This window comes from Pseudomonas sp. S2_F07 (genome assembly GCF_054668325.1).
Map to the genome: position 1 here is coordinate 2,135,558 of NZ_CP162758.1, position 57,671 is coordinate 2,193,228.

General features: G+C 56.9%; 51 protein-coding genes (2 of these 51 running past the window's edge). 15 read left to right on the forward strand and 36 right to left on the reverse strand.

Annotated elements, in window-relative coordinates:
* Positions 1 to 246, reverse strand: partial view of an arylesterase gene (locus AB4O40_RS09440; protein ID WP_008049055.1) — the 5' end (the start) only. It extends 360 nt beyond the left edge of the window; only the first 246 of its 606 coding nucleotides appear in the window; it begins with the start codon at positions 244 to 246; the stop codon falls past the left edge of the window.
* A 10-nt stretch (positions 247 to 256) separates the two neighbouring features.
* On the opposite strand from AB4O40_RS09440, the gene AB4O40_RS09445 reads away from it, so the two are divergent.
* From AB4O40_RS09445 to greB, 3 genes are read left to right on the forward strand one after another with little or no spacing between them, the layout of a single operon-like run.
* Positions 257 to 940 (forward strand): ABC transporter ATP-binding protein, encoded by a 684-nt coding sequence (locus AB4O40_RS09445; RefSeq protein ID WP_046043370.1) that lies wholly within the window; start codon positions 257 to 259, stop codon positions 938 to 940.
* Positions 940 to 3,444, forward strand: a complete 2,505-nt coding sequence (locus AB4O40_RS09450) for an ABC transporter permease (protein ID WP_460054823.1) — start codon at positions 940 to 942, stop codon at positions 3,442 to 3,444. The genes AB4O40_RS09445 and AB4O40_RS09450 overlap by 1 nt, the downstream gene beginning before the upstream one ends.
* 34 nt (positions 3,445 to 3,478) lie before the next feature.
* On the forward strand, positions 3,479 to 3,976 hold the full coding sequence (gene greB / locus AB4O40_RS09455) for a transcription elongation factor GreB (RefSeq protein WP_007973570.1): 498 nt from the start codon (positions 3,479 to 3,481) through the stop codon (positions 3,974 to 3,976).
* Between the two features lie 3 nt (positions 3,977 to 3,979).
* On the opposite strand, the gene AB4O40_RS09460 is transcribed toward greB, so the two are convergent.
* The 3 genes from AB4O40_RS09460 to AB4O40_RS09470 form a co-directional block, all read right to left on the reverse strand.
* Positions 3,980 to 4,288, reverse strand: coding sequence for a hypothetical protein (locus AB4O40_RS09460; protein ID WP_056727122.1), 309 nt, complete (start codon positions 4,286 to 4,288; stop codon positions 3,980 to 3,982).
* A 245-nt stretch (positions 4,289 to 4,533) separates the two neighbouring features.
* Positions 4,534 to 4,968, reverse strand: coding sequence for a DoxX family protein (locus AB4O40_RS09465; RefSeq protein ID WP_056727123.1), 435 nt, complete (start codon positions 4,966 to 4,968; stop codon positions 4,534 to 4,536).
* A gap of 103 nt (positions 4,969 to 5,071) precedes the next feature.
* Entirely contained in the window at positions 5,072 to 6,493 is a 1,422-nt protein-coding gene (locus AB4O40_RS09470; protein WP_223541081.1) for an MltF family protein, read from the reverse strand.
* Positions 6,494 to 6,730: 237 nt separating this feature from the next.
* Here AB4O40_RS09470 and AB4O40_RS09475 point away from each other — a divergent pair, with 237 nt between their 5' ends.
* The 3 genes from AB4O40_RS09475 (at position 6,731) to AB4O40_RS09485 (ending at position 9,715) form a co-directional block, all read left to right on the forward strand.
* Complete coding sequence (locus AB4O40_RS09475; RefSeq protein WP_056727125.1) at positions 6,731 to 7,540, forward strand: TatD family hydrolase; 810 nt, start codon at positions 6,731 to 6,733, stop codon at positions 7,538 to 7,540.
* Positions 7,541 to 7,665: 125 nt separating this feature from the next.
* Positions 7,666 to 9,147 carry a methyl-accepting chemotaxis protein gene (locus tag AB4O40_RS09480; RefSeq protein ID WP_223541082.1) on the forward strand — a complete coding sequence of 494 codons (1,482 nt, stop codon included), beginning with the start codon at positions 7,666 to 7,668 and terminating at the stop codon, positions 9,145 to 9,147.
* A gap of 202 nt (positions 9,148 to 9,349) precedes the next feature.
* On the forward strand, positions 9,350 to 9,715 hold the full coding sequence (locus tag AB4O40_RS09485) for a DUF962 domain-containing protein (RefSeq protein WP_460054818.1): 366 nt from the start codon (positions 9,350 to 9,352) through the stop codon (positions 9,713 to 9,715).
* On the opposite strand, the gene AB4O40_RS09490 is transcribed toward AB4O40_RS09485, so the two are convergent.
* The 3 genes from AB4O40_RS09490 to AB4O40_RS09500 form a co-directional block, all read right to left on the reverse strand.
* Positions 9,716 to 10,513: an acyl-CoA thioesterase gene (locus AB4O40_RS09490; RefSeq protein ID WP_056727128.1), complete on the reverse strand. Its 798-nt coding sequence runs from the start codon at positions 10,511 to 10,513 to the stop codon at positions 9,716 to 9,718.
* A 132-nt stretch (positions 10,514 to 10,645) separates the two neighbouring features.
* Entirely contained in the window at positions 10,646 to 11,404 is a 759-nt protein-coding gene (locus AB4O40_RS09495) for a CHAD domain-containing protein (protein ID WP_460054815.1), read from the reverse strand.
* Between the two features lie 100 nt (positions 11,405 to 11,504).
* Complete coding sequence (locus AB4O40_RS09500; protein WP_007973587.1) at positions 11,505 to 11,783, reverse strand: hypothetical protein; 279 nt, start codon at positions 11,781 to 11,783, stop codon at positions 11,505 to 11,507.
* Between the two features lie 221 nt (positions 11,784 to 12,004).
* Between AB4O40_RS09500 and AB4O40_RS09505 the strand changes: the two genes are divergently transcribed.
* A complete protein-coding gene (locus AB4O40_RS09505; RefSeq protein ID WP_056727130.1) occupies positions 12,005 to 13,042 on the forward strand; it encodes a patatin-like phospholipase family protein in 1,038 nt (345 codons plus the stop codon).
* Positions 13,043 to 13,082: 40 nt separating this feature from the next.
* Here the strand turns inward: AB4O40_RS09505 and AB4O40_RS09510 are convergent, their stop codons facing one another.
* The 6 genes from AB4O40_RS09510 to kdpF form a co-directional block, all read right to left on the reverse strand.
* Positions 13,083 to 13,781, reverse strand: a complete 699-nt coding sequence (locus tag AB4O40_RS09510) for a response regulator (RefSeq protein ID WP_460054812.1) — start codon at positions 13,779 to 13,781, stop codon at positions 13,083 to 13,085.
* A gap of 48 nt (positions 13,782 to 13,829) precedes the next feature.
* A complete protein-coding gene (locus tag AB4O40_RS09515; protein ID WP_460160148.1) occupies positions 13,830 to 16,481 on the reverse strand; it encodes a DUF4118 domain-containing protein in 2,652 nt (883 codons plus the stop codon).
* 120 nt (positions 16,482 to 16,601) lie between these two features.
* Positions 16,602 to 17,147: a potassium-transporting ATPase subunit KdpC gene (gene kdpC / locus AB4O40_RS09520; RefSeq protein ID WP_056727133.1), complete on the reverse strand. Its 546-nt coding sequence runs from the start codon at positions 17,145 to 17,147 to the stop codon at positions 16,602 to 16,604.
* Positions 17,148 to 17,296: 149 nt separating this feature from the next.
* The gene (gene kdpB, locus AB4O40_RS09525) at positions 17,297 to 19,363 is read right to left on the reverse strand and encodes a potassium-transporting ATPase subunit KdpB (RefSeq protein ID WP_056727134.1); all 2,067 of its coding nucleotides are present in this window, start codon (positions 19,361 to 19,363) and stop codon (positions 17,297 to 17,299) included.
* 18 nt (positions 19,364 to 19,381) lie between these two features.
* Complete coding sequence (kdpA, locus tag AB4O40_RS09530) at positions 19,382 to 21,085, reverse strand: potassium-transporting ATPase subunit KdpA (protein ID WP_460054805.1); 1,704 nt, start codon at positions 21,083 to 21,085, stop codon at positions 19,382 to 19,384.
* Between the two features lie 8 nt (positions 21,086 to 21,093).
* On the reverse strand, positions 21,094 to 21,183 hold the full coding sequence (gene kdpF, locus AB4O40_RS09535) for a K(+)-transporting ATPase subunit F (RefSeq protein ID WP_007899818.1): 90 nt from the start codon (positions 21,181 to 21,183) through the stop codon (positions 21,094 to 21,096).
* 344 nt (positions 21,184 to 21,527) lie between these two features.
* Between kdpF and rfbB the strand changes: the two genes are divergently transcribed.
* From rfbB to AB4O40_RS09565, 6 genes are all read left to right on the forward strand, one after another.
* On the forward strand, positions 21,528 to 22,610 hold the full coding sequence (gene rfbB, locus AB4O40_RS09540) for a dTDP-glucose 4,6-dehydratase (RefSeq protein WP_056727439.1): 1,083 nt from the start codon (positions 21,528 to 21,530) through the stop codon (positions 22,608 to 22,610).
* On the forward strand, positions 22,607 to 23,482 hold the full coding sequence (gene rfbA, locus AB4O40_RS09545; protein ID WP_056727136.1) for a glucose-1-phosphate thymidylyltransferase RfbA: 876 nt from the start codon (positions 22,607 to 22,609) through the stop codon (positions 23,480 to 23,482). Before rfbB ends, rfbA begins: the two co-directional genes overlap by 4 nt.
* A gap of 46 nt (positions 23,483 to 23,528) precedes the next feature.
* The gene (rfbD, locus tag AB4O40_RS09550; protein ID WP_056727137.1) at positions 23,529 to 24,398 is read left to right on the forward strand and encodes a dTDP-4-dehydrorhamnose reductase; all 870 of its coding nucleotides are present in this window, start codon (positions 23,529 to 23,531) and stop codon (positions 24,396 to 24,398) included.
* Between the two features lie 259 nt (positions 24,399 to 24,657).
* Complete coding sequence (gene eat / locus AB4O40_RS09555; protein ID WP_056727138.1) at positions 24,658 to 26,022, forward strand: ethanolamine permease; 1,365 nt, start codon at positions 24,658 to 24,660, stop codon at positions 26,020 to 26,022.
* Between the two features lie 140 nt (positions 26,023 to 26,162).
* Positions 26,163 to 26,330, forward strand: coding sequence for a DUF2897 family protein (locus AB4O40_RS09560; RefSeq protein WP_007985427.1), 168 nt, complete (start codon positions 26,163 to 26,165; stop codon positions 26,328 to 26,330).
* 165 nt (positions 26,331 to 26,495) lie between these two features.
* Positions 26,496 to 27,053, forward strand: coding sequence for a TetR/AcrR family transcriptional regulator (locus AB4O40_RS09565; protein WP_056727139.1), 558 nt, complete (start codon positions 26,496 to 26,498; stop codon positions 27,051 to 27,053).
* On the opposite strand, the gene fabF is transcribed toward AB4O40_RS09565, so the two are convergent.
* Both fabF and AB4O40_RS09575 read right to left on the reverse strand, forming a co-directional pair.
* Positions 27,050 to 28,324: a beta-ketoacyl-ACP synthase II gene (gene fabF / locus AB4O40_RS09570; RefSeq protein ID WP_056727140.1), complete on the reverse strand. Its 1,275-nt coding sequence runs from the start codon at positions 28,322 to 28,324 to the stop codon at positions 27,050 to 27,052. The genes AB4O40_RS09565 and fabF overlap by 4 nt on opposite strands.
* Before the next feature lie 31 nt (positions 28,325 to 28,355).
* On the reverse strand, positions 28,356 to 29,150 hold the full coding sequence (locus AB4O40_RS09575) for an SDR family NAD(P)-dependent oxidoreductase (RefSeq protein WP_056727141.1): 795 nt from the start codon (positions 29,148 to 29,150) through the stop codon (positions 28,356 to 28,358).
* A 475-nt stretch (positions 29,151 to 29,625) separates the two neighbouring features.
* Between AB4O40_RS09575 and AB4O40_RS09580 the strand changes: the two genes are divergently transcribed.
* Entirely contained in the window at positions 29,626 to 30,906 is a 1,281-nt protein-coding gene (locus AB4O40_RS09580) for a Wzz/FepE/Etk N-terminal domain-containing protein (RefSeq protein ID WP_056727142.1), read from the forward strand.
* An 86-nt stretch (positions 30,907 to 30,992) separates the two neighbouring features.
* On the opposite strand, the gene AB4O40_RS09585 is transcribed toward AB4O40_RS09580, so the two are convergent.
* The 3 genes from AB4O40_RS09585 to AB4O40_RS09595 all read right to left on the reverse strand — a co-directional run bounded on the left by AB4O40_RS09585 (position 30,993) and on the right by AB4O40_RS09595 (position 35,476).
* Entirely contained in the window at positions 30,993 to 32,315 is a 1,323-nt protein-coding gene (locus tag AB4O40_RS09585) for a TolC family outer membrane protein (RefSeq protein ID WP_056727441.1), read from the reverse strand.
* Positions 32,316 to 32,397: 82 nt separating this feature from the next.
* On the reverse strand, positions 32,398 to 33,720 hold the full coding sequence (locus AB4O40_RS09590; RefSeq protein WP_056727143.1) for an HlyD family type I secretion periplasmic adaptor subunit: 1,323 nt from the start codon (positions 33,718 to 33,720) through the stop codon (positions 32,398 to 32,400).
* Positions 33,721 to 33,733: 13 nt separating this feature from the next.
* Entirely contained in the window at positions 33,734 to 35,476 is a 1,743-nt protein-coding gene (locus AB4O40_RS09595) for a type I secretion system permease/ATPase (protein ID WP_056727443.1), read from the reverse strand.
* Between the two features lie 289 nt (positions 35,477 to 35,765).
* Between AB4O40_RS09595 and AB4O40_RS09600 the strand changes: the two genes are divergently transcribed.
* Complete coding sequence (locus AB4O40_RS09600) at positions 35,766 to 37,532, forward strand: calcium-binding protein (protein WP_409078911.1); 1,767 nt, start codon at positions 35,766 to 35,768, stop codon at positions 37,530 to 37,532.
* Positions 37,533 to 37,631: 99 nt separating this feature from the next.
* Here AB4O40_RS09600 and AB4O40_RS09605 read toward each other — a convergent pair whose 3' ends face one another.
* From AB4O40_RS09605 to rpsA, 18 genes are all read right to left on the reverse strand, one after another.
* Positions 37,632 to 37,967, reverse strand: a complete 336-nt coding sequence (locus AB4O40_RS09605; protein WP_223541090.1) for a ComEA family DNA-binding protein — start codon at positions 37,965 to 37,967, stop codon at positions 37,632 to 37,634.
* Positions 37,968 to 38,080: 113 nt separating this feature from the next.
* The gene (locus tag AB4O40_RS09610) at positions 38,081 to 40,075 is read right to left on the reverse strand and encodes a polysaccharide biosynthesis protein (RefSeq protein WP_223541091.1); all 1,995 of its coding nucleotides are present in this window, start codon (positions 40,073 to 40,075) and stop codon (positions 38,081 to 38,083) included.
* A 103-nt stretch (positions 40,076 to 40,178) separates the two neighbouring features.
* The gene (locus AB4O40_RS09615) at positions 40,179 to 41,204 is read right to left on the reverse strand and encodes an MraY family glycosyltransferase (protein ID WP_460054794.1); all 1,026 of its coding nucleotides are present in this window, start codon (positions 41,202 to 41,204) and stop codon (positions 40,179 to 40,181) included.
* Positions 41,205 to 41,256: 52 nt separating this feature from the next.
* On the reverse strand, positions 41,257 to 42,231 hold the full coding sequence (locus AB4O40_RS09620; protein ID WP_082563015.1) for a UDP-glucose 4-epimerase family protein: 975 nt from the start codon (positions 42,229 to 42,231) through the stop codon (positions 41,257 to 41,259).
* Between the two features lie 20 nt (positions 42,232 to 42,251).
* Positions 42,252 to 43,379 (reverse strand): non-hydrolyzing UDP-N-acetylglucosamine 2-epimerase, encoded by a 1,128-nt coding sequence (gene wecB / locus AB4O40_RS09625; protein WP_460054792.1) that lies wholly within the window; start codon positions 43,377 to 43,379, stop codon positions 42,252 to 42,254.
* On the reverse strand, positions 43,372 to 44,382 hold the full coding sequence (locus AB4O40_RS09630) for a polysaccharide biosynthesis protein (protein ID WP_056727149.1): 1,011 nt from the start codon (positions 44,380 to 44,382) through the stop codon (positions 43,372 to 43,374). The genes wecB and AB4O40_RS09630 overlap by 8 nt, the downstream gene beginning before the upstream one ends.
* 33 nt (positions 44,383 to 44,415) lie before the next feature.
* Positions 44,416 to 45,273 carry a dTDP-4-dehydrorhamnose reductase family protein gene (locus AB4O40_RS09635; RefSeq protein ID WP_056727150.1) on the reverse strand — a complete coding sequence of 286 codons (858 nt, stop codon included), beginning with the start codon at positions 45,271 to 45,273 and terminating at the stop codon, positions 44,416 to 44,418.
* A complete protein-coding gene (locus tag AB4O40_RS09640; RefSeq protein ID WP_056727151.1) occupies positions 45,270 to 46,514 on the reverse strand; it encodes a glycosyltransferase family 4 protein in 1,245 nt (414 codons plus the stop codon). Before AB4O40_RS09640 ends, AB4O40_RS09635 begins: the two co-directional genes overlap by 4 nt.
* Positions 46,515 to 46,517: 3 nt before the next feature.
* The gene (locus tag AB4O40_RS09645; protein WP_056727152.1) at positions 46,518 to 47,657 is read right to left on the reverse strand and encodes a glycosyltransferase family 4 protein; all 1,140 of its coding nucleotides are present in this window, start codon (positions 47,655 to 47,657) and stop codon (positions 46,518 to 46,520) included.
* A 24-nt stretch (positions 47,658 to 47,681) separates the two neighbouring features.
* Complete coding sequence (asnB, locus tag AB4O40_RS09650) at positions 47,682 to 49,574, reverse strand: asparagine synthase (glutamine-hydrolyzing) (RefSeq protein WP_236709763.1); 1,893 nt, start codon at positions 49,572 to 49,574, stop codon at positions 47,682 to 47,684.
* Positions 49,575 to 49,641: 67 nt separating this feature from the next.
* Complete coding sequence (locus AB4O40_RS09655; protein WP_460054786.1) at positions 49,642 to 50,451, reverse strand: oligosaccharide repeat unit polymerase; 810 nt, start codon at positions 50,449 to 50,451, stop codon at positions 49,642 to 49,644.
* A gap of 517 nt (positions 50,452 to 50,968) precedes the next feature.
* Positions 50,969 to 52,189, reverse strand: coding sequence for an oligosaccharide flippase family protein (locus AB4O40_RS09660; RefSeq protein WP_056727155.1), 1,221 nt, complete (start codon positions 52,187 to 52,189; stop codon positions 50,969 to 50,971).
* A 5-nt stretch (positions 52,190 to 52,194) separates the two neighbouring features.
* Entirely contained in the window at positions 52,195 to 53,244 is a 1,050-nt protein-coding gene (locus tag AB4O40_RS09665; protein WP_056727156.1) for an NAD-dependent epimerase/dehydratase family protein, read from the reverse strand.
* A 61-nt stretch (positions 53,245 to 53,305) separates the two neighbouring features.
* A complete protein-coding gene (gene tviB, locus AB4O40_RS09670; RefSeq protein WP_056727157.1) occupies positions 53,306 to 54,583 on the reverse strand; it encodes a Vi polysaccharide biosynthesis UDP-N-acetylglucosamine C-6 dehydrogenase TviB in 1,278 nt (425 codons plus the stop codon).
* A 489-nt stretch (positions 54,584 to 55,072) separates the two neighbouring features.
* Positions 55,073 to 56,113: an LPS O-antigen chain length determinant protein WzzB gene (locus AB4O40_RS09675; RefSeq protein ID WP_409078912.1), complete on the reverse strand. Its 1,041-nt coding sequence runs from the start codon at positions 56,111 to 56,113 to the stop codon at positions 55,073 to 55,075.
* 408 nt (positions 56,114 to 56,521) lie between these two features.
* On the reverse strand, positions 56,522 to 56,836 hold the full coding sequence (gene ihfB, locus AB4O40_RS09680; protein WP_056727160.1) for an integration host factor subunit beta: 315 nt from the start codon (positions 56,834 to 56,836) through the stop codon (positions 56,522 to 56,524).
* Between the two features lie 149 nt (positions 56,837 to 56,985).
* Positions 56,986 to 57,270, reverse strand: a complete 285-nt coding sequence (locus AB4O40_RS09685; protein WP_056727161.1) for a hypothetical protein — start codon at positions 57,268 to 57,270, stop codon at positions 56,986 to 56,988.
* Between the two features lie 210 nt (positions 57,271 to 57,480).
* Positions 57,481 to 57,671, reverse strand: the 3' portion of a protein-coding gene (gene rpsA, locus AB4O40_RS09690) for a 30S ribosomal protein S1 (RefSeq protein ID WP_007973639.1). 1,501 nt of this gene lie beyond the right edge of the window; 191 of the gene's 1,692 nt are visible here — the last part of the coding sequence; its start codon lies off the right edge, out of view — the gene reads right to left on this strand; its stop codon occupies positions 57,481 to 57,483.

Below are 57,671 nucleotides of genomic sequence, written 5' to 3' on the forward strand. Positions count from 1 at the left end.
TGCAAGCAGCGCGGGCAGGCGCGCCTGGCCTCCGGCACTGGTATCGCCACTGATGGACGCATTGATCACTTTGTCGTCGAAACCTTCGCGCCTGAGCCGTTGCTCAAGCAGCGACACCCACCCCAGCCGGGTATCCAGCCCGAAACCGGCGCTGATACTATCCCCAACGATCAGGACTGTACCCGCCGCTGCGTTTTGGGCCATGCACATCAAGGCCAGGCCAGCACTCAAAAACCAGACACGCATCGGACTCTCCATGGGCGCAAGCATTCTCATCGCGAAGGACCTTAGCAAAGTGGTTCCCAGCGCGGAAGGTGAACTGACCATCCTGCACCAACTCAGCCTGGAACTGAACAAGGGCGACAGCCTGGCCATCGTCGGCGCTTCGGGTTCCGGCAAGTCCACCCTGCTGGGCCTGCTCGCCGGCCTCGACCTGCCGAGCAGCGGCGAAGTCACCCTCGCCGGACAAGGCCTGAGCAACCTCGATGAAGACCAGCGCGCGCGCATCCGCGCCGAGCACGTGGGTTTTGTCTTTCAATCGTTTCAGTTGCTCGACAGTCTCAATGCCCTGGAAAACGTCATGCTGCCTCTGGAGCTCGATGGTCGCAAAGACGCCCGCGAACGCGCCACCCAATTGCTGCAACGGGTGGGACTGGGCCAACGCCTGACTCACTCGCCGCGCCAGCTCTCCGGCGGCGAGCAACAACGCGTGGCGATTGCCCGCGCGTTTGCCGCCGAGCCGGATGTGCTGTTCGCCGACGAACCGACCGGCAACCTCGACAGCCACACCGGCGAGCGCATCAGCGACTTGCTGTTCGAGCTCAACCAGGAGCGCGGCACGACCTTGGTGCTGGTGACTCACGATGAACGCCTGGCCCACCGCTGCCGGCGCCTGATCCGTCTTGAAGCCGGCCTGCTGGTCGCCCCTCTGGAGCCTTGATGGCACGTCTGCCGCTGTTGCGCCTGTTCAGCCTCGCGATCCGCCAATTGCTGCGTGATGCCCGCGCCGGTGAATTGCGCGTGTTGTTTTTCGCCCTGCTGGTGGCCGTGGCCGCCAGCACCGCCATTGGCTATTTCGGAGCCCGCCTGAACGGCGCCATGATGCTGCGCGCTACCGAATTCCTCGGTGCCGACCTGCTGCTCGAAGGTAGTTCGCCCGCGCGCCCCGAACAGATAAGAAGCGGTACCGAACTGGGTCTGGAACACGCTCAGGTGGTGGAGTTCTCCAGCGTCATCGCCACCGACAACGGCATCCAGCTGTCCAGCATCAAGGCGGCCGACGGCACCTACCCGCTACGCGGCGAATTGAAAAGCGCGCCCGCACCCTTTGCCACGGAAACAGTCGGTGGCGGACCGCAACCCGGAGAAGCCTGGGTCGAGGCACGCCTGTTGACCGCCCTGGACCTGAAGATCGGCGACAGCATCGATGTCGGCATGAAAGCCCTGAAACTGGCACGGGTGCTGACTTACGAACCCGACCGCGCCGGCAATTTCTACAGCTTGACGCCGCGAGTGCTGATCAACCTCGACGACCTTGCGGCCACCGGCGTGGTGCAGCCCGGCAGCCGGGTCAGCTATCGCGAATTATGGCGAGGCAACGCTCAGGCACTTGAGACGTATCGGCAACTGATCAAACCGGGGCTCGCCGCCAACCAGCGCTTGCAGGACGCCCGCGACGGCAATCGACAGATCGGCGGCGCCCTGGGCAAGGCCGAACGCTACCTGAACATGGCCAGCCTGGTGGCAGTGCTGTTGTCCGGCGTAGCGGTGGCGCTGTCGGCAACCCGCTTCGCCACCCGCCGGTTCGACGCCAGTGCCCTGCTGCGCTGCCTCGGGCTGTCGCGCCGGGAAACCATGGTGTTGTTCAGCCTGCAACTGACTGTGCTCGGGCTGCTGGCCAGCATCAACGGTGCTCTCCTCGGTTGGCTCGCCCAACTGGGGTTGTTTGCCCTGCTGCATGACTTGTTGCCGACCGATGTGCCTCCGGGCGGGCTGTTTCCGGCAGTTGCCGGGATCGGCACCGGACTGGTGGCGCTGGCCGGTTTCGCCTTGCCGCCACTGGCGGCTCTGGGCCGGGTTCCGCCATTGCGCGTGCTGCGCCGGGACATGCTGCCGATCCCTTCCAGCACCTGGATGGTCTACGGCGCAGCGCTGGGCGCCCTCGGCCTGATCATGTGGCGCTTGAGCCTGGACCTGGTGCTGACCTTTGCCCTGCTCGGCGGCGGCGTAATTGCAGCACTGGTGCTGGGCGGCTTGTTACTGCTGCTGTTGAAGAGTCTGCGGCGCATGCTTGCCCGTGCACCCTTGCCCTGGCGTCTGGGACTGGGCCAACTGCTGCGTCATCCCCTCGCTGCCGCGGGCCAGTCCCTGGCATTCGGCCTGATTCTGCTGTCGATGGCGCTGATTGCGCTGCTGCGCGGCGAGTTGCTGGACACCTGGCAGAACCAGCTGCCGAAAAACGCACCGAACTACTTTGCGCTGAACATCCTGCCAGCGGACAAACAGGCCTTCACCGATCACCTGATTGCCGTGTCGGCGCAATCGGCTCCGCTGTACCCGGTGGTGCCCGGGCGCTTGATCAACATCAACGGCGAGCCGGTGCAGCAAATCGTCACCAAGGAATCGGCAGGTGATCGGGCAATCCAGCGCGACCTGAGCCTGACCTGGGCCGCGGACCTGCCGACGGGCAACAAACTCACGGCCGGCAATTGGTGGAACGAACAGACGCCGGACGATGTTCCTGGCGTGTCGGTAGAGGGCAAGGTCGCCGAAAGCCTGAAGATCAAGCTCGGCGATCACCTGGTTTTCAGCGTTGGCGGGGTCAATCGCGAGGCGAAGGTCACCAGCCTGCGGGAGATCAACTGGGACAACTTCCAGCCTAATTTCTTCATGATCTTTCAGCCCGGCACCCTCAAGGATCTGCCAGCAACCTACCTGACCAGTTTCTATCTGGCATCGGGTCATGACCAACAGATTGTCGACCTGTCCCGCGCTTTCCCGGCGGTGACCATCCTGCAGGTCGAAGCCTTGCTGGAGCAACTGCGCAGCATCCTCGCCCAGGTGACCCTGGCGGTGGAGTACGTGTTGCTGTTCGTGTTGGCGGCGGGGATGGCGGTGCTGTTCTCCGGCCTGCAAGCGACGCTGGATGAACGCATTCGCCAAGGCGCGTTGCTGCGTGCGCTGGGGGCGGAGCGGCTATTGCTGGTCAAGGCTCGACGTATCGAGTTCGGCCTGCTGGGCGCAGTCAGTGGCTTGCTGGCTGCGCTGGGTTCGGAAGTGGTGAGTTGGGTGCTCTACCGCTACGCCTTTGACCTGCCGTGGCATCCGCACCCGTGGCTGTTGGTGCTGCCACTGCTGGGCGCCGTGCTCATTGGTGGCGCCGGGGTGCTCGGCACCCGTCGGGCATTGAACACCAGCCCGCTGACAGTCCTGCGCGAGGGTTGATAGACTCCTGCCATTCTCACCACAAGAAGCTGTCATGAGCCGTTACCGCCCTCCCCGCACCGCTGGCACCGCGCTGATCACCCCCGAGGGTGAGGCGCGGATGCGCGCCGAGTTCCATGAGCTGTGGCATGTACGTCGGCCCCAGGTCACCCAGGCTGTCAGCGAAGCCGCGGCCCAGGGGGATCGCTCGGAGAACGCCGAATACACCTATGGCAAAAAGATGCTGCGAGAGATCGACAGCCGCGTGCGTTTTCTCACCAAACGCCTGGAAGCGCTCAAGGTTGTCAGCGAAAAACCCAGCGATCCGAACAAGGTCTATTTCGGCGCCTGGGTCACGATCGAAGACGAGGATGGCAAAGAGTCGCGCTACCGCATTGTCGGGCCCGATGAGCTGGACCTCAAACAGGGCCTGATCAGCATCGACTCGCCCTTGGCTCGCGCCCTGATCGGCAAGGCACTGGACGCCGAAGTCCGGGTCCAGACACCGACCGGTGAACAGTGTGTGTATATTGTGGCGATCGACTACCCGTGAGTTTCAACGCCGGGTGATCAACCCTTGCCGGGCAACGCGGGTCAGTTGCCGGATCACTTCAGGCGCATCTTCGAGGCTGGGGGACTGAATCACTGCCAGGTCGAAACTGTCGTCGGCAAAACGAGCGAGCGACTCACCGTCGTCGACAAACTGGATCAGGAAGGCAGCGGGACCGCCGGTACGACGTGGCCAGCCATCGAGATAACGCAAGAGCGTCGGCTGATGTTTGCCGCCAAGCAGGATTTTTGGATTGCGCTGGGTCAGATGTGCCGTGATCGGCGCGGGACGTACAACGGCGTTTAGTGCATTCATTGGGTCGTGTCTCTGCCTCAAAAGTCTGCATGGCAGGTGAGAGGCAACACCGAACCAGCGCTTTAGCGGTATTTCGAAGCCTGTTCCGGCTTCTATCGGCAACTGGATGAGTCACCTGGCGCCCCGCAAGTAGCTGTTTAAATCGGCGCATGAGCAACATCCTAGAGAAGCTGACTGGACAGTGTCAAGAATGACGCTCAACAAAAAAGGCCCGCAATGCGGGCCTTTTTGTTGAGCCAGAGGGGTCAGCCGGCGATGGCACGGTCCGCCGAGAGTTTGCCCGCACCTTCGATCAATACCGCGATACTGCCACCGAGCAATGCCAGGGCGAATTCATAACCGTTGTTGGCCATGAACAGACCATTGCTGATGTGCACCGAGAAAATCGCCACCAGCGACAGGAAGATCAGGCCCAGTGCGGCCGGGCGAACCAGCAAGCCGATGATCAGGGCCAGGCCGGCGAAGAACTCGGTGCCACCCGCCAGTGCCGCCATCAGGTAACCCGGCGTCAGTCCGAGGCTTTCCATGTACTGCGCGGTTCCAGCCAGACCATAGCCACCGAATGCCCCGAAGAGTTTCTGCGAGCCGTGAGCGGCGAAAACAATGCCGACCACAATGCGCAGAACGGTCAGGCCGTAGCCGGCGCGGGTAGACATTACCTTATTGATCAGAGTGCTCATGCTGTTTCATTCCTTGTAAGTGTGTGTTGGTTGGCCGCTATATTAATCAGTAATTCACATGTTAAAAGCGCAAAAAACCCGTCATAACAATCAGATTAGTTGATCATTTGCGTGAGGCAACCTTTTGCCCCTGGGGCTCCAACGACTCCCGCTCCCGATCGAATGCCAAGTAATACTTGTTCACGCTATTAACATAGCTGACGGGGCCCATACCCACTTGCTCCATGGCAATGCGTTCAACCTGGAAGAACCACTGGTTGGGATTCAAGCCTCGCCGCCGGGCTTCTGCCCGCATGCCTTGCACTCGCTCCGGCCCGATGTTGTAGGCCGCCAGCACGAAGGCCATGCGTTCGCGCTCGTTGAGTTTGGGACTGGCAAAGAACTTGCGCCGGATCATCGCCAGGTACTTGGCCCCTGCCTGCACATTGCCATCAAGGTCCTGGATATTGTTGACACCCACCCGCTGCGCCGCAGATGGCGTGATCTGCATCAGACCGGTGGGGCCACCGCCACTGCGGGCGGCGGGTTGCAGGGCTGACTCCTTGAAGGCCAGCGCCGCCAGGTTCAGCCAGTCCATGCCCTGGGCATCGGCGTGCTTCTGCAGCACCGGGCGAAGCTTTTCCAGACGCTGCCGGTCCGCCTTGGCCAGTGGATAGTGCACTTGATAGAGACGACGATAGATCCGCAGGAACGCGGCGTCCTGATCCGATGGTTTTTTGTAGCCGGTGAGGAAGCGATCAATGCTGGCCCGCAACATCGAGGCATCACGGCGCACGAACCAGAATTCTTCTCCCGGCTCGCTGATGAGTACCTGCTTGTCAAAACGCAGCTTGGACAGGATCTTGCCCCAGCGCTCGGCGATCGGCTGCTCGACGATGGTCAGGTGGAAGATCCCCCCCTGCACCATCTCCAGTACGTCCTCGACAGCAAGACTCGGATCGACCCATTCGATGATGACCGGAGGCAGTTTGTGCAGGGCGAGCTTTTGATTGATCTGGCTGACGGCATCCCCGGCGGCGCTGCCGGCAGGTAACGCCAGGGTCTTGCCGGAAAGCTGTTCAAGTTTGGTATAGCGGCGTTCGCCTTTGATGCCTACCAGGACCAACGGGATGTTGCTGGCAATCGGCTCACTGGTACTGACGGCGAAACCCGGTTGCAGATCGAGCAACTCGCCTGGTGCCACCAAATCGCCCTCCCCGCGCTGCAATGCGCCGAGCAGTTGATCCTTGGCCTTGGGAATGATCTTGAGGGTAATTTCCTGGCCGTCACGGGCATGGCCGTTGAGGTATTGCTCGAACGCTCTCAGACGATGGTATTCGACCCCGATCGCCTGCCCCTGGACTTCGCCGGAACTGTTGCGGCTCTGGTTGACCAACACCCGCAGCACACGACTGCTGCGAATTTGGGCAAGGTCGCGCACCTTGCTGGCCGGTACGGCTTGCAGCGGCCCGGGCAGACGCGCGACCGCCGTCATCGGCAGTAGCAGCGAACAACACAGCAGTAGCAAAACCGAGGGACGAATCATCCACTCTCCGGAAAGAATATGAGGCCCGCTTCAATGACGAAAACCATCAAGCGCGGCGACAAAAACAGAGCGCCCAAGGCGCTGGCAAAGTGCGAAAGACTGGCACAATGATGGCAAAACTACCAACCCAGCCTGGTCCGCGGCTCAAGAGACAGCGTTAACCCGTTGTAGTTCTTGGCTTTTCTTATAAATCCACGGCTCTGATATGCTTTCCGGCCTTTGGGCCGAGGTAGCACCATGCAACTCATCGATATCGGCGTCAACCTGACCAACGCCAGTTTTGCCGACAAACACCAGGCTGTACTCGACCGCGCCTATGCGGCCGGCGTGTGCCAACTGGTGCTGACCGGCACCAGCGTCGAGGGCAGTGAACAGGCCCTTGAGCTGTGCCAGCAACTGGACAAAAGCGCCCGGCGCCTGTTTGCCACCGCCGGTATCCACCCTCACTGCGCCAGTGACTGGAACGCCGACAGCGCCCGACGTTTGCGCAGCTTGCTCAACGAACCGAATGTGGTGGCCGTGGGTGAATGCGGGCTGGATTTCAACCGTGATTTCTCGCCGCGCCCGCAGCAGGAGAAGGTCCTGGAAGAACATCTGGCCATGGCCGTCGAATTGCAGCTGCCGGTTTTTCTGCACGAACGCGACGCCAGCCAGCGTTTGCTGGAAATCCTGCGCGACTTCCGCGACCGACTGCCGGCCGCTGTGGTGCACTGCTTCACGGGTGAACAGAAGGCGCTGTTCAGCTACCTCGACCTCGACCTGCACATCGGCATTACCGGCTGGATCTGCGACGAGCGCCGAGGCACGCATTTGCATCCGCTGGTCAAGGAAATCAAGCGCGGGCGCCTGATGCTCGAAAGCGACGCACCGTATCTGCTACCGCGCAGCCTGCGCCCCAAGCCGAAAAACGGGCGGAACGAGCCGGCGTACCTGACCGAAGTACTGCGCGAAGTGGCGCTGCATCGCGGGGAAAGCCAGGAAGATCTGGCGGCGCATACCACCGCGTGCGCACGGGCGTTCTACGGCTTGCCATCAATCCCCCAGTAACCACAAATCCCCTCCCACGCTGGAATGCTGAGGGGCCGTTGATCTGCATCAAGAATCAGCCACCTGAGTAGCGGCACAATGCTGGCACCTTGCCAAAACTGTTTCCGCTATCAGAGAAGACCTCCATGGGTGCCTGGCTTAGCAATATCTCGCTGAAATACAAATTCTGGGCGGTCAACGCCGTCGCTTTCGTCACCACCCTGTTGCTGGTGCTATACGCGGTGCAGCTCGAACAGCAGGCCCGCAGTGACGCCGCCCAGGATTCGGCCCGGGCCCAGGCGCGATTGCTCGAAGCCTGGCCCGCCGGGCAAACGCTACCCCACGCCGACAACCTGCTGACGTTCAATCGCGGACAAGCGCCGTCGCTGAATGAACAACCCATTCCCGAACTCATCAATGCAAACGGCTGGGTCGAGATCAACCTGATGCCGCTGTTCGGTGACAATCCGTTGATGGGTGCCGAAGTGTTTACCCGTGCCGATGGCCAGCGGGTCGCCGTGATTGCCCACGGTCCAAGCTTGAGCCAGGTGTTCAGCGAGCGCTTCGCCAACTACGCGTTGGCCGTGTTCATCCTGATGCTGGCAATGCTCGGTGCCTCGCAGTTATTGATCCGCTTCCTGCTCAGCCAGCTCAACACCTTGAAAGACGTCATGCTGCACGTGGAGAAAACCGGCGACCTGTCGGCCCGCGTGCCATTGGCTTGCAGCGACGAAGTCGGGCAAATGGCCAACGCCTTCAACGCCATGCAGGCCGGTTATCAACGGGTGGTCAACACCGTCGCCAGCACCGCCCGGCAACTGGACGTCGGCGCCGCGCGGCTGGCGGCCAGCATGAATGAAGTGCGCCACGGCATGCTGGGCCAGCAAAGCGAAACCGATCAGGCCGCCACGGCGATCAATGAAATGACCGCCACGGTCTATCACATTGCCCAACACGCGGGCGCCACCCGTGACCTTTCACAATCGGCCAATACCCTGGCCGGCAGTGGGCAGGAGGTCGTGACACGGGTGCAACGGTCGATTGCCGGACTGTCCACCGGCGTCCAGCAGACCGCCGAGATGATTCAACGGCTGGCCGAGGACAGCCAGAAGATCAATGGCGTGGTCAACGTGATTCACAGCATCGCCGAGCAGACCAACCTGCTGGCGCTGAACGCCGCCATCGAAGCGGCCCGGGCCGGCGAGATGGGCCGCGGCTTCGCGGTGGTCGCCGATGAAGTACGCAACCTCGCCAAACGTGTACAGGCTTCCACGGATGAAATCACCCTCATGGTCTCGGCGTTGCAGGCTGGCACGCGGGACGCCGTGGATTTCATGCAAGAGAGTTCGTTCAAGGCCGACGACTGCGTACAACAGGCGCAAGAGGCCGGCGCGGCACTGGCCGAGATTACCGGCGCAGTGGCGCAAATGCGTGAAAGCAATACACAGATCGCGGTGGCGGCCGAGCAGCAAAGCCAGGTGGCGGAAGAGATGAACCGAGCGGTGGTGAGCATCCGTGACGTGACCGAGAACACGGTGCAACAGACGGTGACGTCGGCGACCACCAGCAATGAGCTGGCGGCGTTGGCCGGGGAACTGAGCAAGGCGATAGGTCAGTTGAAGCTTTGAGGGACTCTTCGCGAGCAAGCCCGCTCCCACAGTTGAAATGCATTCCCCTGTGGGAGCGGGCTTGCTCGCGAAGGCGTCAGTCGAATCCACATCAAATTTGAACATGACGCCTATCAAACCAATAGCCAGCCTTGATTCGCCGCCAGCATAGACCGGGCCTATTCTTCCTACATGTGTTCAACATGGATCGAGGATCGGCATCATGGGTAAACGTCACCCCAACCTACCCGCCTGGCAATGGCGAGCGTACCCGAACAATCATCAGCACCCGACCAATCTGGTGCTGCATCTGATCGCGGTGCCGCTGTTCATCGTGGCATTTCTACTGATTGTGACCGGGGTGTTCAGCCTGAGCCTGGCAAATATCGCCATCGGCGTGATCGGTGTGATCGCGGCGATGGCCTTGCAACGCCACGGCCACAACCTGGAGACCCAAGCCTCCGAACCCTTCAGCGATCGCAAGGATGCAGTATCACGCCTGTTGGTCGAGCAGTTCCTGACGTTTCCGCGGTTCTTCCTCAGCGGTGGCTGGTGGCGCGCCTGGCGTGAGCGCCACCGCCGTCACTGATCAGGCGAACACGGTCACCGTCTGCCGGCTCATGGCGATCAACCGGCCATCCGCGCTCCACATTTTTGCGGCCGCATGCCCGTAGCCGTCGGCGGCGTATTCGGTCTCGACGAGGTATTTACACCAGTCCAGGGTGTTCAGTTCCAGCAGCGGTTGCACGAACTCGATGGTCCAGGTCAGCGTGCTACCCATCGCCGGCTTCTTCAAAAACGGCATCAGGGCCGGCGGCCAGGCGTCCACCAGCGCCAGGATATGCGCCTCGCCGATGGCCTCTTCCTTTACGTCGCCGCGCAAGCGTACCCAGCCACCCATTTGCCGGGATGTGCTACCGCTGAACGGCAACCCGCCGACACTCCAGCGCATCGCCAGATGCCGCATGAACTCAGGGATGACGCCTTCGACGAAAGGCAACTCCTGGCATTCGTCCCAGTGCTTCATTTCAGGTGCCGGTTCAGCGGCCACCGCCACTTCCGAGGGGCGCGAGGCACCGAAGCTGCCCTGGATCAATGTCACCACCTGCCCCTTCTGCACTACCCGGCCCAGCACTTGGCTGACGGCCTTGCCTTCGCGCAGTACGTCGACCTCAAAACTGACCGGCACCTCGGGCTCAACCGGGCCGACGAAGGTGATTGCCAACGAACGCACCGGCCGATCCGCCGGAACCCGGGCGCGCATGGCTTCGTACTGCAAAGCGGCCACCAGGCCACCGAAACTGGCCCGCCCCTGAGCCCAGGAGGCCGGGATAGACAGCTCCAGCGGCTGGCCGCGGACAGCGTCGAGCAGTTCGGAAAAACGCATGAAAACCTCTGGGATCGGAAAAGATGAAGGGATCTTAACCATCTGGCGAAGTTGATACATCGCCTATTCCGGCCAAATTGACTGACAGATGAGCCCAACAAGGCTCGCTCCTACAATGGATCCGGGGAGATCTCAGGATTTGAAACAGGCCTTGCCGAGTTTTTCCAGCACCCGATCCGCACGGCTTTCAGCCTCGGCCATGGTGGCTTCCCAGACAGCAACACAGGGTTGCAAATCCGCTTCCCGTTCAGCCATCGCCAGCCATTGCACGCAATCGTGCCAGTCACCCTGTGCGCCCTGGGCCGACTTCAACCGGGGCATGGCCGCTTTCGGCAAACGGTCCAGTTCGGGGTAGGCGTCGATGCCATAGCGCACGCGCTTGATCAACAAGCGCAGCCGATGACGGTCGTGGGTCGGATCGTGCAGTGCCTCGTCGAGTTTTTTCCACTGCTTGCCCAGGCGTTTTTCGATGCGCTTGCGCAGCCCCTTGAGCAATCCCTGGCGCTGGGCAGCACGTAGAAAACGTGGAAACGCATCGAGGACGATCAGCATTTGCGCGAGCTCGGGACTGGCTGCCACGGCCGGATAGGCCTCGGCCATTTGCGCCATGCGCCACTGTGCGGCTTGGGGTTGATGGTGCTGGAGCAGGTACGCCGCCAACACTTCGCGATCGCGTAAAGGCGTGCTCAGTTCGCCCACCCGGGAGGCGGCCGCTTCCAGTTGTTCGACACCGGGCAGCCCGCGCAAGGGCCGCAACAGGCTGCGTAACCGCCGCATGGTTGTGCGCAGGTCGTGTAACGCTTCAGGGTCTGTACGCTCTTTCAAGCGGGCCTGACAGGCAAGCAGACGAACTTCCAGGCCCAGAACCTGAGCCACCAACCGATCGATCATGGGGGTTTACTCCGTAAACAGCGCCAGGTTGCAAGCTCCAGGCTGCAAACTCGAAAGATCTTGCAGCTTGCAGCTTAGAGCTTGTAACCGCTTTTCGCTTTTAACGCCCCGCGCGCGATTCACGAATATAGAAACGAGCCTTCTCGGCTTTCCTGGTGCAGCCTTCGAACCCCTCGAATTGCTGCTGGGTCTTGGCCGCGGTCAACAGCGACAGGGCCTTGGAGTAACTGACAGTCCCGGCGAATCCTTCGGCCTTGGCCAGGTCCAGTTCATGCCATGCCGCATCCAGATTACTACCACAGCTGTCGCGATAAGCGGTTTTGCCGGCACAACCGGCGAGCGCCAGGGCAATCAATGGCACGCAGATCCAGGCTTTCATCATTCACTCCTCAAGAATAGGTCAACAGTCATGCAGGTAAGACGTTGTGGCACCTGAAAAGTGCCGTTGGTCCGCTGTGCAAACTATAGCGCCGACGAGAATAACCATGTGCCGCCATGGAGTGTCGAAAATACGACGCTCTTGTCCCCTCGTACGACCATGGCGATTGAAGCATGGCCCTCGATGGGTGCATTGTTGAACCATTCAAACGAGGGCGATTCATGAAAAAGCGCGTCGCACTGGTATTGGGCTCGGGTGGAGCCCGGGGTTATGCACATATCGGGGTCATTGAAGAGATCGAACGGCGCGGGTATGACATTGCCTGTATCGCCGGATGCTCCATGGGCGCGGTGGTGGGCGGAATCTACGCCGCCGGCAAACTCAATGACTACCGCGACTGGATCGAGAGCCTGGACTATCTCGACGTGTTGCGCCTGGTGGACGTCAGTTTTCGCCTGGGGGCGATTCGTGGCGAGAAAGTCTTCGGGCAGATCCGCAAGATCGTCGGCGAAATCAACATCGAAGATTTGCGTATCCCCTACACCGCCGTTGCCGCCGACCTGACCAATCAGCAGGAAATCTGGTTCCAGGAAGGTTGCCTGCATCAGGCCATGCGCGCCTCGGCGGCGATTCCCAGCCTGTTCACCCCGGTGATGCAGGGCAACCGCATGCTGGTCGATGGCGGCATTCTCAACCCGCTGCCGATCGTGCCGGTGGTGTCGAGCCATTGCGACTTGATCATCGCGGTCAACCTCAACTCCACCAATCAGCGCCACTATCAATTGCCGGTCATCCAGCGTCCCGCCGCCTTCAAGACCCGCTTCGACAGTCTGATCAATTCCCTTGGCTCGAAGCTGCCGTTCCGCCGCAAACAGGCCGAGCAATTGTTGATCCTCGAGCAGGAGGCCCTGAGGGCCGAAGGGGCGGACCTCAACCCGTGGATCGAATCCGCCGAACCCGAAGCGCAGCAACCGGCGGCGGCTCCAGAAGCCAGTGGCGCCCCCCGCTCCGCCACCGGTTCGTTCATCATCGACAACGTTGGGCCGGCGTCCTTGCTGGATTTGATCAACCAGAGTTTCGAGGTGATGCAGACGTCGCTGGCGCAGTACAAGATTGCCGGGTATCCGCCGGACATCCTGATCAACGTGCCCAAGCGCGTGTGCCGTTTTTTCGAGTTCTACAAGGCGCCGGAATTGATCGCGCTGGGACGGGAGATTGCGCGGGATACGCTGGACCGGTATGAGAATGAGCAGAACTGAACGCCTGAAGGTTCTCGGGTGACTATCAGGCAACGAAGATCTAAAGGCTACCCTCACCCAACAACCGATACCCCACCCCTGCCTCAGTGACGATGAACCTGGGCTGGGTCGGGTCATCCGCCAGTTTCTGGCGCAAGTGCCCGACCACGATGCGCAGGTAGTGAGTGTCTTCGGTGTGGGTCGGCCCCCAGATGTCCTTGAGCAATTGCTGCTGGGTGATCACCCGCCCTGGATGCCGCGCCAGTTGCGCCAGCACGGCGTATTCCTTGCGGGTCAGCGCGACTTCGACATCGTCGAGCAGCACCCGGCGATACGCCAGATCGACCGTCAACGGACCGAAGCTCAGCGCCGCTGGTTGCGCCTCGCCTACGGGCACCTGGCGCAATAACGCACGGATCCGCGCCAGGAATTCCTGAATGCCGAATGGCTTGGTCACGTAGTCATTGGCGCCGCCATCCAGGGCCTCGACTTTCTGCCCTTCACTGGCGCGCACGGAGAGCACCAGCACCGGCACCGTCGACCACTCGCGAAAGTCACGCAATACCTGTTGGCCGTCCATGTCCGGCAAGCCGAGGTCGAGCACCAGCAAGTCCGGTTTGTTCAACGCAGCTTGCACCAATCCTTCGCTGCCGGTACCCGCCTCCAGCACTTTGTAGCCCTGGGAAACGAGGCTGATGCGCAGGAATTTGCGGATCTGCGGTTCGTCGTCAATGATCAGGATGGTCGGGGTCTGGCTCATGAATTCACATCAACACAAAGAAGTGGCAAGAGAGTAGCGCAAGCACGATCAGGCTTCACTGTCGTATCCCGGCTGAGCCTGCAGCGGCAGGTGCAACGTGATGCAGGTGCCGCGCCCCTCGATGCCGTCGGCGACACTGATGCGACCGCCATGGGCACCGACCATGCCCTGACAAATCGCCAGCCCCAGCCCGGTACCCTGCCCGCCGCGATCACCCCGCGCCGCGGTGTAGAACATGTCGAAAATTTTCGCCCGTTCCTCTTCCGGAATCCCCGGCCCCTCATCGCTGACCGAGAAAAACAGCTCGCTGTCATCGGCCCCGGCGCGCAGTTGCAAGCGCCCGTGGGGTGGCGAAAACCGCGCGGCGTTTTCCATCACGTTGATCAGTGCCTGTTCGATCAGCGCGGCATGCACATACAGCAACGGTAACTCGGCCGGTACGTCGGTGCTGACCTGCAACGGCGCAAGGACTGCCCGCAGGCGATTGCGCGCACTGCCGACGATGTCTGCCGGCGACACCCAGTCCCGTGCCAGCTTCAAGGCACCGTGGCCGAGGCGGGTCATGTCGAGCAGGTTTTGAATGTAGCGGTCCAGGCGCTCGGCTTCATCGCGGGTGCCTTCGAGCAACTCACGTCTGTCCTCCAGCGGGATCGCTTCCCCCAGGGCCAGCAGGCTGTCGATACTGCCGCGCATGGACGTCAGCGGTGTACGCAGGTCATGGGACACCGACGCCAGCAAGGCGCTGCGCAGTTGCTCGGTTTCGCCGTGCAGCCGCGCCGCTTCCAGATCGTCGGCCAGTTGCGCCCGGGCCAGCGCCTGGGCCAGCGGCTGGCTCAGTGCGGTCAACAAGCGTCGGCGCTGGCCGCTCAGAGTCTGGCCTTCCCCGGCGCACACGCCAAGCAACGCCAGCGGTCCGTCCTCCACCGACAATGGCCACCACCACCAGCGGCCGAACGGCAAGGTGCCGGTGCCCGCACCCGCGGGTTGATCGTGCTGCCAGGCCCAATCGGCGGCGCCGCGCTCGGCTTCGCTGAACTCCAGGGGGCCACCGGTTTCGACTTGCCAGCCGTTTTGCCCGTCGCGATTGAGCAGGCACAGTTGCACATCACTCCAACCATTAAGGTGCTGGGCAGCCGCGCTGACCACGGCCTGGCGGTCGGTGGCGGCGGTGAGTTTGCGGGACAGGTCAAGCAGTTCAGTGGTCTCTTCCTGGGTATCGCGCAATGCCTGCAATTGCCGGCGCTGGCGCGCCGCGAGGTTGCCAGTGAGGGCCGCCATCAGCAGGAAGAACAGCAAGGTCAGCACGTCTTCCTCGCGCTGGATGCTGAAAGAGAAATTCGGTGGAATGAACAGGAAGTCGTAGGTCAGGAACGACAGCGCCGCACAAGCCAGCGCCGGCCCGAGGCTGCTGCGCACCGCCACCAGCAATACCGCTGCAAGGAACACCAGGGAAATGTTCGGCAGTGGCAAAACACTCGCCACCGCCCAGGCCAGGGCGCTGGCCAGAACCGTCGCGACCACGGCCAATGCATAGTCGAACCAGACCAGTGAATGCATCGACCGCTGATGGGGTTGAAGCTGTTGGTGATCGCTGTCGAGAACGTTGATCTCCAGCCCACGTGCATTACGCAGCAGTCGCGCCGCCAACCCGCCACCGAACAGACGTCGACGCAGTCTCGGCCGGGACTGGCCGACCAGCACCAGGCTGGCGCGGCGTTCGGCGGCATGCTGGATCAGGGTTTTCGCCACTTCACCGGCGCGCAGCAACACCACTTCGCCGCCCAGGCGCTCGGCCAGTTGCTGGGCGCTCTGCAGACGCAGGCGGGACTGCTCGTCACGCACGCTGCCGTTGTCCACGTGCACCAGGCTCCAGGGCAGGTGCCGCCGCTGGGCCACGCGACTGGCATGGCGTACCAGGCGCTCGGCCTGGGCATCGCCGTCGACCCCCACCAGCAATCGCCCGCGCACGGCCGGCGCCGCTTGCCCCAACTGACGATACCCCTGGGCCAGATCATTATCGACCTGAGCCGCCGCGGTTTGCATCGCCAGTTCGCGCAGGGCCGTGAGGTTAGTCTGGGAAAAGAACGCGTCGATGGCCGCCCGCGCCTGCTCCGGCACATAGACCTTGCCGTCGCGCAGGCGCTCCAGCAGCTCCCGTGGCGGCAAGTCGATCAGCAGCAGTTCGTAGGCTTCCTGCAACACCCAATCAGGCAGGGTCTCGCGGACCTGCACGCCAGTGATGCCGCGCACCTGGTCGTTGAGGCTTTCCAGATGCTGGACGTTGACCGTGGTGTACACGTCGATGCCGGCGGCGAGCAGTTCCTGAATGTCCTGCCAGCGCTTTTCGTGGCGGCTGCCCGGAGCGTTGGTGTGCGCCAGTTCGTCGACCAGCACCAGCTTCGGTTTGGCGAGGAGCAGACCGTCGAGGTCCATTTCTTCGAGCAACACGCCACGGTACTCGGAACGTACCAACGGCTGTTGCGACAAGCCGCCGAGCAGTGCTTCGGTTTCGGCCCGGCCGTGGGTTTCGACGACGCCGGCGATGACCTTCACCCCTTGACGCAACTGGGTGTGGGCCGCTTGCAGCATGGCGTAGGTCTTGCCGACACCCGGTGCGGCACCGAGAAATACCTTGAGCCGGCCACGGCCATCGCGGGGCAGGTCTGCTAACAGCGCGTCGGCGCGGCCGGAGTTGCTCATTTTCATTGCCTTGTTTGACTTGATAGTTGGGTGTGGCATTAAAAGATCGCAGCCTGCGGCAGCTCCTACGCCAGATGGCGTACATCCTGTAGGAGCTGGCGAAGCCTGCGATCTTTTGATCTACAGTTTTTCCAGCGCCCGATTCAACTCAAGCACATTCACCACCGGCGGGCCTATCAGTGGTTGCTCGACGTGGGCATCCAGCAGTTGTTGCAGCGTTGCGACCGGCAGGTTGCGCGCCGTCGCGACACGCGCCAGTTGATAGGCAATCGCCGCCGGTGGCAAGTGCGGATCCAGACCGCTGCCGGATGTAGTGAGCAGCGCCAATGGCACCGGCCCCTGCCCTGGCACCAACAGTTTGCTGGCATCGTCGATCACCCGCGTCGCCAGCGCCGGGTTGCTCGGCGACAGGTTGCTGGCACTGCTCGACACGGTGGCAAAGGCACCGGCCGAAGGACGCGGGTGAAACCAGGCGTCGCCGACGAAATCCTGGGCGATCAGCGAGGAACCGCGGACCTTGCCTTCGGCATCCCGCACCAGGCTGCCGTTGGCCTGATCCGGGAACGCGACCTGGGCCACGCCGGTGACCACCAGTGGATAAGCGACGCCGGTGATCAGCGTCATCAGGACCAGCAGGCTCAGGGCCGGGCGTATCAATGTGGACATTTCAAAATCCTCTAATTCACAAGTCAGGTACACCGTGGCGCATCCATCGCGAGCAAGCTCGCTCCCACAGGGTATGAGGTGCTTTTGTGGGAGCGAGCTTGCTCCGGGCGGCGTTCCGACGATGGCGGCTTATCTGGCACACCACGCAGTCAAACCAGATGCAACGCCGTCAACAGCATGTCGATCGCCTTGATGCCCACGAACGGCACCAGGATCCCGCCCAGGCCGTAGATCAGCAGGTTGCGCCGCAGCAACGCCGCCGCACTCGCCGCATGAACCCGCACTCCGCGCAACGCCAGCGGAATCAGCACCACAATGATCAGGGCGTTGAACACGATCGCCGAGAGAATCGCGCTCTGCGGGCTGCTCAGGTGCATCACGTTGAGCACGCCCAGTTGCGGGTAGATCGCGGCGAACAGCGCCGGCAGGATCGCGAAGTACTTGGCCACGTCGTTGGCGATGGAAAAGGTCGTCAGCGCACCGCGGGTGACCAGCAATTCCTTGCCGATCTGCACCACGTCCAGCAGCTTGGTCGGGTCGCTGTCGAGGTCGACCATGTTGGCCGCTTCACGGGCCGCTTGCGTACCGTCGTTCATCGCCATGCCGACATCCGCCTGGGCCAGGGCCGGGGCGTCGTTGGCGCCGTCGCCGCACATGGCAACCAGACGACCGTCGTTTTGCTCGTGACGAATGCGCGCCAGTTTTTTCTCCGGCGTGGCTTCGGCCAGCACATCGTCCACACCCGCTTCAGCGGCGATGGCAGCGGCGGTCAATGGATTGTCGCCGGTGACCATGACGGTGCGGATCCCCAGCTTGCGCAACTCGGCGAAACGCTCGCGGATACCGGGCTTGACCACGTCCTTGAGGTGGATCGCACCCAGCAACTTGCCGTCGGCACACACCAGCAACGGGGTGCCGCCGCTTTGGGCGATCTTGTCGATCTCACGGGACAACGATGCAGCCAGATCAGCGCGCTTGAGGTCCACGAACGCCAACAACGAATCCACCGCGCCCTTGCGGTACACGCGCCCCTGATAGTCGACACCGGACAAGCGGGTTTCAGCACTGAACGGCACAGCGGTCAACAGCTCGGCGGATGGCTCCGGCTGAGGGTGAAGGCCACGCAAGTACTCAACGATGGACTTGCCTTCAGCCGTGTCATCGGCCAGCGAGGCAAACAACGCGCCTTCAGCCAGTTCCCTGGCAGTGACGCCAGGCGCGGCATACACCGCCGAGCAACGACGGTTACCAAAGGTGATGGTGCCGGTCTTGTCCAGCAGCAGGACGTGCACGTCCCCCGCCGCTTCCACCGCACGACCGGACTTGGCGATCACGTTCAGGCGCACCAGGCGATCCATCCCGGCGATACCGATGGCCGACAGCAAACCGCCGATGGTGGTCGGAATCAACGTGACCAACAGCGCCACCAGGAACACCAGTGGCAGGCTGCCATTGGCGAAGTGGGCGAACGGTTGCAGGGTGACGACCACCAGCAGGAAGATCAGGGTCAGGCCGATCAGCAGGATGTCTAGCGCCACTTCGTTCGGGGTTTTCTGGCGTTTGGCGCCTTCGACCAGGGCGATCATGCGGTCCAGGGTCGACTCGCCGGGGTTGGCGGTGATCTTCACCAGCAGCCAGTCGGACACCAGCCGTGTGTTGCCGGTAACGGCCGAGCGGTCACCACCGGACTCGCGAATTACGGGGGCCGATTCACCGGTAATCGCTGCTTCGTTGACCGCCGCGATACCTTCGATCACTTCGCCGTCACCGGGAATCATCTCTCCCGCCTCGACACGCACCACATCGCCTTTGCGCAGGTTGGCGGCGGGCACCACCTGAAAGCTGCCGTTGCCGGTCCTGCGCCGGGCGCTGAGGCCTTCGCTGCCGGCCTTGAGGCTGTCGGCGCGGGCCTTGCCGCGACCTTCGGCCAGGGCTTCGGCGAAGTTGGCGAACAGCACGGTGAACCACAGCCATACAGCGATTTGTGCGGCGACGAAGGTCGGCACTGCCGTGTCGGGAATGAAGCACAGCACGGTGGTCAGGATCGCCGTCAGTTCGACCACCAGCATCACCGGCGCACGCTGCAATTGCCTTGGGTCGAGCTTGACGAAGGCTTGCACCAGCGCCGGACGCCACAGGGCCGAGAAAGCGGTTTTTGGCGCTTCGACCGACTTGGTCGGTGACGCAGGTTTTGAAGCTGGAACGTGCATATTCATGATGGATTCCTTAGCTCCTTATTTCAGAAGAGCAGCCATACTCAAATGTTCAGCGATAGGACCCAGCGCCAATGTAGGCAGGAAGGTCAAACCGCCCACCAGCAAAATGGTCACGGTCAGCAGGGTCACGAACAGCGGACCGTGGGTCGGGAAGCTGTTCTGCCCGATCGGTGCGGTTTTCTTCATCGCCAGGCTGCCGGCCAGGGCCAGGACCGGGAGAATGTAGCCGAAGCGACCGATCAACATGCCCAAGCCCAGCATCAGGTTGTGGAAGGGGGTGTTGGCACCGAAGCCGGCAAAGGCGGAACCGTTGTTGGCGCTGGCCGAGGTGTAGGCGTAGAGCAACTGACTGAATCCGTGAGGCCCAGGGTTGCTCACCGCGGCCACAGGACCAGGCAGGCTGGCGGCAATCGCGCCGAGCACCAACACGCCAATCGGCATGACCATCAACGTCACCACCAGCAACTGCACTTCCCCGGCCTGCAGTTTCTTGCCGAGGTATTCCGGAGTACGGCCGATCATCAGGCCAGCGAGGAACACCGCGATCAGCACGTTGAGCAACATGCCGTAGAGCCCTGCGCCGACGCCGCCGAAGATCACTTCGCCCACCATCATGTTGACCAGCGCCATCATGCCGCTCAGCGGGCTGAGGCTGTCGTGCATGCCGTTCACCGAACCGTTGGACGCGGCCGTGGTGGTCACCGACCACAACACCGTGGCAGTGGTGCCCAGGCGAGCTTCCTTGCCTTCGAGCGGCGCGGTCTGTTCGACGGCGACATTGTTCAGGGCCGGATTCGGCTGGTATTCAGCCCACAGCGAGGTTGCGCCGCCGATCAGGAACAGCGCCAGCATGCAGGCGATGATCGCTCGGCTCTGGCGCAGGTCCTTCACGTAATGGCCGAAGGTGAACACCAGCGCGACGGGGATCAGAATGATCGAGGCCATTTCGAACAGATTGCTCCACGCCGTCGGGTTCTCGAACGGATGCGCCGAGTTCACGCCGAAGAAACCGCCACCGTTGGTGCCCAATTGCTTGATCGCAATCTGACTGGCGGCCGGCCCCAGCGGGATCACCTGGTCAACACCCTGCATCGTCACCGCATTCACGTACTGCGCGAAGGTTTGCGGCACGCCCTGCCAGACCAGATACAGCGCCAGCAGCAGGCACAGCGGCAACAGGCCGTAGAGGGTGGCACGGGTCATATCGACCCAGAAGTTGCCCAGGGTCCGGGTGGATTTGCGGCCGATGCCGCGACACAGCGCGACCAGTACCGCCAGGCCAGTGGCGGCGCTGACGAAGTTCTGCACGGTGAGGCCTGCCATCTGGCTCAAGTAGCTCAGGGAGGCTTCGCCGCTGTAGCCCTGCCAGTTAGTGTTGGTCATGAAGCTGACGGCGGTGTTGAACGCCAGCGTCCACTCCTGTCCCGGCAGGCTCTGCGGGTTCAGTGGCAGGTGGTCCTGGAACAACAGGATCGCGAACAGCAGCAGGAAACCCGCGAAGTTGAAGGCGAGCAAGGCCAGCGCGTACTTCTGCCAGCTCTGTTCGGCCTGCGGATCGACGCCGGCCAGACGATAACAACCGCGCTCGACAGGACCGAGAATCGGCGTCAGCCACGTGCGCTGCCCTTCCATCACCTTGTAGTAGAAGCGCCCGAGAAACGGCGCCGGGACTAATACCAGGGCAAAAAACCCGAGGATCAGCCAATAGTCATAATTGTGCATGGCCACTCCTAGTTCCGGTCCGCGCGCAGCAGCGCAACCAACAGATAAATGAACAGCCCCACTGCCAGCAGCAGCGACACCCCATCCAGAACGCTCATGGAAGTTCTCCGTGTTACGGCGTATTGCCGCGTGTGGAGTCATTGTCGGAAAGGAGGCTGTAAAGGAACGAGACCGAGGGTGCCTGCGGGGCATAAAGAACGCGTAAAGAGTGGGTTTACGCCGGGGTTACAGGGTGCGCGAAGGTGCTCCGGCCAGGAGAACAACGGGTGTGTCGTACATAGCGCTCTAAATTGTGCGCCAGGGTAGTGAGTGAACGCTCCAAGTCATGGATAATCCGGCCCGATTGACGCGACGCAAGCGAATGGGGTCAAGATCTCTTGCGCCTCCCCGCTTGCGCCTGCAAGCTAACGCTATTCGCATTACTGAAGAAGGCTGGCCCAACGTGCGTATCCTTATTACCGGCGGAGCCGGTTTCATAGGCTCGGCCCTTGTCCGCGAGCTGATTCAACACACTGAGCATGATGTGCTCAACCTGGACAAACTGACCTATGCCGGCAATCTCGAATCGCTGACCAGCATTGCCAACGACACTCGCTACGAGTTCGTTCAGGCCGATATTGTCGATCAGGCGACCGTCAGTGCGGTGCTCGCGCGTTTCCGCCCTCACGCGATCATGCACCTGGCAGCGGAGTCCCACGTCGATCGCTCCATCGACGGGCCATCGGAATTCATCCAGACCAACATTGTCGGCACCTACAGCCTGCTCGAAGCCGCCCGCGCCTATTGGCAAGCCCTCCCGGAGCCTGAGAAAAGCGCCTTCCGCTTTCATCACATTTCCACTGACGAGGTTTACGGCGACCTGCACGGTGTCGATGATCTGTTCACGGAAACGACGCCCTACGCGCCGAGCTCGCCCTACTCCGCCAGCAAGGCAGCGTCCGACCACCTGGTCCGCGCCTGGCAGCGAACCTATGGCTTGCCGGTGCTGCTGACCAATTGCTCGAACAATTACGGGCCGTTCCACTTCCCCGAGAAACTGATTCCGCTGGTCATCCTCAATGCTCTGGCCGGCAAGCCGCTGCCGGTGTATGGCAATGGCCTGCAAGTGCGCGACTGGCTGTTCGTCGAGGATCACGCCCGGGCACTGCTCAAAGTGGTGACCACCGGCGCCGTTGGCGAGACCTACAACATCGGCGGGCACAACGAACAAAAGAACATCGACGTGGTGCGTGGTATCTGCGCCCTGCTCGAAGAATTGGCACCGCTCAAGCCTGAGGGCGTTGCGCATTACGCCGACCTGATCACGTTCGTCCAGGATCGCCCCGGGCATGACCTGCGCTATGCAATCGATGCCGGCAAGATTGAACGCGAACTGGGCTGGGTGCCCGAAGAGACCTTCGAAACCGGCCTGCGCAAAACCGTTCAATGGTACCTGGACAATATGCAATGGTGCCGCCGCGTTCAAGACGGCAGCTATCAGGGCGAACGCCTTGGCGCCATCAATCCCAAGGAGCTGCTCGCATGATGAAAGGCATCGTTTTGGCGGGTGGCTCGGGCACGCGCCTGCACCCGATTACGCTTGGAGTGTCGAAACAGCTGTTGCCGGTCTACGACAAGCCAATGATCTACTATCCGATCTCGGTGCTGATGCTGGCCGGCATCAAGGATATCCTGCTGATCTCCACCCCGCAGGATCTGCCCCAGTATCGCAATCTGCTGGGTGACGGCAGCCAGTTCGGGGTGAATTTCAGCTTTGCCGAGCAACCCTCGCCGGACGGTCTGGCCCAGGCGTTTCTGATTGGCGAAGAGTTCATTGGCGATGACCCTGTGTGCCTGATCCTGGGCGATAACATCTTCCATGGTCAGCACTTTGGCGAACAATTGCAGAGCGCGGCAAAACGCACCCGCGGCGCCACCGTGTTCGGCTACTGGGTCAAGGACCCCGAGCGCTTCGGCGTGATTGATTTCGACAGCGATGGCCGTGCCCTTTCGATCGAAGAAAAACCGAAAGCGCCGAAATCCAGCTATGCCGTTACCGGCCTGTATTTCTACGACAACGATGTGATCGAGATCGCCAAGGCGGTGAAACCTTCGCCTCGTGGCGAGCTGGAAATCACCGACGTCAACAATGCCTATCTGCAACGTGGCGATCTGCAGGTCGAGCGTTTTGGTCGAGGTTTCGCCTGGCTCGACACCGGCACCCACGATAGCTTGCTCGAAGCCTCTCAGTACGTGCAGACCATCGAACACCGCCAGGGCCTCAAAGTCGCCTGCCTCGAAGAGATCGCCTATGAAAATGCCTGGATCGACCGCGAGCAGTTGATGGAGCGCGCCCGGTACTTTGGCAAAACCGGGTATGGCCAGTACCTGGCCAAGCTGGCAGGGGAAGAGCAATGAACCTGTGCGAGCCCGATTCGCCCGGTAACGAGACTGGACTGTTCCCGTGAAAATACTCATCAATGGCCGACACGGTCAGGTTTCACATGAATTACAACGGCGGCTGGGGGCTGTCGGCGAACTGATCGTATTGGGTCGCGATCAGCTCGATCTCGCTCAACCCGATCAGATTCGCCGTCAGGTGCAAAACATCCGGCCCGATCTGATCGTCAATGCAGCGGCCCATACAGCGGTTGATCTGGCGGAAAGCGAGCCGCAACCAGCTTTTGCCATAAACGCGGTAGCTCCCGGCATCCTTGCCGAAGAAGCGCTGGCTCTGGACATACCGTTGATACATTACTCCACGGACTATGTATTCGACGGGAGTAAAGCCGGACCTTATAACGAGGACGACACGCCAAATCCGCTCGGGGTGTACGGCAAGAGCAAACTGGCCGGTGAACAAGCTATCAGGGACGTGCAAGGTAAACACCTGATCCTGCGTACCAGTTGGGTCTATTCAACCCATGGCCGCAATTTTCTGTTGACGATGCAGCGCTTGCTGCAAGAGAAACCGGAGTTACGTGTAGTCGCCGATCAAATCGGAGCACCTACATGGGCAGGTACAATCGCCGATAGCACCCTTGCCCTGATTGAGCGCTGGCAGACGAGCCAGGTCGCCAACTGGGGTACTTATCACCTGACCGCTCAAGGTGAGACCTCCTGGTTCGGCTTCGCCCAGGCGATCGGTGAAGCGCTGCGAAAACAGGGCAAGCCCTGCGCCGACCTGTTACCGATCCCGTCCAGCGACTACCCGACACCCGCAGCCCGACCGCTCAACTCGCGACTGGATTGCAGTCGCTTGCAGCGCGATTGGGGTGTCAGTCAACCAGACTGGCAAACGGCGTTGCGCGAGTGCCTCACTCAGCAAGCCTGAGCATCAAGCGCTGCCCGCACCTGCATTGAAATACCCAACCTGCGCGTTGCAGCGGTGTTGGGGAGCGGGTATGCGGGCTTGCTCGCGAAAGCCGCATTTACAACAAACGCGCCCCTGACTGACGCACAATATTCGCGCATCCAGTGGCGAACATCCCCGATACGACAGCTTTCAGCCCATTACGACGCGTAATCGTGAAATGGCACGCCCACTGCACTGACCTCCCCTGAGCGTTCCAAACCACTCAGGGAGCAAACCCATGAACACACAACTCAAACCCACGCTGGGCACCTTGCACCTGTGGGGCATTGCGGTCGGGCTGGTGATTTCCGGTGAGTATTTCGGCTGGAGCTATGGCTGGGGCGTAGCCGGGACCCTGGGCTTTCTGGTGACCTCATTCATGGTCGCCACCATGTACACCTGCTTCATCTTCAGTTTCACCGAACTGACCACCGCCATTCCCCACGCCGGAGGTCCCTTTGCCTACAGCCGTCGTGCCTTTGGCGAGAAAGGCGGGTTGATCGCCGGACTGGCGACACTGATCGAATTCGTCTTCGCCCCGCCGGCGATCGCCCTGGCCATCGGCGCCTACCTCAATGTCCAGTTTCCAGCCCTGGACCCGAAACACGCGGCAGTCGGTGCCTACATCGTATTCATGGGTCTCAACATCCTCGGCGTGAAACTGGCAGCAACCTTCGAACTGGTGGTCTGCGTGCTGGCGGTCGCCGAGTTGCTGGTGTTCATGGGCGTGGTCGCCCCGGCATTCAGTTTCAGCAACTTCGCCCTCAATGGCTGGGCCGGTTCCGATGTATTCGGTGCTCCGGCGATTGCCGGGATGTTCGCGGCGATCCCCTTCGCCATCTGGTTCTTCCTCGCCATCGAAGGCGCAGCCATGGCCGCCGAAGAAGCCAAGGACCCGAAACGCACGATTCCCAAGGCTTACATCAGCGGTATCCTGACCCTGGTGCTGCTGGCGATGGGCGTGATGTTCTTCGCCGGTGGCGTCGGCGACTGGCGCACCCTGTCGAACATCAATGACCCGCTGCCCCAGGCGATGAAAACCGTGGTCGGCGAAAGCTCGGGCTGGTTGCACATGCTGGTGTGGATCGGCCTGTTTGGGCTGGTGGCGAGTTTCCACGGGATCATTCTTGGCTACTCGCGGCAGTTCTTCGCCCTCGCCCGGGCCGGTTACCTGCCGTCCTCCCTGGCCAGATTGTCACGCTTTCAAACCCCGCACCGGGCGATCATCGCCGGCGGCGTGATCGGCATTGCTGCCATCTACAGCGACGGCTTGATCAACCTCGGCGGCATGACGCTGACCGCCGCGATGATCACCATGGCCGTGTTTGGCGCCATCGTGATGTACATCATGAGCATGCTCAGCCTGTTCAAGCTGCGCAAAACCGAGCCGAACCTGGAACGCACCTTCCGCGCCCCCTGCTACCCGCTGGTGCCGTTCATTGCACTGATGCTGGCGGTGGTATGCCTGGTGGCGATGGCCTGGTTCAACACGTTGATCGGCCTGATCTTCCTGGGTTTCATGGCGGCAGGTTTCGTGTACTTCATGCTCACCGCACAACTGCGCGCAGACGCCCCGGCGGATGCGATGCTGACCGGACTGTGAAAGCGTTCGAGTGAACCTTGAACAACAGGCATAGAATGGGGTGATAGCGATGGAACTGCGATGAAACCCCATCACTCAAAACGGTATGCACGATCGGTTGGCGAACCCTCGCCGACCGCCTGCTTTTCAAGGAGAGTCCTATGCCCTGGTATGCCTGGTTGATTCTGGTCGTTGCCATCGGCTCGATCGTTGGTGGCCTGATGCTGCTGCGCGACACCGCCAACAAGGTCGAACTGACCGAAGAGCAACGCAAGCGCGTCGCCGAACGCAATGCGGAAATGGACGCCAAGGAAGCGCAGGACCGCTGACTGAAAACCCCGCCTTGGAAAGCGGGGTTTGTTTTTGCGTGGAAACGCCCGAAATCACGCCGCTTTGCACCCATATCGAAGCATCTGCATGTTTATTAGAAGTAGAAGTACAGTCACCATGCAATTTTCATTGGTTAATATGGCGCATTGATGCGGAGATATCAGATGCGTTACTCGCAGGACCATAAAGCCCAGACCCACCAACGCATTATCAAGGAAGCTTCAGCGCGATTCCGACGCGACGGTATCGGCGCGACCGGGCTGCAACCCCTGATGAAAGCACTGGGCCTGACTCACGGTGGCTTTTACTCGCACTTCAAGTCCAAAGACGAACTGGTAGAGAAAGCCTTGCAGGAGGCCGGTGCACAAGTCGACGAGCTGTGTGCGCAAATCTTCGCCGAGGAACAGCCACTCAAAGCCTTCATCGACGCTTACCTGTCCGAATGGCATCAAACCTCTCCCCACGAAGGCTGCCCGCTGCTGACCATTTCTTCGGAACTGGGGCTGCGTGGTCAACCGAGTCCGACCAGCGACGTCGTGCTCCAGGCGCGACTCGATCAGATCCAGCATACCCTTGAGGGTGAGCGCACCGCCGAGCGCAGCATCGTCATCATGTCTACGCTGGTCGGCGCCTTGCTGTTATCGCGCAGCGTGGCCGACGTCGGGTTTGCCCAACGGATTCTCGACATCGCACGCGAACACCTCAAGCACTCGCAGGATTAACCCTGCCAACGCTTGAACAGTACACTGGCATTGACCCCACCAAATCCGAAGCCGTTGGACAACGCATACTCGATGGCCATTGGCCGCGCTTTGCCATGAACGATATCCACTCCTTCAGTGGCAGGGTCCGGGTTCTCGAAATTGAGTGTCGCTGGTGCAACCTGGTCACGGATCGCCAGCAGCGTGAAGATCGCCTCGATTCCCCCTGCTGCACCGAGCAAATGCCCGGTCGCCGACTTGGTCGATGTCACGGCAATACCATTTTGCGCACCGAACAACGCCTTGATCGCCGCCAGTTCACCCAGATCCCCCACCGGAGTCGAGGTTGCATGAGCATTCAGATGCTGAACCTGAGCCGGAGAAACACCAGCCTGAGCCAATGCCAACGACATCGCCCGCCGCGCACCGTTGCCGTCCTCGGGACCGGCGGTCAGGTGATAGGCATCGGCGCTGGTGCCGTAGCCGACGAGCTCCGCCAAGGGCTGGGCGCCCCGGGCCAGCGCATGGTCCAGAGACTCGATGACCAGCAGCCCGGCCCCTTCTCCCATGACAAAACCATCGCGACCACTGTCGAAAGGTCGCGAAGCGCGTTCAGGCGTGTCGTTGTAAGCGCTGGACAACGCGCGAGCAGCCGCAAACCCGGCCAGGCTGACCCGATCGATCGCTGCCTCTGCACCGCCGCACACCGCGATGTCCGCCTCACCCGTACGAATCAGCCGCGCTGCGTCGCCAATCGCCTGAACGCCGGCAGCGCATGCCGTGACCGGTGCACCCAATGGCCCCTTGAAGCCATGCTGGATCGACACATGACCTGCCGCGAGGTTGACCAGGAATGAAGGGATGGTGAATGGAGACAAACGTCTCGGCCCACGACTATCGGTGGTGCGCACCGCGTCGGCGATCGCGCCGAAACCACCCACACCTGAACCGATGATGGTGGCCGTGCGCTCCTGGGCATTGGCATCCAGCGCTTGCCAGCCGGCTTGCTCCAGTGCCTGACGCGCCGCTTCCATGGCGAACAAAATGAAGCGGTCCATCTTCTTCTGTTCCTTGGGCGGGGTTGCCCGGTCCGGATCGAACCCCGCCTCCGGATCATCCGCCAGCGCGGGCACTGCACCGCCGACCTTGGCCGGCAGATCGGCAACCACCTCTTGCGGTAAATTGCGCAGCCCGGAACGACCGGCCAACAGCCGCGCCCAGACAGCTTCGACACCGCTTCCCAGCGGCGACACCAGGCCCATGCCAGTTACAACCACTCGACGATCACTCATACCAGACACACCTCAAGCCGATTGATGACGCTTACCGATAACGGGCAGCGGCCTTGCTTTTGGAAAGATTGGGCGCCATCACATGACGCGCCGCCACGAACGCATCCCAATCCGCCGCATCAGGCAACGAAGGAATAGTGATCAACTCACCCTGATCCAGACCCGACAACGCAGCATCGACCATCTCTCCTGCTTCCATCACCATTTCTGCGGGAATTTGCGAAGCATCGATACCGGAGCGCTCCCAGATCTCGGTTCGTGTCACACCGGGCAGCACCGCCTGGATCTTCACCCCGGTACCATTCAGCTCGGCGTTCAACGATTGAGTCAAGCTCAATACATAGGCCTTGCTGGCGCTGTAAGTCGCATTGAAACGCTCGGGAAACAATGCCACCACCGATGCGATATTGATGATCGTGCCGCGCCCGGCCTTGGTAAAGCTGGCCGCAGCCGCCGAGGCCAATCGCGTGACTGCCGTGATATTCAACTGAATCATTCGCTCCAGTTGATCGGTATCGGCATTGGCCAACAGCCCATCCGCCGCCACACCGGCGTTATTGAGCAACAGACTGATACTCGAATCGCTGCGTAGCCGCTGTTCGAGTTGTAGCACGTCTTCCTTCCGGGTGAGATCCGCCGACAGCACTTCCACCTTGATCCCATGCTCCGAGCGCAGCTTGATCGCCGCAGCCTCCAGTCGCGGCTCGTCACGAGCCACCAGCAACAGATCAAAACCACGGGCTGCCAAACGCTCGGCGTACACCGCCCCGATACCGGAAGACGCGCCGGTGACGAGGGCCGTACCTTGGGGCTGAACTGAATTCATGATGGTGCTCCTGAAAAATGCTGAAGGACGCCCGACGTGAAAGCACTTCGACGCGAGCTATTTTATTATAGCCATAATTCTACCAATATATGATAGCCGTAATTTTAATTGATCGAGCAACGGAGGGTTCTCGTCGGTAACCCGGCCAGAATGAGAGTAGCCCCGGAATGAGAATGAAATCCCATCGAGCCTATGGGATGGAGCGAACGGTATTGCGAGCGACCGATAAACGGTGGGGCGAATGAGCAGCGCGCTTTGAACGCTCACAGGGTGACAGGAGGCCAGCCCATAGGGCCGTCAAGGTGATGTCTGAGCCGCGACCGTGTTCGCATCCGCGACTGTTTCTCACCCTTGCTGTTTGCTAACAAATGCTGGAAAATCCAAAAAATATAACCAAATGTAAAGTTTTCTAACCTAGATGACGGCAATTTTCAGATGTATTCTGGAAAGTCTGTCCAAATTTTTAGAGCGCGTGATGAACATTCCAGTAAACACTATTGATACCCCCCGACATGAAGTCGTTGAAGTAAAGGAGCTTATCGGCAGCCTTTGGGATCAAAGGGCGATTGTTTTATTGTTTACTGCACTGACCGTTACCGCCGCTATTTCCTATGCCTTGCTGGCAACTCCAGAATATGAAGTTGAAACTTATGTCCGACCTGTCCCACTGGCGGACCTGGACGAACTGAATGAGTCCGGACTTTATAAACTTCTGCCAAAAGACGCGCTGAACAACATCGGTTCTTCAATGCAGTCTTATGATGTTCGCCTGAAGTTCTTCCAGGCCAACCCGCAGTACCTTGCGCCATTGCAGGCACCAGGGCAATCCATTGAGAACACATTTGAAAGGTTCAACGAAAGAGCATTTTCGCTTGAAAAAATTGATCCTAAAAAAAGCTCCAGCCTTTCCGAAGCCGTTGGCCTTAGCCTCAGGTATCCTCAGGGCATAGATGGCGTAGGCATCTTGAGAGACTTTACCGACTTCGTCGTTAAAGGTGAAAAGGAAAAAGTTGCGTCAAACTTAAAAATACTGATTGCCAACCGCATCGATCAGACTGAAAAGAAACTGGAGTCGAAAAAGTCCGCTTATGAGGCGGAAAAAGATTCCAAAGTTGCCCATTTGCTGGAAAAAGATCAGCTAAAAAAGCAAGTACTTCAAGACGAACTCAAAGCGCTGCGCCAACAACTGCAAAGCCGCAGACAAAACCGCATCAAAGAACTTGATGAAGCCATCGTCATCGCCAAGAAACTCGGAATTGTAAAACCCACCACGCCCTCGGCGCTGGGAGATGGAGAGCAAGCCCATCAGGGCAACATGATCCGCACGGAAGTCAACAATCAGAAAATACCCCTGTACTTCCTGGGACAAGCGGCACTGGAAGCAGAGCGTGCCACCTTGGTAGCTCGTCATTCCGATGACTTCACCGAGCCGCGTATCGATGAGATTCAAAAAGAGCTCAGCCTGCTGGCTACCAACCGCGAAGCAGTACTTCTCAAAGAGCGGAATCATCCTGAGTTGTTTATCAAGGACTTCGCGGACATCAGCGGTGAGCTGACTCACCTGAAGCAACTGAATGTAAACTTCGATCAGTTAAAGCTGGTCAATGTTGATAAAGATGCAATGGAACCTCAAGCGCCTATAAAACCGAAGAAAGCCCTGATCGTTGGATTTGGCCTGATCTTTGGATTCATACTCGGCCTGGGTGTCGCCATCATTCGTCGCGCCGTTCTGTCACTGCATTCACCTCGTCGTTAATTGTCGAGGGCTGCGCTTTCCCTTCAAGCGCAGCCCGACTCGACCAATAGCTTTAGCTACGCAAAGAGCATTTAACGGACGGCAACTTATTCCCGCAGCGTCTCTGGTGAAGTGATCGCCTGATCATTTCCACTCAACCAGAGATTGACGCTTTCGACACTTTCTTCCGACAACTTTCCGGCCCAGCGATTCAGGATAAAAAGGTTGGTTATAAAGTCGTATTGAGTCTTGAGCAGATCGCGACGTGCCTTGAATTCATTCTGTACCGCGGTCAAAACATCCACGGCATTAACCACGCCATAGGTAAATGCTTTTTCAGCCGCAATGCGCGATTGCTCGGCCGAGGCCAGTGCATTGCGGTTTGCGTGGATCTTTTCCACGCTTGAGTCTGCAGTCAAATACGCGTTTGTCGTTTCCTTGACCACCTGGCGGCGCGTCGCGACCAATTGCTGTTCTGCGGTGAGCTGATCCTGATACAGCTGCCTTACCCGCGCGGATGTCGTGCCACCGCTATAGATCGGAATCTGTACTCCCACACCCGCGACATAGCTGTCGGTCTGTGGCGCCAACGAATTGTTGTAGCCTTCATTGGTCTGCTGCGCACTCAGGTTCAGATTGACCGTGGGATAGTGCCCGCCCTTACCTTCGCGCAGGGCAGCCTCTGCTGCGTCCTGTGCATTTTCGCTGGCCTTGATCGCCGGATTGTCGGCGATCGCCAAATTGACCCAACTTTCCAGGCTTTCGGCAGACACTTTCAATTCGACGTCATTACGCACACGACTCAGTTTCTCTTTGACCGGCCGTCCGATAATTTCCGACAACGCAACACGGCTCAGGCTGGACTGGTTACGCGCTTCGACTTCCTGGGCCGCCAGCGAATCAACTCGGGCCTGGAGATCCAGCAAATCGGTCACCATCGCCAACTGTTTGCTGTAAAGCGCACTGACCCTGTCGAGGTTCTTCTGGGTAGCCCTGCGTTCGGCCCGCACCAATTCAAGTTCATCATCGGCAGCCAGCGCGGCAAAATATCGCTGTGCAAGATCCACAGTGGCCTCGGCCTGAGCCTCTTTTGATTCGGAGTCAGCCTGCTTTGCCAGGCTTTTATAGCGCTGGTAGTTTTCCCAGGCAGCCTTGTTGTACAACGGTTGGGTCAACCCCACCGAATAGTTGCGACTGTCGTAGGCCTCGTCGATTTGAAGGTTGGACTGTTTGATCCGGTTGAAACCCGCGTTGGCCGTCACTGAAGGCAACAGACTGCCAAACGCCTGGTTTTGCTGCTCGACCCCGGATTGAGCCTTGGAGTAAGAGGAGATCACCCGTGGGTCTTCCAGGCGCGACTCGCGGTACAACTGCATCAAGTCGACCGAGTAGCTCTGTTTACTGACCGAAGCTGTTTGCGGCGTAGTGATAGAGGGGGGGCGGTGGGAACTTCAGCGGCGTGGACAGGCAATGCCATTGAACCCAAAACCAGGCAGGGAATCAGACGCACGATCACTCCTCGATCATTGACTGGGCAATAACGTCACGTGCCGGCTGCATCAGGTATTGCAGCATGGTGCGCTCTCCGGTGTTGATCAATACGTCTGCCGGCATGCCCGCCAACAACTTGCGATCTCCCAGTTTCCGCGCGCCCTCCCCTGTCACGCTGATGCGGGCCAGATAGTACGGTGCACTGGTTTTCTCGTTGATCAAGCGATCGCCGGATACACTCGTCACTCGACCTTCGATGACCGGTGTCGTGGCCGTGTTAAAGGCACTGAAGCGAATGTCCGCCAACTTGCCGATAGCGATTCGGTCGATGTCATTGGGTGAGACCTGTGCCTCGACCACCAGGTCGGAAACGGATGGAACGATATCCAGCAAGGGCGTTGCGGGTCGCACAACGCCACCGATGGTGTGGACCGTCATGCCAATCACCATCCCGTCTTCCGGAGCGCGAATAATCACCCTGCTCAGGCGATCCTCCAGCGCCGAGGCTTTTTCCTGCAGGTCGTAGGCCTTGGTCTGGGTCTCTGCCAACTGCTTGGTAACGTCGGCGTTGAAGTCTTTGTCGATCTGCAGGATCTGCAACTGGGTTTCGTTGATCTGCAACCTGGTCTTGATATTTGTCGAGCGGTGATCCGCCACCTCAGACTTGAGCAAGTCCAGCTTGCGCGCCTGTTCCAGCATCCGCTGTTTGTCGACAAAACCCTGGGCCAGCAACTCTTTCAACTCGGCAATTTCGCCGCTGTAGGATTCCTGCAAGCTGGTCTTGGTACCGATCATGGTGTCGGTTCCCTTGATTTGCTGGTTCAACTGACCAATGCGCTCTTGCAGGACCGAGATTTGCCCAAGTCGCGAGCTACGCCGCGCGTTGAATACCTGAGTCTCGCCGAAACGCGCCTCGACACTGCGCTGACTATCGGAATTGATATCGCTCGGGAAGGCAATTGTCGGAAGGTTATCGCGCTCGGCGAGCAACCGCGCCTCGGCCGTCCTGGCAGCGATCAACTGGCTACGGGTCATCTCGTATTCGGAGCGCAATTGAGCGTCATCGAGAACGATGATCGGGTCGCCCTTCTTCACCACATCGCCGTCATGGGCAAGCAGATCCTTGACGATGCCGCCCTCCAGATGCTGCACGGTCTTGCGATACGTTTGCACGGTAACGACGCCCGGCGCGTAGGCCGCGCCATCAAGTGGGGCAAACGTCGCCCACCCGCCGAACAGGCCGAACGTCACCAATACAATGAAAAATCCTGTTCGGCGTACGGATCTGTCGGACGTGGGCAGATCTGCGAAAGTATCGGCAGGAGTAGCGAGCGTACGGTTCATCGAGAGTTTCCTGTCAAACGTCGGTCGACGCGACGTCTGTGCCGGCCCGGGCAGCCGGCTTCTGCTGAGCGGCCAATTGAGGCGCATTGAGTTGTGCGAGGACCTGATCCCGCGGGCCATACAGGCTGATGGTGCCAGCGTTCATCACCAGCAAGCGGTCGAGCTGGGCCAGGATCGAGGTCCGGTGGGCGATGACGAAGACCGTCGCCCCCGTGAGTTTCAACTGTTGCAGCGCCAACGCCAGTGCACGCTCGCCAACTTCGTCCAGATGAGCGTTCGGCTCATCCAGAACGATAAGCCGCGGGCTGCCATAGAGTGCCCGGGCCAGTCCGATACGCTGACGTTGCCCACCCGACAGATTGATGCCCCCCTCGCCGATGACCGTATCGTAGCCATTGGGCAGCATCAGAATCATTTCATGGACACTGGCGGTCCTGGCCGCCAGCACCACCTGGTCCGGATCAACGACACCGAAACGCGCGATGTTGTCGCTGATAGTGCCTTCGAACAATTCAATGTCTTGCGGCAAATACCCAAGGTGCGGCCCCAATTGGCTTTTGTCCCAATTGGCAATATCGGCGCTATCCAGACGAACGACCCCATTCTGTGGCTTCCACACACCCATCAAGGCCTTGCCAAGCGTCGACTTGCCGGAGGCGCTAGGGCCGACAACACCGATCATCGCGCCTGCTGGCGCGTTGAAGCCGATGCCTTTGATGATCGGGCTTCTTGATCCCGGAGCACCCAGCGTGAGGTTCTCTACCGTCACATGGCCGATTGGAGCGGGTAATTGCATACGCTCAGGTTCGGCATTTTGCTGGTCGAGAACGCTGTTCAGGCGCGCGTATTGTGAACGGGCAGAGATGAACCCCTTCCAACTGCCGATCATCAGGTCCAGCGGCGCCAGCGCTCGACCCAACAACACGGAGCCTGCAATCACCAGCCCGGGGCTGATCTCATGGCTGACTGCCAGATAAGCACCAAGGCCAAGGATCAGAGATTGAACAAGCAAACGGAAAGTCTTGGATATCGATGTGATGATCCCGCTGCGATCGCTGGCTCGGGACTGCAACAGCAGCACGTTCTTTTGACGCAGACTCCAGCGTGACATGAGTGAGTCAAGCATGCCCATGGACTCGATCACTTCGGCATTGCGCAAGTTCTTGGTGGTATGCAGCGTCGCACCAATGCTCTGCTTGTTGGCCTCTGCCAGAACTTTGCCCGTGGATCGCTCATTGATACTGGCCAACGCCAGCAAAACCACCGCACAACCGATTGCCGTCCAGCCGTACCAGGGGTGAAACAGGAACAGCACTGCGATATAGATCGGCAGCCACGGCGCATCGAAAAACGCGAACAGACCGTTCCCGGACATGAACTGGCGCAGCCCGGTCAGGTCGCTGAGCGACTGGGCCGACGCATCCATGCCACCGCTGTCCAGGGCCCGCTTGAAACTGGCCCTGTAGACATCGCGGCCAAGCAACACGTCGAGCCTGGTGCTGACGCGAACCATGATCCGCGAACGTACCCACTCCAGCAGACCCATCGTCACGAGCAGGAAGGTCAGGATAATGGTCAACATGGCCAGCGTCGTCAGGCTGCCGCCCGTGACGACCCGCCCGTAGACCTGAAGCATGTAGAAGGTCGGGACCAACATCAGTGCATTGATGAACAGACTGAAAAAACCCACCGATATAAAGCTGCTCCTGCAGGCCCTCAGGGCTACTTGCAGGCTGTTTTCGGGTGTACTGCGTATCATCTGGGAACTGACAACCTGGTGTGTTGATCGGGCGTTGCGGGGCGCGCGAGTGTATCACCTGAGCACGGCTTGCAGAATGAAATTGCCAGCATCCTGGCGTTGCAATGCAGTCGACGAGCCGCGCGGGTCCTTGATCTCTGGAGATTTATAATTGCGCTATAGTTGATAATGCTTCTTTAACATACTGGCCAAAGAACTGTAACATATGTGAAATTTTGGCCAGTAACGCCGTTTGCAGAACGATTCGGATATCGGGAGCGGCCACCCAATCAACATGGAGTCACTTTTGATCAATTATTTTTCTTTACTCGCCGATATCGTCCGGGAAGAAGCTGCGGCAACCGGCGCATTGCTGCAAGACGTCGCCCGCGAACTATTGGCCACCAATACAACTCACTCGGATGGAGCCTGGTGGGTTGCCCACGGCAATGACCCTTTCTATACCGCCGAGCAAATCTACAAAACCGTCACAGGCGATCCGACTGCCGAACGCGCAGAACTTCTGTGCGGCAATATGGTTAACGTATTCAGCGGCCTGTGCGCGGAACTTGGCCTGCAAAAACGCACCATCTGGACGTACTCAGACACCCAAGGGTACTTTCAGGGGCATACGTACCTTGAAATTTTTAATACCACAACCAACAAGTGGGAAATCCAGGACGCGGACTATAACGTCTATTACACCGACGTTCGCACGGGCGAGCGTGTCGGTGTCAAGGACATGATGAATGCAGACGACGTTGAATACTTCATCCCTAATAATGCAACTGAATCCGGATGGTCGGAGACAGGTGCAGAAGCCTTGCGCCTAGCTAATCTATATGCTGCGCAAATAATCACAACGGAGCATAAGCTCTATACCAGTAACGACAGTCTGAGTGATACCTTGCTTGCCAGCATTGCCAACTCTCTGAGCGGCGTCTTTGACTATACGGTAGCAAGCGGTGTTGGCGATCTGACCGCCACGCATCTTACAGATAGCAACGCCGTCACCAACAACGGGAGAGCCACAGTCACCGGCACCTCGAGTGCTGACTTCATTTCATATGATGGCAGTTCACTCAGCCCGGTGTTCGCTACGCTCATCGGTGGAGCGGGCAATGACACGCTCGCGCTACGCTTTTCCGGCGGTCAACTTTACGGTAATGAGGGCAATGACGTCCTGATTGGCGGGCAATTGGCAGATCTTCTGGTCGGCGGCACTGGTGATGATTACATGTCTGGTGGTTACGGTGCAGACCAGTACGCGTTTTCGAAGGGCGATGGCTTCAACGACACCATCGACAGCTTCGGTGTAGGTGCCGATCGACTGGTTTTCCTCGGCGTCAGCGGCACCGGCGGCACCGGCCGTACGCAAATTTCGGAAAAAGAGTTCAATTTCAGGATTGACCAGAAGCTGACCTCGGACGGCGTCTATCTTCGCTATGACACCGATGGCGATGCACGTTTTGATGGCGGGATGCTGATCGAAGGCCGTACGACGCTGCTCACCACCAACGACACTACGTTTGTTTTCAACGCTGACCCGCTCAAAGGCTTCAACACAACGGCTGTCGCTGGCAATCCTGGTTCCGGCTACGCCGATAAAATCTACGGTGGCAATGCAGCAGACAAAATCCTCTACGTCGGCACACAGGGCGCAGAACTGGCTGGCAGCACCAGCGGAGTAAACAGTGGCAATGACATCATCCAGTCTCACTCGGATGCAAATTGCTCGCTATACGGCCAAGATGGTAACGACGTGTTGGCTGGAGGAAACGGCAGCGACTTCATCGTCGGTGGCACCGGCAACGACCTCTTGATTGGCGGAAAAGGGCGAGATGTTTTCGTATTCAACGCAGGCTCAGGCGCGGACACCATCCAGGACTTCAAACAAGGTGAAGACACCCTGTATATCTATGGCTGGACGACCACCAAGACAGTGACGCAAACGCTGCAAGACAACGGGCTGGTTGTGACCTTCGACACCGCGGGTGATGGCGCTCACGGTGGCAACATCACGCTACTTGGCCAGACCACCTTGCTGAACAATACCGACCTGTTCTTTGCCTGAATGCGGATGACCGACAACAACGGGTTGTACCGCCGGGCATGAATCCCGCTACAGAAAAAGGCCGATCAATGATCGGCCTTTTTTTGCTTGATCAACCCGCTAGTTCACCTCGACCCTGTCGCGATTTCTATCCAGAAGCGCTTTGCCGATCCCCTTCACCTCCAGCAATTCGTCAACTGACGCAAACGCACCATTACTTTCACGATAAGCAACAATCGCTTTCGCCTTGGCCTCGCCCACCCCAGCCAGCTCACGTTGCAGCGTAGGTACATCAGCACTATTGAGATCGACTTTGCCGGATGGTGCCTTCGCGGCCACATCCTGCACCAGAGGCGCACTCGTCACCTCAGGTGCCTTGACAGGCGCGGCGCTTGCCGTAACAGAGACGCTGGTGAGAAGGGCGAATACCAGAGAGTAGAAACTGCTTGTACGCATTAGTGAAGCTCCATGCCATCGTTTGGGAAAGCAGCTTTTTCCGAGGCTGCTCTCCAAACTTAGGCGATGCTATTGAACTGTCAAAAATGTGTACGTTACTGGATATGAAACAATCAGGGTTCCAGGCGGCGCTGCTGGTAGATCCAGTCGACGATCTCACCGTCCGGGGTGTAGCCGCTGACAGTGTCACGCAACAGTTGGCGGACGCGCGTGTAGTCGTCCTGGTCCACGGCGGCGAGCAACTCGGTCAACTTGCCCTTCAGCAAATCCCAGGACAGGTGGTCCTCGTTGGCCGTCATGATCATCGGGTGCTGGGTGGCCGCCACGTTGTCACCGATCAGCAGCTCTTCGTAAAGCTTCTCGCCCGGACGCAGCCCGGTGAACTCGATAGCGATGTCGCCATGCAGGTTTTTTTCCGAGCGCACGCTCAGGCCGGACAAATGGATCATCTTCTCGGCCAGTTCGACGATCCTCACCGGCTCGCCCATGTCCAGGACAAAGACATCACCACCCTGCCCCATGGAGCCAGCCTGAATCACCAGCTGTGCCGCTTCAGGAATGGTCATGAAGTATCGCGTGATCTTCGGATGTGTGACCGTCAGCGGGCCGCCCGACTTGATCTGCTTGTGAAACAACGGAATGACCGAACCCGACGATCCCAGGACGTTACCAAACCGTACCATCGTGAAGCGCGTTTTGTTCACACGGGAAACATTACCCGTATCACCGAACAACACCGGGGCCAACTCACGACTCAGCGCTTGCAACGTCAACTCGGCAAGGCGCTTGGTGCTACCCATGACATTGGTTGGTCGCACAGCCTTGTCGGTGGAAATCAGTACAAAGTTGGCCACCCCTGCCTGGAGCGCGGCCTGGGCCGTATTGAGCGTGCCTATCACATTATTGAGCACGCCTTCGGCAATGTTGTGTTCGACCATGGGTACATGCTTGTAGGCCGCGGCGTGATATACCGTGTCTACTCGCCAGGTTTTCATGACATCCAGTAACTTGTCCGGGTTACGAACCGACCCGAGAATCGGTAAAAGACGGATGGACAGCGACTCTCGAGCGATCCGCTGCTCCAGTTCGGACAAGATGGAATAAAGATTGAACTCACTGTGTTCGAACAGTAGAAGCGTTGTCGGACGCAGCGTCAGAATCTGCCGGCAAAGCTCGGAGCCAATGGAGCCCCCGGCGCCCGTGACCAGCACGGACTGCCCTGTGATGCAATGTTCGAGCAAATCAGCCTGGGCCGGGACTGCGTCACGCCCGAGCAGGTCTGCGATGTCCACTTCCTGGATATCATCGACCTTGACCCGGCCGCTTGCCAGGTCCATGAAACCCGGGACGCTTCGAACGTGTAACGGAAAGCCTTCGAGAAACCCGAGAATCTCGCGACGGCGCCCACGGTTGGACGATGGAATGGCGAGGAGAATTTCCTGAGCGCCCGTGTTGTCGATCATCTGCTGGATGTGCTTGGGCGTGTACACCTGCAACCCGGAGATCACCCTGTCGGCGATACCGCTATCGTCATCGATAAAAGCAACAGGCCGCATGACGCGCCCCATCCGCAATGCAGCAACCAGTTGATTACCCGCGGCTCCCGCGCCGTAGATGGCCACTTTCGGCAGACCATCATCCCTGCTGGTGAACGGGACATGCTGAGCTGCGCTGAACCAGTCGCCCATGAAATACTGGCGCATGGCCAAGCGTAATCCGCCGACCATGATCAGGCTCAACCACCAATAGTTGAAAATGATCGAACGAGGAACAACGTTTTGATGATTGCTGTACCAGTACACTACAACGCCAAGTATCAAGGATGACAGTGTCACTGCCTTGATAATGGCAATCAGCGCGTCATTTCCAAAGTAACGCATGACAGCACGGTACATGCCAAAGCGGACGAAAAGAGGAATGGCAATGACAGGTGTACTGACAAAAAGCCAGACGTGCTGAGTGAACGGGTTGATCAACTCGTCCAGCCCAAGACGCACGACAAACGCCATCCACAGGGCAAACCAGACCAACAAAATATCCGTCAGAACCTGCAGAATACGTTTATGTCGTCTTGGCAGACTTAACAACCTTGCCCGAATCTTATCCATAACCCCTCTAAACACCTCTCGAAGCTCCTAGCATTGATACAGCAACTACAGCTTTCGGTAACTCACTTGCCGATAAAGCAATACTCAAAAACCAATGCGCCCATCACGCCTTGCCAGCGATTTCCAACTCGCCTGCGTGAAACCTGAAAGCCAGCAACACCAGAGGCACGTAGGCCAGGACCAACCCCGCCACGCCATCGAGATATTGCAGGACGACCAATATAGCCACTGGTACTAACCACAACAAATTGATTGCAGCGATTGCCAGCGTGACCGCCCGATGGCTGCCATATTTTCGTGAAGCATACTGGTATCCATGGCTGCGATGGGCCTCATAAACCTTATCCCCGCGCAACAGCCGACGAATGAGGGTAAAGGTCGCATCAACAATAAAGACGCCCAACAAAATGAGCCAGGCCCAGAGAAACAGTGGATTCGTCCATGCCGCATGAAGCGACATCACCGCCAACACGATCCCCAGAAAACCACTGCCTGCATCGCCCATGAAGATCTTCGCGGGCGGGAAATTCCAGGCAAGGAAACCCGATACGGCCATCGCCAGTACAAGCGGCGCAATGGCGAGGCTGGTGTGGCCTGCGATCCAGTAGACCAGGCAAGCACCGACACAGGCGCAAATCGCCTCGACGCTGGCCAGACCATCAATGCCATCCATGAAGTTGTAGAGGTTGAGCATCCAGACCAGATAGAACGCGGCGATGACATAACCGAACCAGCCGAGACTGAACTCGAAACCGAACATATTGATCGGAGCCATCCCCCCAATCCAGAACAATGCCCAGATGGCACCACCGAAATGCGCAAGCAGGCGCCAACGCGCGGCGATATGCCCATGGTCGTCGAGAAAACCAACGATTGCGATCCAGCCGCCAGCCCCCAGCAGAGCCAGCGCCATCGGCCAGGCGAGCGCATCTGTCCAGGCCAGGACAGGCAGCGCAATCAGAAAACTCAGGACGATAGCCACACCACCACCCCGGGGGGTCGGAACCGAATGTGAACTACGCGCATTAGGAATATCTATCAAGCTGCGTGCCAATGCGTATTTGCGCAATGCACCTGTGCCCAAGAATGAAACACCCACCACCAACGCCAACAACCATATTGTGTTCAAAGGTCAACTTCCTGAAACAGCCAAAATCAATTCTGCAATTGAACCGGCACTGTCATAAGCCAGCTTGGCGCTGGCTTTCCTTGTAGTGATTGGCAGTCGACGCAAGCGCCTCATCGACGCTGACCGGAGGAGCCCAACCCAGCAATTCTCGAGTTTTGCTGATATCGACCTGCAACGATCCGCACAGTCGTTGCGACAAAGCCTGTTTGCCCAGAAGTTGCGCCCCCCGCTCAAGCAATATGCTCGGCACAGGCAACAAGCGTGCAGGTTTACCCAATGCCTGCGCCATCCGCGTCAGCAACTGTGTCGTGGACAAGTCCTCACCATCGCTGACGAGAAAGGTCTGATTGGCGGCGGCTGGATGACGGATACAGGTGACGATCAGATCGGACAGGTTTTCGAGCGCGACCAGGCTGCGCCGATTATGGATAGCCCCGAACGGCAAGGGAATGCCCTTGTCCAGCCAACGCATCATATTCAGAAAGTTGGCTCTCACACCCGGGCCGTAAACGAGCACCGGACGGATGATGACCACTTCCATCCCGCTGACGCCAGCAATCTCTCGCAGCCCCTGCTCGGCCTCCATTTTCGAAATGCCATACGGATCGCCAGGCGCGGGTGTCGCGTCGGCGAAGTACGGCTGATTGATCGGCGTACCTTCGCCATTGACCTTGATCGAACTGATGAACACGAAGCGACGAATACCCAGCGCGGCGGCTTGCCTTGCTAGGCTTAGCGTGCCTTCGACATTCACCTTGCGAAACGCCTCCAGCGGATCGGATTCGGTGTCATTCATGACGTGAACGCGAGCCGCGCCATGAATGACAACCTCCACTTGATCCAGCGCCTGCGACCAGTCGGTATCAGCACTGAGCCCGGCGGTTCGAACGGTAGTAACGCGCGAAGGACAGTCAGGCAGGGCGTGCCCACGAATGGCTGCCACCGGTTCCAGGTCGTCAGAGGCCGCTAAACGACCCAATACCGCACGACCAACGAAACCCGTAGCACCTGTCAATAAAACACGCATTTTTCAAACCTCGACGACGCTCAGGATTTCGACCAGACAGTACGATTGATGTAGTCGGTGTAACTCAACACGACCCGAACTACCTGCTTCGACACAGGCCCTGCCTGGTAATCCCTCACAACCGGGATAACACGCTGGGTACGATCATGCTGGCTGGTTACCACACGTACGGCATCGAGAACGCCCTCGACTTTCAGGCCACTCATGATGAGAGTGCCTTCGTCCATCCCCTCCGGACGCTCGTGCGCATTACGAATGGTAATGGCAGGCAAATTCAGAAGAGAGGCTTCCTCGGTGATGGTGCCGCTGTCGGACAGTACGCAGAACGCCGACATCTGCAACTTGATGTAGTCGAGCAGGCCGAATGGCTTCGAGAAGCGAATCAGAGGGTGGTCCAGCGATTCCCCGATCGCTTCCAGACGCTTGCGGGTACGAGGATGCGTGGAAACGATGATGGGGTACTGATACTTGTCCGCCAGGGCTCGCAGCGTTTTGAGCAAGTCGCGAAGATTCTCCGGCGTATCGACGTTTTCTTCACGGTGGGCGCTGATGATGAAGAACTTGTCCTGCTCCAGGCCTTCTCGTGCCAGCACGTTGGAGGTGAGGATTTTCGGCATGTAATAGTCGAGCACCTCCTCCATGTGCGACCCGGTCTTGATGATGGTTTCAGGACGAATCCCTTCCGCGATCAGGTAACGCCGGGCATGCTCGGTGAGGACCATGTTGATATCGCTGAGGTGATCGAGCACCTTGCGATTCAGTTCTTCAGGGACGCGCTGGTCAAAGCAGCGGTTACCGGCCTCCATGTGGAACACCGGAATCTTCCGACGCTTGGCAGCAATGACGGCCAGGCAGGTATTGGTATCGCCATAGAGCAGAAGCGCATCAGGCTTTTCAGCCTCGAATACTTCATCCGCCTTCGAAATCACTTCGGCAATGGTCTTGGCTGCGGTATCACCGGCGGCACCCAGAAAGTAATCAGGTTTACGAATTTCGAGATCATCGAAAAAAACCTGATTCAATTCGAAGTCGTAGTTTTGGCCCGAGTGAACCAATACATGATTAACCTGCTTATCAAGCTCGGCAATAACGCGGCTCATCTTGATAAGTTCTGGTCGCGTACCAACCAGCGTCATGACCTTAAGCATCAAGTTGCTCCTGAATGTATTCCAGATTCAACAGAACTTTCTTCACGCCCTCTACATCAAGACGCTCAGTGTTGTGGGAGGTGTAGTCGTCGAGATCGGAAATCTCCTGTTCGCCCTCAACAAAAAACTTCTTGTAGTTAAGGTCGCGATTGTCCGAAGGAATACGGTAGTAGCGTCCCATGTCTTCGGCCTTGGCCATTTCTTCACGAGAGATCAGCGACTCGTAGAGTTTTTCGCCGTGGCGAGTACCAATGACCTTGACGGCATTGTCACGGGCGAACAGTTCCTTGAGCGCTTGCGCCAGGTCCGCCACTGTCGAGGCAGGTGCTTTCTGGACGAAAATATCACCTTGCTCGGCGTGCTCGAACGCATGCAGAACCAGATCGACAGAATCCTCGAGCGACATCAGGAAGCGTGTCATGTTCGGGTCGGTGACAGTCAGCGGCTCGCCGCTCTGCAGCTGATTGATGAACAGCGGGATCACCGAACCACGGGATGCCATGACGTTACCGTAGCGGGTTGCGCAGATCACCGGACCTGTCGCGGGAATCATCCGCGACTTGGCAACCATCAGCTTCTCAGCCATGGCCTTGGAAATACCCATCGCATTGATCGGATAAACAGCCTTGTCGGTGCTGAGCACAACAACGCGCTGTACACCCGAAGCGATGGCCGCATTCAGAACGTTTTCGGTACCCATGACGTTGGTACGCACCGCTTCCATTGGGTAAAACTCGCAGGAAGGCACCTGCTTCAGCGCGGCGGCGTGGAAAATGTAGTCCACCCCCACCATAGCCTGGTCAAGGCTATCGCGATCACGTACGTCACCGATATAGAACTTCACTTTGTCGTTCGACAAGGCAATGCGCATATCTTCCTGCTTTTTCTCGTCACGGCTGAATACGCGAATTTCTTTTACGTCGGTATCCAGGAAACGCTTCAACACCGTATGGCCAAACGAGCCGGTACCGCCCGTGATCATCAAAACTTTATTATCGAACATAACGACCTTCCCAAAACTGATTGAATTAAATGATCAACGCAACGCACGCATCGATTTAACCAATTCCAACCATGAAGGTGGAACGTAACCGGTTGCAGCCTGAAACTTCGAGGAGTCCAGTGAGCGATCTATAGAAACTTGACTATCGGCGATGATCTCGATTTCCTTTTCGTAAACTTCCGCTACCAGCTTCAGAAGAGAGAGCTTGTCAATCGGCGCCACCGACACATGGTAAAGGCCATGAAGCTGTGGGTTCGGGATCACGTAGTCGCGAATGACACGCGCCAGCTCTACGGTAGGAAGTCCCGAGAAAATGGCCTTCTCATACCCCTTGACCGGCCCGCTCTGGGACAGGAACCAGTCCACCAGTGAATACTGGCTCCCCAGTTCGTGACCAATGATCGAGGTCCGCAGGGTGACGGCATTCAGATCCGTGTGCAGCTCACCGATGTACTTGGACTTACCGTAGAGATCCTCTGCATCGGAGATATCCTCCTCGGCGTACATGCCTTTGCGGCCAGAAAATACGCAATCGGTGCTGATATGAATCAGGCGGGAACCGGCCAACGCGCACAACTTGGCAATGCGATGCGGCAACATGGCATTGATAGGGAGTGCGGAAAGCGGATCCTTGGCATCGGCCAATTGCTTGATGAGCCCGACGCAGTTGATGACGACATCCGGCTTGACCCGTGCCAGCACCGAAACCAGCGAATCCTGGTCAAGCACATCGACATTGCTGATCAACGAACTGTGCATGTCCTCAGAAAAGTATTTTGCGCCACCTGGATTGCGCAAAGTGCCCCACACCTCGTAGTGCGGGTTTCCATGGAATTGCCTGAACACTGTGCTACCCAGCATTCCGGTGACCCCTAACACGAGAACTTTCATTTTGAGCTACCTTTTAATTCATTGATCCTGCTACTGAGAATTTCGACCAGACGCTGGCTTTGCCGCTCCATTTCGAAATGCTCGAGGTAGTACGCCCGACCTGCCTGCCCCAGCGATTCCCGCTCATCCGAAGTCATGCGGAAAAGTTGCTCGATGCAATTGGCCATACCTTCGGCGTCTTGCGCCGCGGTAGTCAGGCCGGCTCCCGCCTCTTGAATGACGCGCGCGCCCTCGCCGTCCAGCGCGGCGATAATCGGCCTCCCCGCTGCCAGGTACGCCTGAACTTTACTGGGGATGGTATAGGAGAACGCCTCATCCTGCTTCAACGTCACCAATAATCCCTCGGCGCGACTGAAAAAATGCGGCATTTCAGTGGCCGCAAAGCGTCCGGCGAGAACCAGGTTGTCCAAACCGCGGGACTTCTTCTGGGTTTCGATCCAGCCCGACATACTGCCGCTTCCGACCAGAACAATCCTGAGTTCCGACAGATGGCGAAGCCTGTCAGCTACCTCAACGAGGGTTTCGACCGACTGCGCGGTCCCCAGGTTTCCGGCAAAAACCAGACAGAAATGGTTGTCGAGTTCCGCGAGCAAGGGTGCGGGAATCCGGGCTTCTTCAACACTCGGCGGTACGTCCTGAAATGAGTTGGGGTAATACACGACCTTCCCAGGGCTGGCGTAACGGGAGACCGGCTCTCGAAATGCCCTCGACTGAACAAGAAGCGTATCGACGAAAGCGTAAATGCCTTTCACCAGCCAGCCCACAACGCGCAATATTGCTTTGTTCTTGATGAACCCGGTCGCACTCAGGCTCTCCGGCCAGAGATCCTGAACCCATACAGCCAGATGACTCTTGAGTTTCCACTTCAAGTAAATCGCCGGGATTACCGATGTAATTGGAGATGGCGCGAATACAAAAATCGCATCATAAGCCTCCCCTTTTACTGCTCGGGGGTAGTACATCAAGCCATTCAGGATAAACGACAAATAGTTCAACACGAGGTTTTTTGCACCCGAAGCACCACGAGGTCTAAGTGGTGCGCGGAAAACACTGACGGAGGACTCGAATTTTTCCTCTTGGGCCCCGGAAGCACTATAGCCATTAAAGACGGCGCCATCCGGATAGTTGGGCTTTCCGGTAAGGACCTTTACGACGTGGCCTTGAGCAGATAAAGTTTTGACCAAATCATTGACAATAAAAGACTCTGGCCAAAAATATTGCGACACCACAAGAACCTTCATTTATCAAACACCTTTTTTCGGGCACACGGCCAGCGCCAACAGTTCTGACCATGTTTTTCTTGAGGTTTTTTCCCAGTCAAACTTATCGCTCTGAGTCACTGCCGCAACGGACAGTTTCTTCAAAAGATCAGGACTCGTTAACGCCTCAGACAATACGCGGCCTATATCTTCTGGATCAAACGGAGAAAAATACAGAGCTGCATCCGCTCCGAACTCCGGCATCGGCATTACGTTCGAGCAGATCATCGGCCGGCCAGAAGCAAGCGCTTCGAGCATAATATTAGGGCAGTTCTCGCACGATGAAGCAAACAGATTCAGATAGGCGTGATGATAAAGAGGAGGAAGACTCTGATAGGGAATAGCTCCCAGCAACAGCACGTGCGCTTCGAGGCCAAGCGTTGCAATCAGAGACTTTACCCGCTCGGCTTCGGGCAGGTTTACTTCGCCAACCAGAACCAAGGGGAACTTTTCACGAAGTTCAGCTGGCAAGTTTGCATAAGCACTAACCACCTCATAATGATGTTTGTAAACATCAAATCTCGACACGTACAGAACATATTCACCCGCTGGCAAAAAATCCGGCCGAGGAACGGCATCATCACCGTGAGTCCGAAATACCGAGCCAATTCCGTGAGGAATCGTAACTGGATTCTTGATCCTGGTCAGTGATTCAATGACACTTCGTGCGTAATTGGAAATATATATCGTCAAATCCGCATCGCGCATGCTCTTCAGCATAATACGATTCAACAACCAGTTTCTCAGGCGCTGCAACCCAAGCGGAATGCTTTTGCGTACTCGCAAGTCAAATGGAATCATATTCCGAAACATGGTCGCAACCTTGCAACCTGCCGGCACAGAAGTACCCACTACGCCACCGGGACAAAACAGCACGTCAGCCTTCTCGGCCTTCAAAATACCGGGCAGTACCCACCGCTCCCACACAGCTCTGACAATTGGATTTTCAGTGGGCCACGCTGGTTCGACCCTTCTGATCCTCGGGTGATCCGGCAGCTTGAGTGACGCTGGGGCGAAAACCAGAATCTCAAGGTCCGCATTGTCAGGTACGAACTGAAAAAGATTGATCAGATATGTCTGACCTCCACCAAGACGGGCAGAGAGCGCATTGAAAACTATCTTCATGGAAAACCTTTTGCTCAATCTAAATTAGTGGCTATTTTTATCGAGCCAGGATTGGAACATTAGAATATTCCACAAATGAAGACTCCGATCGTATGTTCCATTCTGATGCTGGAGCCATGCCGAGCGAATTTTCTGACAATCGAAGTAGCCCTCTCTCTTGAGTCGCTCCTCCGTTAACAACTCCTCCGCCCATTCTTTCAGAGGCCCACGCAACCACTGCGCCAGTGGGATAGAGAAGCCCGCCTTGGGTCTATCGAAGAATGAAGTCGGCACGTATCGCTTAAGAAGCTCGCGAAGTGGCCATTTCCCCACGCCATTCTTTATCAGCTGGTCTGACGACAGGGAAAACGCGAGTTCCGCCACTCGATGATCAAGCAGTGGCGCGCGGGTTTCCAGGCTTGCGCTCATCGCTCCACGGTCCACTTTAACCAGCAAGTCATCAGGCAAATACTGAGAGACATCCCAGCGTCGCATTTCCTCGACGTAATCAACTGCCGACTCCCAGGAAGCAACGCCTTGATGTTGCGCATCGACACCCAGGACCACATTGTCGGTCGCCTGCCACTGCGACATCAAACCGGTATACATTTGCGCCAGATTTTCAGAACCCAACAACTCGGACATTCGGTAAATACGCCGACCATTGACCTTGGCCCGAAGGCTGCCAGGCAAAACCGAACAGACGCTGTCCCAGCCTTTGGACGAAAGCGAGCGAAGTGAATAGGCCATGATCTGGCGTGCGGGCAAAGGCAGCTTTTCTATGCGCGCCCAAAGTCCTGCTGTGATCTGATAGCGGGGATATCCGGCAAAAAGCTCATCTCCGCCGTCACCGGACAAGGCTACGGATACATGCTGTTTTGTCATCCTGGAGACCAGGATTGTCGGAATTTGAGAGGAGTCAGCAAAAGGCTCGTCGTATATTTCCGGTAAGTGCGGAATTATAGAAACAGCATCGTCGGCGCCCAGATAAAATTCGGTGTGGTTAGTCCCCAGGTGCTTGGCAATAGCTTTAGCGTAAGGTGCCTCATCAAACTCAGGTTCGTTAAAGCCGATCGTGTAAGTGTTGATGCTGGTAGAGCTTTGCGACTGCATCAACGAAACGATCAAGCTTGAATCGACACCGCCCGACAAAAATGCCCCAAGTGGAACATCGGCGATCATCTGCGATTTTACAGCAGCAGACAATCTTTCACCGACAACGTCTACTACTTCCTTATCGCTGGCCTGCGACAGCTCTTCTCTTAGCTCGCCAGCCGCCGGTAGCGACCAGTAGGAAACGGGCTCTGCCACGCTGGAAAATGAGCCAACACTCAAGTAATGCGCGGGCTGTAACTTCTTAATGCCTTCGTAGATAGATTCCGGAGCCGGAACATAGCCATACCTTACGAACTTCGCTAGCGCATGACGATCAATTCTCAGATCGCTGCCAAATGCCGCCTTGATTGCCTTCAATTCAGAGGAAAAGACAAAACGGTCGCCCACTACACCGTAATAAAGTGGCTTCTCGCCCATTCTGTCTCGGGCTAAAGTAACCGTCTTGGAAACCTTATCCCAGACAGCAAAGGCAAACATACCCACCAGGTTCTCGAGGGTTTTTTGTACACCCCACGCACCGATTGCAGCCAACAACACTTCTGTATCAGAGTGACCACGCCAAACACGCGTCAAACCGGACTCAATCAGCTTTTCGCGCAGTTCATTGAAGTTATATATTTCACCATTAAAAACAATAACAAAGCGCTCGTCATCGGAAATCATCGGCTGACTTCCATGTACCGACAACTCCAGGATCGAAAGCCGTCGGTGCCCCAGCGAAATTCCACTATCGGCATCTGACCAAACTGCTCCATCGTCGGGACCGCGATGCATCAGCGCATCCACCATCTTGCCAACGGCAACGGCGTTTTGCTGATTCAACTTCCACCCGACAACTCCCGCAATTCCGCACATACCTATTCTCTCAATCCAGTAAAAGTATTTAAGCTCACTTCAAAACCCGCACGAGCTTCATAGTGAGGAATAATCCTAATGCCATCACATAAAAAACCAATGAATTCAGCAAATATATTTCGCCATACCAAACCCAGTGCATGACTGTCGCGGCACAAAGCATATATAAGAAAATTCGCAAAAAATCGTCCTCGCGGCAGCGCGAGTCGATCAACCGCAAGAAACAGACACTGATGAATCCATTCATGAAGACACCAAACAGTCCGAAATTTTCAAAAGCAACACCGGCAACGTGAATGCCACCGAGCCCGGTAATGTAATACCAGAGGGCAGGATTATCCACCACAATGGGCTTCTCCATGCCCAAAGCCGAATAGAAAGGTGATGGCGCCAGCGAAAGAAACATGTCGAGGTAGGTCTGACCGTAACGTAGGTGCTCCCCATCCCAGAAATTGGTTAACTGCTGAACGAGCGGTAAAATTATCGCATTCCAGGAATTGAACAAAAAATACTGCGTAATGTTGTCCGCCGTTAAGTCCACGTCCATTCGGCTCATTGAAACAACAACACCACTGACGAGCAGAAGGGTCATGAACGCAGCAACAAAAAATAGAGTTTTTAACTTGATAAATTGATTATAGCGAAACATCAACCCGATAATGGCAGCAACAACCAGTACAACAAAGTCCCGATCCCCGGTCATTGCGTTGGCAACACAATAGGACATCACCAGGGTGACAGACACCATAAACATCAATCTGGATGGGTAGGACAATGCCAAAGCAACGATCGCAATAATGGAAAAAACCACCACTGACTCGACACCCGCAAACATTTCAAGCATCACGTCCGGCCTTACAAGCCTGAAAACAATGAAAAATGTGGACAACACAAGGAAAATTCCACCGGCCAACTTAAAGTCCAACGGGGAAAAAAAAGTTTCTCGGTGCGGGTGCAAACTTCGGGGCGGCACCAAAAACGACATTAGAAGGGCAATGAGTCCACCAGCAACACCAAGAAACCAGACGAGCGAAAGTCGGAATACCAACAAGTCATCCAGATAAAAATCATAGTCCCCAATGGGCCAAAGGGTAACGGTGTTACCCCACAGACTACTCACAAGACCAAGGAAAGGTACCGAATAACAGACGGCATACAATGCGACCAGGTATTTTTTGGATATCAGGCACAGAACACATTGCGTGAGCAAAATAAGTAAGCACGTCGAAACCAATAATATAACCATTAACCTTGACCAACAAAAACAAAGCAACCGAACCGTAAACCAGACTCAACACTGGCCCCAATATTACTTTCAGTCATGGACGCCACACAAATATAACTAACGCCCAAAACATTTATCATAGCACCAACTTACGGCCACCCAGGACCGCCAGCACGGTAAGTTGAGTTACTAGCGCCAACACAAAGGACCTGAAAAGATCGATTGCCAACATATCACCCTTGAAACCTGCGACTACCGTCATTGACAAATAAACAAACGCATAAAAACAACTTCCAAGAAAAACAACCCTGGTCATGTTTTTGCTATGCAATATTTGAGTGACGATTGTAGTCGTAAGCCCTATGCCACCCGCCAATACTGCGTAAGCCAGAAGATCATTTTTGCTACAAAAGCCACTACCAAGCAAACACAACCAATAACTCTGTGTCAAAACCAAAAACACAGGCAAACAAACTGATATTGATAACCCGAGCATCAGGTACAATTTGCTGGCACTATTTCCACGCCCTGCCAACTTTACAATGGCATAGGATGTAAGTGAGCTTGGCAGCACAGTTACCAAAATATAAAAAAGAAAAAACAGATTGAAATAGCCAACCTCAGACACATTCAAGCTTGAGTTGGCAAAGATCATCAGGCAAACAATATGGACAGGAGCCCCGAGAAGCATGCTTCCGGCGACAGTCGGCGCCCCTGAACGCGAAAGCAATGCCATCATTTGTCGGAAGGAGGAAGACTCTCGTCCCCGCTCCTCATGACTGAACTTGCTTTTCTTTATGGTAAAAAAACCAAATGCAGGAGCGATTAACGTACAAATTGCAAGGGTTAGAATGACACCCTCTATTTCTCCTCCAATCTTCGCAATGGAAACCACCAGCAACAACCCAAGCAGCCCATGAACCGCCAATGCGGCAGCCCACTTCCCTGAGGTATTAAGGGAGAACATCAGACCGGTTATAGTCAAATTGCAAACACAAGCGAAACCTAGAAAGAATGCTCCGATCAGTAAATAACCAGAACTCATTTCGTACGAGGAAGCAGGCGCCGGAAAAACTATAAACACGATCACACAGAGGGCACCTACAACGATGCCGCCCCATGACATGAGCCCCAAGGAAGTCTTGTAATTTACTTTTTCGGCATTCAAGACCGCGTAGCGACTCAACGCGACACTCAAGCACTCCCCTACCACTGTCGCGATACCTGTTACGATCGCATAGTGGTACGAGAATACGCCATACAGTTCAACGCCTAAAATTCGCGCCAAACTAAACAGCAAGACAAACATACAAAGCTTGTTTGCAAGAACAGTGATTGCGCAGATCTCTTTAATCACTGATTTTAACTTCTTGCAAAGAACGAGACGTACCAATTTGCTGCTTTCAACATACCTTCACCAACATTGAAAAGCGGCTTGTAGCCCAACAGGTTCTTTGCCTTATCAATATTTGCCTGCGAGTGCCTTACGTCACCTGCACGGAAGTCCCGATAGACCATATCCGAGGTAGACTTGACATCAACGCGAGCCAAAGCATCCTTGATACAGGCAAAAACCTGATTCAATGTCGTCCTGTCACCGACGGCGACGTTGTAGACATTATTCTTTGCTTCCGGGCTGGCACAGGCTGCCAGTATATTGGCCTGAACTGCGTTCTCTACAAAACAAAAGTCTCGACTGGTTTCACCATCACCATTAACGAAAACTTCTTCGTTATTGATCATGGCGGCTGTCCACTTAGGAATCACGGCGGCGTAAGCGCCATTTGGATCCTGACGCTTGCCAAAGACGTTAAAATAGCGAAGGCCAATGGTATTGAAACCGTATGTGCTGGAAAAAACCTCAGCATACAACTCATTTACATACTTCGTGACCGCATAAGGGGAAAGCGGCTTGCCAATCACACCTTCAACCTTGGGAAGCCCAGGATGATCCCCATAGGTAGAACTGGACGCGGCATAAGTAAAACTTTTTACTTTCGCGTCCTTTGCCGCAACCAACATATTCAAAAAACCGTCGATATTGGTGCTGTTCGTTGTAATGGGGTCATTGATAGAGCGAGGAACAGAGCCTAATGCAGCCTGATGCAAAACGTAGTCCACCGGAATGTCAGTGGCCGCAGGAAAAATCATCGCATTCCTGCAATCGTCAATGTTTCTGATATCGCCTTTTACCAGTGCGAACCGCGCCCATTGCTCAGGACTCACTACCGACTGCACTTCATCGAGATTACGCTGGTGCCCTGTTGCAAAGTTATCGAGACCTACAACCCGCTGATCTAATTGCAGCAGTGTCTCCAATAAATTGGAGCCAATAAATCCGGCTACCCCCGTCACCAGCCAAACCTTTGGGGATTGTTGAATTTCAGCTTTAACTTCTTCGAAACGGGTCATGTAGTTCTCGACTTGAATTTTTCCGGCGGTAACGAATCAGGGTCATTACTGACCCTGAGATTCAGAGACGCAAATCTGATTGAGAGGCATCCAGCAGGTACTTAAGGTCATAGAGAACGTGCTCTGCCTTACCCAGGCTCCGAATCTGTTCAGCCCCCATTGCAGAGAATTCATTATGCGCGACAGCCAGAATGATACCGTCGTAAGAATTAACCTGTGGCTGGCCGATAGGAGTGATTGAATACTCGTGCATTGCCTCTGCCGCATCTACCCACGGATCATAAACGTCAACAACAATATTGAATTCAGCGAGTTCATTCACAATATCGATGATTTTGGTGTTACGCAGGTCCGGGCAGTTTTCTTTGAACGTCAATCCCATGATCAGGACGCGAGCACCATCAACATGGATTTTGCGCTTCAGCATCGCCTTGACTAGTTGAGAGACCACATAGGCACCCATGCTGTCATTCAAACGACGTCCCGCTAAAATGATCTCGGGGTGATAACCAATGGACTGTGCTTTGTGAGTCAGATAATAGGGGTCCACACCGATGCAGTGACCACCGACCAGCCCTGGACGGAAAGGCAGGAAGTTCCACTTCGTTCCCGCTGCTTCCAGAACCGCCTCAGTATCGATACCCATTTTATTAAAAATAAGTGCCAACTCATTGATCAGGGCAATGTTCAAGTCGCGCTGCGTGTTCTCAATAACCTTTGCCGCTTCGGCAACCTTGATACTCTTGGCCTTATGAGTCCCGGCAATAATGATTGTGTTATACAAAGCATCGACCAGGTCAGCAACCTCTGGAGTGGACCCGGCAGTTACTTTCTTGATGGTAGTAACACGATGCTCTTTATCGCCAGGATTTATACGTTCAGGGCTATAGCCTGCATAAAAATCAACATTGAACTTCAGTCCGGATACTTTCTCCAGCACAGGAACACAATCTTCCTCAGTAGCACCTGGATAGACCGTTGACTCATAAATAACGATATCGCCCTTTTTCAAAACACGACCAATCGACTCACTGGCTTTAATCAAAGGAGTCAGATCCGGTCTCTTATGCTCATCAATCGGAGTTGGAACGGTAACAATAAATATATTGCAGGCAGACAATTCTTCCAGCACAGAGCTAAAACTCAAAGCAGATGCAGAGCGCAACTCACAATCAGATACTTCAAGAGTAGCGTCATGACCGGCCTTTAGCGCTTCGATTCGACGCTGACTGATATCAAATCCGACCACTTGCATTTTTTTGCCAAACTCAACCGCCAGCGGCAAGCCCACATAACCGAGACCCACTATGGCCAACTTTACATCTTCGAGTTTAAGCATTGTTTTCCCTTGCCATTCATCAATATTAAGTCGATCGTAAAAAGCGCGCCAAATCTTGCGCCATAGAAACGAAAATCACGGCTGCGTAAACCAGAAATTATACCGAAAGCGCCTAATGGAGCCATAACAATTTTCAGAAAGCCAAGAAGGAGCCCCCCTCCCCCTTCCGCATGCATTGAGAGCCACCGCAGCAAGACAAGCCATCGCAACGCAACAGCTATTTTTCGAGCAAGGCCTGCCTATCACGATACCGGGCAACTACTCAACCCCGCACCTGAAAAAACATGCAAAATCCGACAAAATGGATTTCCTCTTCAAGGAAAAAACCTTATCAGAACTGACAGCAGGAAGGTGATCGCAGCCACAACCTCAAGAAGAAACCGCTCTGACCTGGCTAACCGGATCGACACAACGCTTAGCCCGCAGATAAAAGCCCCTTCCATGGGCGATACGTCACTTATAAAAATCAGACAAAGAACTGAAATTCAGCTAATCAGATTTTACCGCGAAGAGTCCACGAAGCAATACAAAAGCAACGCCTGTGATAAGCCCCCCAATAACACCCAATATAAGGATCAGCACTTTGTTAGGTTTCACCGGGCTGTCCGGCAACTCCACTGCCCCGTCTTGCCGATAGACAGATACCGATGCCGGCTCTGTTTTTAATTCCTTAAAGAAATAGTATCGATCCTGAAGATCACGCAAATGCTCCGTAAAGGGGTCATCGGACTTGCGGGCCTGCAAACTTTCAATTTCTGCCTTTAGCGCTTTCGAGCCACGCATGTACGTAAGCTGACCCGCCTCTCCACCCGCAATTACAGATTGACTCACCGTGATCGAAGGCGGTTTCTCCAGACCGATTGACTCAGCGATCCGCAGCGCCTCACTCAATCTAGCGATCGAATCCTCTCTGGCCTTGCTGCTTTTGCCCCTGGCAGAACTTATCTGCTGCTCCAGATTACGAGCCCGAACCTCAGACTCAATTGAAACGTTCTTGATCATTTCGTTCTTCGCCAATTCACCGGCCCGTGCAACATATGCCCCAACCCACTCTTTGGCCTTCTGTGGATCACTAGTCTGCACGACAACCGAATACCTGTCAGAGGTCTCCCTAAGCGGCGGAACCACACGCAGCACCTGAGAGAACGTCGAATACAGGACATTCCGGGACTTTTCCCGCTCCTGCGCGGACAAACTCGGCACATAAATTTTGCTAAAAAACTCTAGACGGAGCGACTCCGCTTGCAAATATCGCGTGTAGATATCATAGACATCCTTAACAGTGTAAGGAACCAACTCCGACTCTTTCATTCGACCATAGTTAAAGTTTGATATGTCATTCTGAGACGGCGGCATCACAAAAGCCTTCGCCTCATAAACAGGTGTAGCAAGGAAAGCATAGCTCGCTGCGAGAGCAGCACCTAATATAGTAAATCCAATAACAACAAGTTTTTGTCGAAAAATCGCACGAACAAACTTCTGAAAATCAAAATATTCCGAGTTACTATTTATTTTTGAATCGACACGCATATTTTGTTAACCTTTTTTTACTTAAGCGGTTACATTAACTACACATGCTAGACCACTTGAGAAACATCAACGCAAACCAAGCAGACAAAGGAGCCCCCCCCCTTATCTGCTCTCGCAAAATACTGTATTACATACTAGATCGAGCGCATTAAAAAATATAAAACAAATCAATACCCAGCCTATCGCCCACGCCTCCTACCCCCCAGAAAATGAGCCACCACAACCCCACCACCAAAGATCATCCCCACCAGGAACGACGCGACTCCGAACATCGAGATCTGTAGTTGAGGTGAAGAAAAACCGAGGAAGGAAACGACGACAAGCTGCTGGTTTTCCAGCACGAAGAGCAGGCATGCAACTGATGTTAACAAGACAAGCCCGGTAATCATGAACCGCTTGATGCGACTCTTATCTCGCCAACTCATCGCCACCTACACCCTCCTCATCCTCATTTACACGATCACGCAGCTCTTTACCCGGCTTGAAATGCGGAACGAACTTGCCGTCGAGACTTACAGACTGGCCGGTTTTCGGATTGCGCCCTACCCGCGGCGCACGGTAGTGCAGAGAGAAGCTGCCAAACCCCCGGATCTCGATCCGATCCCCGGTAGCCAGACATTGGGACATTTGCTCAAGCATGGTCTTGATGGCCAACTCCACATCCTTGGATGAGAGCAGCCCTTGATGGGTGACAATTCGTTCGATCAACTCCGACTTCGTCATATTTTTCCCTTCTTTTTCAAGCAGCTAGATCAGCGCTTCAAAGGTTTTAGCACGCCTGCGCGATTTTGAACAGCCTGAGTTTTGCCATCCATCCCAGCCCCCCGAAATGCTTGATTCCTGGATCAGGAAGACTCTGGGCGATCACCCTCTCACCGGCAAATCACCAACAGGGTGCGCGTCAGGAAACCTGCCGGGTTGAACCCAAAAAGCCCTCCCTCCTCCTCCCCTTCCTTGAGATCATCAGACCTTGCTACCACTTGGTAGCCCACCCCCTTACATTCCTTGGCTGCACGCTTGTAACACTTCTCCCACTTCGAACCTAGCCCCGAACAATCGACCTCAATACCGCTAACCCCACGCACTACGTGAGTTTTGGCGTTGGTGGTACAACCCGCCAATGCCAGCACTGCTACTGCGACAATGAGCTTGTTCATTCACGTCCTTTTGCCAGAAAGCCTATCGGGCGATCATCAACCTCAGGCTAAAGCCTAGCTGCAAATAAGCGTTTGATCCGACTAAACATTCAGACCTTCTCTCGATATTTTTGGTTCACACCCCAAGCAACTACATCCGCAGGTAATCCACCAAACGCCAGGCACAAAAAAGGGCGACCGAAGTCGCCCTTTTTTACAGAAAGTCAGAACTTAGTTCTGCTTTTCCATTTGTGCACGCAGCAGGTCACCCAGAGTGGTGGCCACAGGAGCATCAGTAGCTACTGGCTTGTCGCGCAGGCTCTGGATTGCTTCTTTCTCGTCTTCAACGTCTTTCGACTTGATCGAGAGCTGAATTACACGGCTCTTGCGGTCAACGCTGATGATCTTGGCTTCTACTTCTT

Excerpts from the sequence above, each read along its gene's own strand:
- AB4O40_RS09445 (WP_046043370.1), top strand. The coding sequence starts at position 257 with ATGGGCGCAAGCATTCTCATCGCGAAGGACCTTAGCAAAGTGGTTCCC.
- AB4O40_RS09450 (WP_460054823.1), top strand. The coding sequence starts at position 940 with ATGGCACGTCTGCCGCTGTTGCGCCTGTTCAGCCTCGCGATCCGCCAA.
- greB (WP_007973570.1), top strand. The coding sequence starts at position 3,479 with ATGAGCCGTTACCGCCCTCCCCGCACCGCTGGCACCGCGCTGATCACC.
- AB4O40_RS09460 (WP_056727122.1), bottom strand. The coding sequence starts at position 4,288 with ATGAATGCACTAAACGCCGTTGTACGTCCCGCGCCGATCACGGCACAT.
- AB4O40_RS09465 (WP_056727123.1), bottom strand. The coding sequence starts at position 4,968 with ATGAGCACTCTGATCAATAAGGTAATGTCTACCCGCGCCGGCTACGGC.
- AB4O40_RS09470 (WP_223541081.1), bottom strand. The coding sequence starts at position 6,493 with ATGATTCGTCCCTCGGTTTTGCTACTGCTGTGTTGTTCGCTGCTACTG.
- AB4O40_RS09475 (WP_056727125.1), top strand. The coding sequence starts at position 6,731 with ATGCAACTCATCGATATCGGCGTCAACCTGACCAACGCCAGTTTTGCC.
- AB4O40_RS09480 (WP_223541082.1), top strand. The coding sequence starts at position 7,666 with ATGGGTGCCTGGCTTAGCAATATCTCGCTGAAATACAAATTCTGGGCG.
- AB4O40_RS09485 (WP_460054818.1), top strand. The coding sequence starts at position 9,350 with ATGGGTAAACGTCACCCCAACCTACCCGCCTGGCAATGGCGAGCGTAC.
- AB4O40_RS09490 (WP_056727128.1), bottom strand. The coding sequence starts at position 10,513 with ATGCGTTTTTCCGAACTGCTCGACGCTGTCCGCGGCCAGCCGCTGGAG.
- AB4O40_RS09495 (WP_460054815.1), bottom strand. The coding sequence starts at position 11,404 with ATGATCGATCGGTTGGTGGCTCAGGTTCTGGGCCTGGAAGTTCGTCTG.
- AB4O40_RS09500 (WP_007973587.1), bottom strand. The coding sequence starts at position 11,783 with ATGAAAGCCTGGATCTGCGTGCCATTGATTGCCCTGGCGCTCGCCGGT.
- AB4O40_RS09505 (WP_056727130.1), top strand. The coding sequence starts at position 12,005 with ATGAAAAAGCGCGTCGCACTGGTATTGGGCTCGGGTGGAGCCCGGGGT.
- AB4O40_RS09510 (WP_460054812.1), bottom strand. The coding sequence starts at position 13,781 with ATGAGCCAGACCCCGACCATCCTGATCATTGACGACGAACCGCAGATC.
- AB4O40_RS09515 (WP_460160148.1), bottom strand. The coding sequence starts at position 16,481 with ATGAGCAACTCCGGCCGCGCCGACGCGCTGTTAGCAGACCTGCCCCGC.
- kdpC (WP_056727133.1), bottom strand. The coding sequence starts at position 17,147 with ATGTCCACATTGATACGCCCGGCCCTGAGCCTGCTGGTCCTGATGACG.
- kdpB (WP_056727134.1), bottom strand. The coding sequence starts at position 19,363 with ATGAATATGCACGTTCCAGCTTCAAAACCTGCGTCACCGACCAAGTCG.
- kdpA (WP_460054805.1), bottom strand. The coding sequence starts at position 21,085 with ATGCACAATTATGACTATTGGCTGATCCTCGGGTTTTTTGCCCTGGTA.
- kdpF (WP_007899818.1), bottom strand. The coding sequence starts at position 21,183 with ATGAGCGTTCTGGATGGGGTGTCGCTGCTGCTGGCAGTGGGGCTGTTC.
- rfbA (WP_056727136.1), top strand. The coding sequence starts at position 22,607 with ATGATGAAAGGCATCGTTTTGGCGGGTGGCTCGGGCACGCGCCTGCAC.
- eat (WP_056727138.1), top strand. The coding sequence starts at position 24,658 with ATGAACACACAACTCAAACCCACGCTGGGCACCTTGCACCTGTGGGGC.
- AB4O40_RS09560 (WP_007985427.1), top strand. The coding sequence starts at position 26,163 with ATGCCCTGGTATGCCTGGTTGATTCTGGTCGTTGCCATCGGCTCGATC.
- AB4O40_RS09565 (WP_056727139.1), top strand. The coding sequence starts at position 26,496 with ATGCGTTACTCGCAGGACCATAAAGCCCAGACCCACCAACGCATTATC.
- fabF (WP_056727140.1), bottom strand. The coding sequence starts at position 28,324 with ATGAGTGATCGTCGAGTGGTTGTAACTGGCATGGGCCTGGTGTCGCCG.
- AB4O40_RS09575 (WP_056727141.1), bottom strand. The coding sequence starts at position 29,150 with ATGAATTCAGTTCAGCCCCAAGGTACGGCCCTCGTCACCGGCGCGTCT.
- AB4O40_RS09580 (WP_056727142.1), top strand. The coding sequence starts at position 29,626 with ATGAACATTCCAGTAAACACTATTGATACCCCCCGACATGAAGTCGTT.
- AB4O40_RS09590 (WP_056727143.1), bottom strand. The coding sequence starts at position 33,720 with ATGAACCGTACGCTCGCTACTCCTGCCGATACTTTCGCAGATCTGCCC.
- AB4O40_RS09605 (WP_223541090.1), bottom strand. The coding sequence starts at position 37,967 with ATGCGTACAAGCAGTTTCTACTCTCTGGTATTCGCCCTTCTCACCAGC.
- AB4O40_RS09610 (WP_223541091.1), bottom strand. The coding sequence starts at position 40,075 with ATGGATAAGATTCGGGCAAGGTTGTTAAGTCTGCCAAGACGACATAAA.
- AB4O40_RS09620 (WP_082563015.1), bottom strand. The coding sequence starts at position 42,231 with ATGCGTGTTTTATTGACAGGTGCTACGGGTTTCGTTGGTCGTGCGGTA.
- wecB (WP_460054792.1), bottom strand. The coding sequence starts at position 43,379 with ATGCTTAAGGTCATGACGCTGGTTGGTACGCGACCAGAACTTATCAAG.
- AB4O40_RS09630 (WP_056727149.1), bottom strand. The coding sequence starts at position 44,382 with ATGTTCGATAATAAAGTTTTGATGATCACGGGCGGTACCGGCTCGTTT.
- AB4O40_RS09635 (WP_056727150.1), bottom strand. The coding sequence starts at position 45,273 with ATGAAAGTTCTCGTGTTAGGGGTCACCGGAATGCTGGGTAGCACAGTG.
- AB4O40_RS09640 (WP_056727151.1), bottom strand. The coding sequence starts at position 46,514 with ATGAAGGTTCTTGTGGTGTCGCAATATTTTTGGCCAGAGTCTTTTATT.
- AB4O40_RS09645 (WP_056727152.1), bottom strand. The coding sequence starts at position 47,657 with ATGAAGATAGTTTTCAATGCGCTCTCTGCCCGTCTTGGTGGAGGTCAG.
- AB4O40_RS09655 (WP_460054786.1), bottom strand. The coding sequence starts at position 50,451 with ATGCTTGAAATGTTTGCGGGTGTCGAGTCAGTGGTGGTTTTTTCCATT.
- AB4O40_RS09665 (WP_056727156.1), bottom strand. The coding sequence starts at position 53,244 with ATGACCCGTTTCGAAGAAGTTAAAGCTGAAATTCAACAATCCCCAAAG.
- tviB (WP_056727157.1), bottom strand. The coding sequence starts at position 54,583 with ATGCTTAAACTCGAAGATGTAAAGTTGGCCATAGTGGGTCTCGGTTAT.
- AB4O40_RS09675 (WP_409078912.1), bottom strand. The coding sequence starts at position 56,113 with ATGCGTGTCGATTCAAAAATAAATAGTAACTCGGAATATTTTGATTTT.
- ihfB (WP_056727160.1), bottom strand. The coding sequence starts at position 56,836 with ATGACGAAGTCGGAGTTGATCGAACGAATTGTCACCCATCAAGGGCTG.
- AB4O40_RS09685 (WP_056727161.1), bottom strand. The coding sequence starts at position 57,270 with ATGAACAAGCTCATTGTCGCAGTAGCAGTGCTGGCATTGGCGGGTTGT.